General features: G+C 60.8%; 50 protein-coding genes (1 of these 50 running past the window's edge). 17 read left to right on the forward strand and 33 right to left on the reverse strand.

Going from position 1 to position 57671, the window contains the following annotated elements; translation table 11 throughout:
* A partial coding sequence (locus EN846_RS29590; protein WP_135858827.1) for a TOBE domain-containing protein occupies positions 1-759 on the forward strand: 759 nt, incomplete at its 5' end.
* A 42-nt stretch (positions 760-801) separates the two neighbouring features.
* On the opposite strand, the gene EN846_RS29595 is transcribed toward EN846_RS29590, so the two are convergent.
* The 10 genes from EN846_RS29595 to EN846_RS29640 all read right to left on the reverse strand — a co-directional run bounded on the left by EN846_RS29595 (position 802) and on the right by EN846_RS29640 (position 11924).
* Complete coding sequence (locus EN846_RS29595) at positions 802-1644, reverse strand: carbohydrate ABC transporter permease (protein ID WP_127390863.1); 843 nt, start codon at positions 1642-1644, stop codon at positions 802-804.
* On the reverse strand, positions 1641-2525 hold the full coding sequence (locus tag EN846_RS29600; RefSeq protein WP_127390864.1) for a sugar ABC transporter permease: 885 nt from the start codon (positions 2523-2525) through the stop codon (positions 1641-1643). Before EN846_RS29600 ends, EN846_RS29595 begins: the two co-directional genes overlap by 4 nt.
* Before the next feature lie 59 nt (positions 2526-2584).
* Positions 2585-3859, reverse strand: a complete 1275-nt coding sequence (locus EN846_RS29605) for an extracellular solute-binding protein (protein WP_127390865.1) — start codon at positions 3857-3859, stop codon at positions 2585-2587.
* A gap of 113 nt (positions 3860-3972) precedes the next feature.
* Positions 3973-5478: an alpha-N-arabinofuranosidase gene (locus EN846_RS29610; RefSeq protein ID WP_127390866.1), complete on the reverse strand. Its 1506-nt coding sequence runs from the start codon at positions 5476-5478 to the stop codon at positions 3973-3975.
* 210 nt (positions 5479-5688) lie between these two features.
* Positions 5689-6615, reverse strand: coding sequence for a transcriptional regulator (locus EN846_RS29615; RefSeq protein WP_127390867.1), 927 nt, complete (start codon positions 6613-6615; stop codon positions 5689-5691).
* Between the two features lie 599 nt (positions 6616-7214).
* Positions 7215-8075, reverse strand: a complete 861-nt coding sequence (locus EN846_RS29620; RefSeq protein ID WP_245493422.1) for a 5'-methylthioadenosine phosphorylase — start codon at positions 8073-8075, stop codon at positions 7215-7217.
* Positions 8076-8138: 63 nt separating this feature from the next.
* Entirely contained in the window at positions 8139-8930 is a 792-nt protein-coding gene (locus EN846_RS29625) for an ABC transporter permease (RefSeq protein ID WP_128346536.1), read from the reverse strand.
* Positions 8923-9810: an ABC transporter permease gene (locus EN846_RS29630; RefSeq protein ID WP_127308666.1), complete on the reverse strand. Its 888-nt coding sequence runs from the start codon at positions 9808-9810 to the stop codon at positions 8923-8925. Before EN846_RS29630 ends, EN846_RS29625 begins: the two co-directional genes overlap by 8 nt.
* Positions 9807-10844: an ABC transporter ATP-binding protein gene (locus tag EN846_RS29635; protein ID WP_128346537.1), complete on the reverse strand. Its 1038-nt coding sequence runs from the start codon at positions 10842-10844 to the stop codon at positions 9807-9809. The genes EN846_RS29630 and EN846_RS29635 overlap by 4 nt, the downstream gene beginning before the upstream one ends.
* A gap of 36 nt (positions 10845-10880) precedes the next feature.
* The gene (locus tag EN846_RS29640) at positions 10881-11924 is read right to left on the reverse strand and encodes an ABC transporter substrate-binding protein (RefSeq protein ID WP_135858831.1); all 1044 of its coding nucleotides are present in this window, start codon (positions 11922-11924) and stop codon (positions 10881-10883) included.
* 215 nt (positions 11925-12139) lie between these two features.
* Here EN846_RS29640 and EN846_RS29645 point away from each other — a divergent pair, with 215 nt between their 5' ends.
* Positions 12140-13183, forward strand: coding sequence for a LacI family DNA-binding transcriptional regulator (locus EN846_RS29645; protein WP_128346449.1), 1044 nt, complete (start codon positions 12140-12142; stop codon positions 13181-13183).
* Positions 13184-13401: 218 nt separating this feature from the next.
* A complete protein-coding gene (locus EN846_RS36100) occupies positions 13402-13542 on the forward strand; it encodes a CocE/NonD family hydrolase C-terminal non-catalytic domain-containing protein (protein ID WP_245478063.1) in 141 nt (46 codons plus the stop codon).
* A gap of 928 nt (positions 13543-14470) precedes the next feature.
* On the opposite strand, the gene EN846_RS29655 is transcribed toward EN846_RS36100, so the two are convergent.
* The 4 genes from EN846_RS29655 to EN846_RS29670 form a co-directional block, all read right to left on the reverse strand.
* Positions 14471-15442: an acetylxylan esterase gene (locus EN846_RS29655; RefSeq protein WP_128346450.1), complete on the reverse strand. Its 972-nt coding sequence runs from the start codon at positions 15440-15442 to the stop codon at positions 14471-14473.
* 207 nt (positions 15443-15649) lie between these two features.
* Entirely contained in the window at positions 15650-16747 is a 1098-nt protein-coding gene (locus EN846_RS29660) for a polyamine ABC transporter substrate-binding protein (protein WP_128346451.1), read from the reverse strand.
* 145 nt (positions 16748-16892) lie between these two features.
* The gene (locus EN846_RS29665; protein WP_348630842.1) at positions 16893-19184 is read right to left on the reverse strand and encodes an aminotransferase class III-fold pyridoxal phosphate-dependent enzyme; all 2292 of its coding nucleotides are present in this window, start codon (positions 19182-19184) and stop codon (positions 16893-16895) included.
* Between the two features lie 256 nt (positions 19185-19440).
* Entirely contained in the window at positions 19441-20337 is an 897-nt protein-coding gene (locus EN846_RS29670) for a LysR family transcriptional regulator (RefSeq protein WP_128346453.1), read from the reverse strand.
* Positions 20338-20566: 229 nt separating this feature from the next.
* On the opposite strand from EN846_RS29670, the gene EN846_RS29675 reads away from it, so the two are divergent.
* From EN846_RS29675 to EN846_RS29730, 12 genes are all read left to right on the forward strand, one after another.
* The gene (locus tag EN846_RS29675; protein WP_245478062.1) at positions 20567-21208 is read left to right on the forward strand and encodes a GntR family transcriptional regulator; all 642 of its coding nucleotides are present in this window, start codon (positions 20567-20569) and stop codon (positions 21206-21208) included.
* A 90-nt stretch (positions 21209-21298) separates the two neighbouring features.
* Entirely contained in the window at positions 21299-22150 is an 852-nt protein-coding gene (locus EN846_RS29680; protein ID WP_127308660.1) for a transporter substrate-binding domain-containing protein, read from the forward strand.
* A 71-nt stretch (positions 22151-22221) separates the two neighbouring features.
* Positions 22222-22935, forward strand: coding sequence for an ABC transporter permease subunit (locus EN846_RS29685; protein ID WP_128346454.1), 714 nt, complete (start codon positions 22222-22224; stop codon positions 22933-22935).
* Positions 22932-23624, forward strand: coding sequence for an ABC transporter permease (locus tag EN846_RS29690; protein WP_127308658.1), 693 nt, complete (start codon positions 22932-22934; stop codon positions 23622-23624). Before EN846_RS29685 ends, EN846_RS29690 begins: the two co-directional genes overlap by 4 nt.
* A 132-nt stretch (positions 23625-23756) precedes the next feature.
* Positions 23757-25343 carry a gamma-glutamyltransferase gene (gene ggt / locus EN846_RS29695; RefSeq protein ID WP_127308657.1) on the forward strand — a complete coding sequence of 529 codons (1587 nt, stop codon included), beginning with the start codon at positions 23757-23759 and terminating at the stop codon, positions 25341-25343.
* A gap of 67 nt (positions 25344-25410) precedes the next feature.
* Positions 25411-26937 carry an acyl--CoA ligase gene (locus EN846_RS29700; RefSeq protein ID WP_127308656.1) on the forward strand — a complete coding sequence of 509 codons (1527 nt, stop codon included), beginning with the start codon at positions 25411-25413 and terminating at the stop codon, positions 26935-26937.
* Positions 26938-26939: 2 nt separating this feature from the next.
* Positions 26940-27944: a 2-dehydropantoate 2-reductase gene (locus EN846_RS29705; RefSeq protein WP_128346540.1), complete on the forward strand. Its 1005-nt coding sequence runs from the start codon at positions 26940-26942 to the stop codon at positions 27942-27944.
* 1138 nt (positions 27945-29082) lie between these two features.
* Positions 29083-30111: a Gfo/Idh/MocA family oxidoreductase gene (locus tag EN846_RS29710; RefSeq protein WP_128346541.1), complete on the forward strand. Its 1029-nt coding sequence runs from the start codon at positions 29083-29085 to the stop codon at positions 30109-30111.
* Between the two features lie 432 nt (positions 30112-30543).
* Complete coding sequence (locus EN846_RS29715) at positions 30544-31710, forward strand: MFS transporter (RefSeq protein ID WP_187331423.1); 1167 nt, start codon at positions 30544-30546, stop codon at positions 31708-31710.
* A 196-nt stretch (positions 31711-31906) separates the two neighbouring features.
* Positions 31907-32122 (forward strand): hypothetical protein, encoded by a 216-nt coding sequence (locus tag EN846_RS29720; protein WP_127308652.1) that lies wholly within the window; start codon positions 31907-31909, stop codon positions 32120-32122.
* Between the two features lie 179 nt (positions 32123-32301).
* Positions 32302-33435 (forward strand): alanine racemase, encoded by a 1134-nt coding sequence (gene alr / locus EN846_RS29725; RefSeq protein WP_245493427.1) that lies wholly within the window; start codon positions 32302-32304, stop codon positions 33433-33435.
* A gap of 154 nt (positions 33436-33589) precedes the next feature.
* A complete protein-coding gene (locus EN846_RS29730; protein ID WP_128346544.1) occupies positions 33590-34618 on the forward strand; it encodes an Ldh family oxidoreductase in 1029 nt (342 codons plus the stop codon).
* A 63-nt stretch (positions 34619-34681) separates the two neighbouring features.
* On the opposite strand, the gene EN846_RS36455 is transcribed toward EN846_RS29730, so the two are convergent.
* The 12 genes from EN846_RS36455 to EN846_RS29785 all read right to left on the reverse strand — a co-directional run bounded on the left by EN846_RS36455 (position 34682) and on the right by EN846_RS29785 (position 47325).
* Positions 34682-34813, reverse strand: a complete 132-nt coding sequence (locus EN846_RS36455) for a hypothetical protein (protein ID WP_281015743.1) — start codon at positions 34811-34813, stop codon at positions 34682-34684.
* A gap of 22 nt (positions 34814-34835) precedes the next feature.
* Positions 34836-35672 (reverse strand): inositol monophosphatase family protein, encoded by an 837-nt coding sequence (locus EN846_RS29735; RefSeq protein WP_128346545.1) that lies wholly within the window; start codon positions 35670-35672, stop codon positions 34836-34838.
* A complete protein-coding gene (locus EN846_RS29740; RefSeq protein WP_127309005.1) occupies positions 35672-35923 on the reverse strand; it encodes a hypothetical protein in 252 nt (83 codons plus the stop codon). The genes EN846_RS29735 and EN846_RS29740 overlap by 1 nt, the downstream gene beginning before the upstream one ends.
* A gap of 102 nt (positions 35924-36025) precedes the next feature.
* The gene (locus tag EN846_RS29745) at positions 36026-37519 is read right to left on the reverse strand and encodes an aldehyde dehydrogenase (protein ID WP_127309004.1); all 1494 of its coding nucleotides are present in this window, start codon (positions 37517-37519) and stop codon (positions 36026-36028) included.
* A gap of 35 nt (positions 37520-37554) precedes the next feature.
* Positions 37555-38586, reverse strand: coding sequence for a proline racemase family protein (locus EN846_RS29750; protein ID WP_127309003.1), 1032 nt, complete (start codon positions 38584-38586; stop codon positions 37555-37557).
* A 133-nt stretch (positions 38587-38719) separates the two neighbouring features.
* Entirely contained in the window at positions 38720-39598 is an 879-nt protein-coding gene (locus EN846_RS29755; RefSeq protein ID WP_127309002.1) for a dihydrodipicolinate synthase family protein, read from the reverse strand.
* Positions 39599-39809: 211 nt separating this feature from the next.
* Positions 39810-41444 carry a choline dehydrogenase gene (locus tag EN846_RS29760; protein WP_127309001.1) on the reverse strand — a complete coding sequence of 545 codons (1635 nt, stop codon included), beginning with the start codon at positions 41442-41444 and terminating at the stop codon, positions 39810-39812.
* A 20-nt stretch (positions 41445-41464) separates the two neighbouring features.
* Positions 41465-42952: an aldehyde dehydrogenase family protein gene (locus EN846_RS29765; protein ID WP_127309000.1), complete on the reverse strand. Its 1488-nt coding sequence runs from the start codon at positions 42950-42952 to the stop codon at positions 41465-41467.
* A gap of 16 nt (positions 42953-42968) precedes the next feature.
* Complete coding sequence (locus EN846_RS29770; RefSeq protein WP_127308999.1) at positions 42969-44036, reverse strand: ABC transporter ATP-binding protein; 1068 nt, start codon at positions 44034-44036, stop codon at positions 42969-42971.
* Positions 44037-44046: 10 nt separating this feature from the next.
* Entirely contained in the window at positions 44047-44889 is an 843-nt protein-coding gene (locus EN846_RS29775; RefSeq protein ID WP_127308998.1) for a carbohydrate ABC transporter permease, read from the reverse strand.
* Entirely contained in the window at positions 44889-45827 is a 939-nt protein-coding gene (locus EN846_RS29780) for a sugar ABC transporter permease (RefSeq protein WP_187331424.1), read from the reverse strand. Before EN846_RS29780 ends, EN846_RS29775 begins: the two co-directional genes overlap by 1 nt.
* Before the next feature lie 94 nt (positions 45828-45921).
* Positions 45922-47325, reverse strand: coding sequence for an extracellular solute-binding protein (locus EN846_RS29785; protein WP_135858839.1), 1404 nt, complete (start codon positions 47323-47325; stop codon positions 45922-45924).
* A 118-nt stretch (positions 47326-47443) separates the two neighbouring features.
* Between EN846_RS29785 and EN846_RS29790 the strand changes: the two genes are divergently transcribed.
* Entirely contained in the window at positions 47444-48514 is a 1071-nt protein-coding gene (locus EN846_RS29790; RefSeq protein WP_127308995.1) for a LacI family DNA-binding transcriptional regulator, read from the forward strand.
* Positions 48515-48547: 33 nt separating this feature from the next.
* The gene (locus tag EN846_RS29795; RefSeq protein WP_187331425.1) at positions 48548-49225 is read left to right on the forward strand and encodes an HAD hydrolase-like protein; all 678 of its coding nucleotides are present in this window, start codon (positions 48548-48550) and stop codon (positions 49223-49225) included.
* A 299-nt stretch (positions 49226-49524) separates the two neighbouring features.
* On the opposite strand, the gene EN846_RS29800 is transcribed toward EN846_RS29795, so the two are convergent.
* The 7 genes from EN846_RS29800 to EN846_RS29830 form a co-directional block, all read right to left on the reverse strand.
* Positions 49525-49818, reverse strand: a complete 294-nt coding sequence (locus tag EN846_RS29800; protein WP_127308993.1) for an FAD-linked oxidase C-terminal domain-containing protein — start codon at positions 49816-49818, stop codon at positions 49525-49527.
* A gap of 216 nt (positions 49819-50034) precedes the next feature.
* Positions 50035-51630 carry a GMC family oxidoreductase N-terminal domain-containing protein gene (locus EN846_RS29805; RefSeq protein ID WP_127308992.1) on the reverse strand — a complete coding sequence of 532 codons (1596 nt, stop codon included), beginning with the start codon at positions 51628-51630 and terminating at the stop codon, positions 50035-50037.
* An 84-nt stretch (positions 51631-51714) separates the two neighbouring features.
* The gene (locus EN846_RS29810) at positions 51715-52860 is read right to left on the reverse strand and encodes an extracellular solute-binding protein (RefSeq protein WP_127308991.1); all 1146 of its coding nucleotides are present in this window, start codon (positions 52858-52860) and stop codon (positions 51715-51717) included.
* A 156-nt stretch (positions 52861-53016) separates the two neighbouring features.
* Positions 53017-54102 carry an ABC transporter ATP-binding protein gene (locus tag EN846_RS29815; protein ID WP_127308990.1) on the reverse strand — a complete coding sequence of 362 codons (1086 nt, stop codon included), beginning with the start codon at positions 54100-54102 and terminating at the stop codon, positions 53017-53019.
* 10 nt (positions 54103-54112) lie between these two features.
* A complete protein-coding gene (locus tag EN846_RS29820) occupies positions 54113-54901 on the reverse strand; it encodes an ABC transporter permease (RefSeq protein WP_127308989.1) in 789 nt (262 codons plus the stop codon).
* Entirely contained in the window at positions 54902-55783 is an 882-nt protein-coding gene (locus EN846_RS29825; RefSeq protein ID WP_127308988.1) for an ABC transporter permease, read from the reverse strand. It lies immediately after the preceding gene.
* A gap of 947 nt (positions 55784-56730) precedes the next feature.
* Positions 56731-57671 carry the 3' portion of an aspartate ammonia-lyase gene (locus tag EN846_RS29830; protein ID WP_127308987.1) on the reverse strand. 469 nt of this gene lie beyond the right edge of the window, so only the last 941 of its 1410 coding nucleotides appear in the window; its start codon lies beyond the right edge, outside the window — the gene reads right to left on this strand; the stop codon is at positions 56731-56733.

Genomic DNA, 57671 nt, shown 5'->3' on the forward strand with positions numbered 1-57671 from the left:
ATCCGCCAGCGGATCGCCGAGGCTGCGCGTATCCTGGAGATCGAAGCGCTGCTTCACCGACGGCCGTCGCAGCTCTCCGGCGGGCAGCGCCAGCGCGTGGCCATCGGGCGTGCGATCGTCAAGGAGCCCAAGGCATTCCTGTTCGACGAGCCACTCTCCAATCTGGACGCGGCGCTTCGCGCCCGTACACGCGTTGAGCTTGCCGAACTGCATCAGCGTTTGAAGTCGACGATGATCTACGTCACCCACGATCAGGTGGAGGCGATGACGCTCGCCGACCGCATTGTGATCCTCAACAATTGCCGGATAGAGCAGATGGGAAGACCCGTCGATGTCTATGCACGTCCGGCGTCGCGATTCGTCGCGACCTTCGTCGGGTCGCCGGCAATGAACATCCTGCCTGTTACGGTTTCGGGCTCAGGCGACAGGCTCAATGCGCGCTTGACCGATGGATCGCTCGTCGAACTTCCTGGCACGCCGGCCAACATGGATTGGCGCGAACTCGGAGTACGGCCGGAATCTCTGACTGTCGTCGCTGAGGGCAATCAAACATCCGCCACGGCCACCGTTGTCGAGCGCCTTGGCGAGCGAACGCTCGTCTATGCGCGGCTCGCGGATGGGACGCAGGTGACGGCACAGGATCGCGGGCTTTCGAGCGTCAAACCAGGCGACGCCGTTCGGCTGAAGTTCGACACCACGGCCCTGCATCTCTTCGCCGCGGACGGGTCGGCCTGGCACGCACGCGCCGACGGAGACTGAACCCGCCGAGCGGGTCGTGCCCTCCGGCATCTTGCCGGGGCTCTAGCCCTTGATACCTGCCGAGAGCGTTATCGCTTCGGTCACCCGGCGCTGGAAGAAGAGGTAGGCCAGTGCCACCGGCAGGCCGGCCAGTACGGCTGCCGACAGCTGGCGCGCGTAGTAGACACCGAAGGCGTCGTTGACCTGCGTGATGCCGACCGTGATGGTCATCATCTCGGTGCGGGTCACGGAGAGGAACGGCCACAAGAACGCGTTCCACGTCCAGATGAAGCAGACGATCGACAGCGCGGTCGTTACCCCCCAGTTCATCGGCATGTAGATCTTGAAGAGGATCCCGAATTCAGACGCATTGTCCATCACCGCAGCCTCGCGGAAGTCCTTCGGGACCTGATCGAAAAACTGCTTGTACACGATGATGATGACGGGGTGGATGAGCTGCGGCAACATGATTCCGGCCCAGCTGTTGAGCAGGCCGAGGTTGGCGACCAGCACGAAGTGATTGATGATCAGCGCCGAAGTCGGCACCATGAAGGAGGCAAGGATCAGCCACCAAAGCGCGATCCGCCCCGGGAACCGCAACTGCGAGATTGCGTAGCCGCACAGCATCGAGATGAAGATGGTGATGACCGTTACGCCGACCGCGACCGCCACTGAATTGACGTACCAGGCGCTGATCTGCGTGGTGGTCAGAGCGCTGATGTAGTTCTCCAGCGTCGGCGTCTCGGGCCAGAGTTCGATGTAGGGCCGTACGACCTCGTCATCCGGTTTGAGCGATGAGATCACACCCCAGTAGAGCGGGAACGCCCAAAGGATGGCCCAGACGAGCGTCAGTGCGGTGATGATCCCGCCCCAGAAGTTCCAGCGTTGCGCAGCCACGGCGTTCATCGGCGCCGCCTTTCGGCGAACCGGAGCAGTTGGAATTGCAGGACCGAGACGACCACCACAAGCACGAAGAGGGTGACGGCGACGGCCGCCGCCCTGCCTCCCTGGTTCTGCTGGAAGGCCTTCTGGAAGACGTAGTAGACGAGCACCATATTGTCGTTCGGCCGGCCGCCGATCGAGAACAGATAGACCTGGTCGAAGATCTTGAGCTGCAGGATGAGCTGGATGGTGAACACCAGCGAGGTGATCGGCCACAGCAGCGGCCAGGTGATGCGCCGGAACGTGGTCCATCGCGTCGAGTTGTCGAGCGCCGCGGCTTCGTAGATCTCCGCTGGTATGGACCGCAGTCCGGCAAGGAAGAGGAGGATCGAGAAGCCCGCGGTCCACCAGATTGTCACCCCGGCCACAGCCGGCAAGAACCAGACGCGCGACTTGAAGACCGGCACGCGCGGGATTCCGAGCCAGTCCAGCACATGCATCGCGATCCCGAACTGGAAATTCAGCGTCCAGTCCCAGATCAGATAGACGACGGACACCGGCAGGATGTAGGGCAGGAAGAACAGCGCCAGCACGATCGACTGGAAGTGGCCCTTGAGCCGCGACACGCCCAGCGCGATCAACAGGGCGATGAGTGTCCCTGGGACGACCGTCATCAGCACGAAATAAGCGGTGTTCCAGAGCGCGCGCCGGAACATCGGGTCGTTGTCGAGCCGCAGGTAGTTGTCGAGACCAACCCACCGACCCGCGCCGATCAGCGGCGCATCGGTGAAGGAGATGCGGAACATCTGGACCATCGGATAGACGAACGCCAGCAGATAGATCGCCAGGAAGGGAGCGACCAGCACCAGCGCGACAAGACGTTCAGTGCGGGAGTTGCGAAGCATGGCTCTTCCTCAAATATGACTGGGACCGCTCTGGACAGGACGGTCCCAGCCCTTGAGCCCTACATGCTGTTCAGCTCATCCTTGATGGATTTCACCGCCTCGCCGGGGTCCATCTCTCCATTGAGGGTCGGCACGAAATAATTGGACATGATGTCGAAGATCGGCCCGGCGACACCAGCCTTGGGCGACTTCGGATCGAAGATCATGTTGGCCGTCAGCGTCGAGTAGGTCGCATTGGGCTCCATTGCCTTGTATTCAGCCGTTTCGGTGACTGGCTTGTAGGCCGGGATGTGCCCTGCCGTGGCCCAGAATAGCGAGTGCTTGTCCATCCAGGAGATCACCTCGAGGACGGCGGCGCGCTTTTCCGGGCTGATTTCCTTGCCCTTGTTCTTCGGGATTGCGAATGAATGGCTGTCCGCATAGGTGCATGGCTTGTCGAAGATCACCGGGATCTCGACGGCGCCCCAGTCGAACAGCTTGCCTTGCTTGGCGAGGTCGGTCATCGTGGGAACTTCCCAGACGCCGTTGATCATCATTGCGGCCTTGCCCGAGGTGAACAGGGCGACGGTCGCGGGATAGTCCGTATAGGTCGACTGCAGCCCGGCCTTCGTCCACCCTTGCAGGACCGCTAACGCTTTCGCCAGCTTTTCAGGATTGTCGCCGGCGAGGAACTCGTTGCCCGTCAGAAGCTCGCCGCCTTGCTGGCACACCAGCGAATAAATGGTGCGGTACATGAAGTTGCCGTCGGCGGTGACGCTGCCCAGCGGGAACTCGACGCCGGCATCCTTCAACTTCTGCAGCGTCGCGGTGAATTCTTCCTTGTTTCTCATACCCACGGGACGGCCGTCGTCGCCGAGCACGCCTGCCTTCTTCAGGAGGACGCGATTGTAGTACAGGACGATCGGGTGGGTATCGAGCGGCACCGCGTATTGCTTGCCGTCGACCGTCACGGCGCCCATCGTCGTCTGGGCGAAGTCCGAGGCAGAGAGGCCCATCTTGCTCATATCGTCGGCGGTGATTTCTTCGAGAATGTCTTGGCTCACCGCCAAGGGGATGCGGCTGGCATGATAGGTCATGACGTCAGGCGCCTCACCGACCGCGGCCGAGGTCTGCACCTTCGCGTAGAAGGGCGTGCCCCACTCCAGCGTCGTGGCGTCGATCTTGATCTTGCCGGCGTGGGCGGCGTTGAAGTCGGAGATCATCTGCTTCATGCGCACACCGTCACCGCCGCCGAGGAAATCCCACCATGCGACGGTTTCTTCGGCCTGGGCCGCGACGGCCCAAAATCCTCCGGCCGCAATCACCGCTAGGGCCATCATCTTGCGAAAGTTCATCTCAGCTCCTCCCGAGTACGGCGGTTAGATCCGCCTTGAACGTCTCAATGCTACACCAAACCGAACCACCTGCAACGGATTTTAGGGTATATATCAGATAATCGGATATTAACTTAAAGCGTCACGCGGACCATCGAGTAGGAATGCGGCGGCAAGTTAAGTGTCATTCCCTTGCTGGTGAGCGCTGCCCCGTTGCCTTTGACAGGCGATACGTTGTCCGGTGCGTCCTTCGTGTTGCAGGCCTCGAGGTCGTCGTGACGGATGATCGTGTGCTCGATGGACTTGGCGGCGAACCGCTCGAGGGCGACGTCGGCCTCTATCGCCTCGGACCCGTGCCGGTTGATGGCAAAAAAGGTCAGCGTGCCGGCGCTCGAATCGTGCACGCCTGCAATGTCGAGCCACGGCACTTTGTCGGCCGCGGCCGCGTCATAGGTAGGCACCTCGACCGCGAGTTGCAGCGCGGTGCCGCGGCCGTGCCTGGAGGCCAGCATAAATGGCCAGTAGATCGTTTGCCGCCAGGCGGCGCCGCCGGGATCGGTCATGATCGGCGCGATCACGTTCACCAGTTGCGCGATGCAGGCGATGCGAACGATATCCGACCGGCGGATGAAGGTGTTGATGATGCAACCGACCTGCAGCACGTCCTCGAAATTGTAGATGTCTTCCAGAAGCCTGGGCGCTTCCGGCCAGTCCCAGCTGCGCATGCGCTCGGCGTCCTGCTTGCGCTGATGGTACCAGACGTTCCACTCGTCGAAAGAGATCTTCACATTCCGCTTCGAGCGCGTCTTGGCCTTCACGTAGTCGATGATGCCCGCGACCGTGCCAATGTAGCGGTCGAGCTTGGCCGGAAGAGCGAGATATTCGGCCGTATTCTTCTCGTAGTTCTCGAAATACATGTGGAGGGAGATGTAGTCGACCTGCTCGTAGGTCGCTTCCAGCACGGTTGCTTCCCACTGCGGATAGGTCGGCATATTGGAATGCGACGAGCCGCACACGACCAGTTCCACCGTCGGGTCGAGGCCGCGCAGCGCCTTGGCTGTCTCGTTGGCAAGATGGCCGTATTCGCTGGCCGACTTATGGCCAACCTGCCAGGGACCGTCCATTTCATTGCCGAGACACCAGAGGCGGCAGTTCCAGGGTTGCGTGCGTCCGTTCTTGGCCCTGAGGTCGGACCAGTAGCTGCCGCCCGGGTGATTGACGTATTCAACGAACGCCCGCGCCTCGTCGAGGCCGCGCGAACCGAGATTGACGGCAAGCATCATCTCGGTGCCGGCCTTTTCGGCCCAGTCGGCGAATTCATGGATGCCAACCAGGTTGGGCTCCGTGGTGCGCCACGCAAGATCGAGCCGCCGCGGGCGGCTCTCCTTTGGCCCTATGCCGTCTTCCCAATTGTAGGCGGATACGAAGTTGCCACCGGGGTAACGGCAGATCGGCGTGTCGAGCGCACGCACCAGCTCGATCACGTCCTTGCGCATTCCCTCTTCGTCCGCTTGCGGATGTCCGGGCTCGTAGATGCCCGTATAGACCGCCCGGCCGAGATGCTCCAGGAACGAGCCGTAAAGACGTTTGTCGATATCCGCGACGGCATAGGCCGCGTTCGCCGTGACTCTGGCCTTCATGATCCCTCCCACTGCGGACTATCAATCCGACTTTCCGATTTATATCCGGGTCACGGGTCAGTTAAGGGCGGAGTTCGCCCGCCCGTCAAGGGCCTGGAGCAATTCCAGGAAAGATGTGTGCGGCTTTCCTGGAAAAGCCGTAGCGCTTTCTGTTGGAATTACGTCCAAACAAAGAGTGGAGCAGTTCGCAGTTTCCGTGAGACCGTGCCCTTAAGCCTTCAGCAGGCGCAGAACGATGTCGTTGCTGTAATTGCCGAAGCCGCTACCGAAGATGTTTATGCCGCCGGGGTGACGCGCATCTTCCTTCACGCCGATTCGTATCCGGATCGAGCGGTGCCGCTCGAGCTCCAGATCAGCCAGCGAGCATTTGGAAACCTTGTTGTTGTTGCGATAGGTGCCGTTGTTCGTGACGCGCCAGTGTGCGAGGTCGCCATATTGCGATCCGGCCAGCTTCCACCAGCCGGGCGTATGCTTGCCGCGCTTGTCGCCATAGTCGGCCGGCGCTGTCCAGGTATCTATCTCGTGTCCGTTGATCGCTACCGTGATGTCCGATGGCCAATCCTTCGATGTGCCCGGGACCTCCGACGAAAGCTCCATCGCTAGTTCCAATCCGCCGACTTTGGCATTGGCAAGCGTCGCATTGTTGGGAAACTGGTATTCGACGAAGCCGCGCGTGAACCACAGCAGCCCTGCCCGCATACGGTCAGGATCGAGAAAGGTGTCGGGCACATCGAGAAGTCCGATGACGCCGTCTTTTGAACACAGGCCGCAGGGAGCGGAAACTTCGCATCTCGTATAGAGTCCAAGCGGCATCGCCACTTCTATGACGCCGAGATCCTGCGCCGGGGTGCGGTCCTTAAAGACGACAACCAACTCGGAGAAAGTCGAATAGCAAACCTTCTGGCTTCCCTTGCGCGCCTTCTGCGATTTCGTCTCGATCAAACCGACATCGACAAGAACCTGGATGTTTGCGGAAATCGTTGATTGCGGAAGACCCAGTTCTTCGGCCACTTGATTGACGTTTTTCGGCCCCTTGCGGTGCAGCAGATCGAGAATCCGGACCCGGACCTCGCTCGCGAGGCCCTTCAACAAGTCAAGCCGCTCAAGCGGATCGACAACCATGATTTCATTCGACATATGGCCCCGCACTCGTCACACGGAGTTATGTATCAGCAGATCAGATACAAATAAAGACGGTGGCGTTATGCTCCCCTAGCGCCAATTTCGGATTCCAGGCATCCGAACAAGGCTCGCTCGCGCCGTTTCTTAGGCTAAATTGTTCCGACTGGCGGGAGGGTCGTCCCTTGCGAGAAGAGCAACGCAGGCTTGCGGCGATCTTGGCTGCCGACGTGGCAGGGGTTCCGCCGCCAGGATCTGGCTAACCGGGCGAAGAAGCGGCTGGCGATAAGTAATTGATAAACAACGACAATGGTGGGCCCGGAGGGACATCGTTTTCGACACAAAATCAATACCTTACCGGATGGTTCGCCAACCCATTTCCTTCGTATTCTCTCGTATGGTCTGGCGAACCTAGGGACTAGGAGGGCGAGGAGTTTCCCGGCAAGCGCTCGTCGCCACAGAAAACGGCTTTCGCCTTAGCACACGCGCTCTGCGAGACGCTCTGCCGGGGAAGAGCCGTGGCAGAAAGCTTTCGCGATAGATGCGGTCTCTTACTGCGAGCCGGGCACTCGAGGTGCCGATCGGCGAGGCTGAAGGAGGGTCGCTCTGGCGTTGGCTCAGAACCGGCTGGAGCGTTCCTCCGGCTGCGGCGATTTCAAGCCATGGCAGGAACATTGCGGATCGACCGGAAGCCGGGCGGCGGTTTCCAGCGCAACCCGCGAGGCTGTCATGGACAGGCTCGGCAACACGTCCTGCTGCAGCAATTCCTGGCGATTACGGTCCATATAGTCATTGAAGGCCGCCGTAACGAACGCCAAGGGCACGAAACAGGCGCCGATCTCGCGCGACAAGGTGGCTTCGGGGGCAATCGAATGGTTGAGCACGTCGGCCCCCATGCTTCGAAACGCCAAGGCTTCGGCCGGGCTCGTAAGACGCGGCCCGTAACAGTGGGCAGCCACCAGCTGCTGTTCGATGCCATGAACGCGGCATTGCGGCGGCCAGTGACGGCGCGCGGTTTCGACCAGAACGGCCGCGCATCTTGGGCATACGATCTGCTTGCCGGAACAGTCGAAGCTCTGGCGGCCGGGAAGCAGTGAGAACGGGGTCTGCGTCAGCTCGATGATATCGGCGTTCACCACCATGTCGCCGGGCTGGATCGCCTTGTTGACGGCACCGATGGTCGAGCAGGCCAGGACCTGGCGCACACCCGCGTTCATCAATACCCAAAACGCACGGCGATGGCAGGAATGGTCGATATGGTCGCGGGGGTTGCCATGCGAATACATGCACAGCGCCTGTTTCGTTCTGCCTTCGGCGGTAATCGAGGCATCGAACTCGATCAGCTTCCAGTTGTCAGTGCAGCCGAAAGGCGTCTCGAAGCTGATGTCCCGCCGCAAGGTGCGCACGCCATCGACTTCGACATCTTCGGGAAAGGCCAGCCCCCAGTTTGCAGAACCGGTGATGATCGCCAGCCCCACCTTGGGGATGTCTGTCTGATGGTCGGCTGCGATAGGATTGCTTGGCATGATTTCCGGTCTCGGTCAGGATTTCTGGCGAAGCGTCACGATCAGGATGACGGCCACGACGATGGCGGTCCATAATGTCGAGATCGTCGCGATGGTTGGATCGATCTGATCGCGCAGCGACAGGAACATGAGCTTCGGCAGCGTGCTGTTGCGGCCGCTGGCGACGAAGATCGAGATGACGGATTCGTCGAGCGAGGTCAGGAAGGCCATCAACGTCGCCGACAACAGGCTGATCCTGAGTTGCGGAACGATGATACCGCCAATGGCTCTGGCCCAGTCGGCGCCCAGGCTGCGCGCCGCCTGGACCTGGTTCCAGTCGAACCGGGCAAGAGCGGGCACCAGCACAATACAGGCGACCGGGATAGCCAGCACCACGTGGCCTACCAGCACGCCGAACAGCGTTCCGACCAGGCCCTGCGCCGCCAGCACGAAGAAGAGGCCGATCGCAAGCAGGATTCCCGGCACGATGGAAGGGGTGAGCAGAACACCCTGAATGGTCGCCGCGGCCCGGCCGCCGAGCCTGTTCGTCGAGATGCAGGCCAGCAGCGCCAGCGGCACGGCAATCGCCGCCGTCAAAGTGCCGAGGATCAGGCTGGTCCTAAGCGCGTCCATCCAGGTGGCCGACCCGAAGAAATTCTCATACCAGCGCAGCGAGTAGGCGCGCGGCGGGAACTCGAGCAGGTCCGACGCCGAAAAGGAGAGCGGCACGACGACAAGTGTCGGCAGTATCAAGAACGCCATGACAAGCGCGGCAAAGCCCCACAGAGCGACGCGGGCGAGCCTGTTGTCCGGATAGGCCTCAAGCATGGGCCGCACCCATTTTGTTGTGTGCCATCAGCCGTCTTGCCGTCAGGAACATCACCGCGATCAGCGCCATGAGCACGAGGAGCAGAATGCCCAGGACGCTCGCCGAGCCCCAATCCTGGAAGGTCGACAGCGTACGCTCGATCCGGATGGAGAGCGGATTCACCTTGCCGCCGCCAAGCACCGCGGGGGTGATGAAGAAGCCGATCGTGTAGATGAAGACGAGGATCGAGCCTGAGAAGATGCCGCCGGCCGAAAGCGGCAGAATGACCGTGCGGATCACTTGCCCGAGCGTGGCTCCCATGCTGGCGGCGGCGCGAGTGAGGTTTGTGTCGATATCGCGCATCGCGGCGTAAACGGGCAGCAGAAACAGCGGCAGCATGTAGTGAACCATGCCGATAAGCGTGCCGGTGAAGTTGTAGACCAGCGGCAATGGCTCCGCGGTCAGGCCTGAACCCGTCAAAGCCGCATTGATCAGGCCATCGCGCCGCAACAGCACGAGCCAGCCATAGGTGCGCACCAGAATAGAGGTCCACAATGGCAGCATGACGAAGGCCATCAGCACGTTGGCCACCCTCGGCCGAGTGCTGGCCAGAGCGAGCGCCAGCGGAATGCCGAGAATAATGCAGACCACCAGCGTGCCCAGCGACAGTTCAAGGGTCGTGGCCAAGGCCGACCATGTCAGCCCGCTCGACAGCACCTTCTCGTAATTGCCGACGGAGTATTGGCCCGCCGTCGTCAGGAAGGATTGCCGGACGATCCAGAGGAGCGGCAGTATCGCCGCCAGCCCAACGATGAAAAGCGCCGGAAGCGACAGCGAAAGGAAGAAGCGCCGCTCGCGTCGGCCATCCGCGGCGAGCGCGGGATCGGCGGCGACGCTCACGCCATTGCTCCCGGCAAAACATGAACTTTTTGCGCCGGCGCATAGACGGTCACCCGCTGACTGGCGGCAAGCTCGACGCAGCCACCGGCCAGGGCCGCCGGAATGCAGACTAGGATTTCCTGCCCGCCGTCAAGCGCCAGCGTCAAAAGCCAGTTCTCGCCGCGAAATGCCTTGGCGCGCAGTGTCCCGTCGAGGGCAACTCCGTCGCGTCCGGCGAGGCTCGCGTCGAGATGCAGGCTTTCGGCGCGGATCATCAGCGTCTCGCGCGGCGCGTCGGCGCCATCGATCCTGCGCGCTAGGCCCGGGGCGATAATGTTGGCTTCGCCCATGAACTCGGCGACGAAGCGTGTCGATGGGCGGTCATAGATGTGCTGCGGCGCATCGATCTGCTGGATGCGGCCGGAGTTCATCACCGCGATCCGGTCGGACATGGTCAGCGCCTCGCGCTGGTCATGGGTCACATAGATGGTGGTGATCCCGAGATCATCGTGCAGGCGCCGGATCTCGTACTGCATGGTCTCGCGCAGATTCTTGTCGAGCGCCGACAGCGGCTCATCCATCAGCATCACGCGCGGCTCGAAGACGATCGCCCTCGCCAACGCCACACGCTGGCGCTGGCCGCCGGACAGCTCGCCGATGCCACGCTCCGACAGACCGTCAAGTTTCACGCGGGCCAGGGCGTCCAGTGCCCGCTGACGCGCTTCCGCCTTCCGTCTCCTGCGCAGCGCCAGCGGATATTCGACATTGGCGAGGACGTTCATGTGCGGAAACAGGGCGTAGTTCTGGAATACGATGCCGATCTCCCGCTTGTTGGGGGCAAGGCGAGTGATGTCGCGATCCCCCAACAGGAGCTTTCCGGAATCGGGCCGGACAAAACCGGCCAGAGCCATCAGCAAAGTGGTCTTGCCCGACCCGGAGGGGCCGAGCAGCGTCAGGAATTCACCGGCCCTGATGTCGAGTGAGACATCGTCCAGCGCGACGTAAGACCCATAGGCCTTACGCACACTGTCGATGGTGATCGGAAGCGATTTCATCATGCGCTCCGTCGTTGCATCTGATGCGCTGGAGCGTCAGCGGCTGATCATTTCATCGAAGGCCTTTTGCGCGGCTTCGCCGTTCTTCAGCCACCAGTCGGCATTCGAGAACACCGAAGTGCCGGCGTTTTCGGGCGCCGTCGCCAGGGTCTTCAGACGGTCCTTCGGAATAAGGCCTCCTTCATAGGCGGCAGGGTTGACCGGCCCGTAGGCGATGAAATCGGTGAGCTTCGCCACCCGAGCGGGTTGCGTCATCGCCGCGATCAGCTTCATGGCCGCGTCCTTGTTCTGGGCGCCCTTCGGCACACCGAGGCAGTCCGTGCCGATAACGGAACCCTTGAACGTATAGTCGACGGCGCCGCCATCCGCCTTCACGGTCTGGGCTCTTCCGTTCCAGGTGACAACCAGATCCGCTTCGCCGTCTTTCAGCAGTTGCGCCGACTGCGCGCCCGAGGTCCACCACACGGAGACGTTTGGCTTGATCGCCTCGATCCGCTTGATGGCGCGCTGCAGCCCTTCCGGGGTGCTGAGCACGGAATAAACGTCCGCCGGCGCCACGCCGTCGGAGAGCAGCGCGATCTCGATCAGGTCCTGCGCGTTGGCGCGCAAGGCGCGACGGTTCGGGAACTTGGCGACATCCCAGAACTCCGCCCAGCTTTTCGGCGGGTTGTCGCCAAGGGCCTTGGTGTTCCACGACATGACGGTGCCGTAGGAATCGAAGGGATAACAGTAATCGGACTTTGCGCCGGCCGGCACGGATTTGGGATCGATAATCTTGTAGTCGAGCGGTTCCAGCAGCGACTGCGCGGCCGCCTGTGCGCCTTCCGGCGAGCTGAGATGGATGATGTCGGTGGTGACCGCGCCCGAGGTGACCTGCATCTTCAACGCGGCAAGGCCGTCGCTCTGCGTCTCTTCGCGGACCTCATAGCCAAGCTCTTTTGCAGCGGGAGCCCACATGGCCTCCTTGATGGCATTGCCATAGTCCCCGCCTGCGGTGGTGATGGTGACCGTTTGAGCATAGACGGGCAAGGCAGCCGAGACTGCGATCACCGCCAAGGAAATGCGTGGTAGCCAAGACATGGATTTTCCTCCTCCAGGATTCATCAAAGCGTCGATTACGTGCCCATTTTAGGAAATCGTAACGTTACGATTGCAGCGAAACGGCATTGAGTCAAGCGGCTTTACGGCGGACATTTGATAGTGGGGGGCGTCGGATTTGACCGTCAGGTCGAATCCGGTAACGTTACGAAGCGCAGCAAAATCAGCCGACGCATTCGCAAATCAAGTCGGGCGACATGGCCAATCTAAAACAGATCGCGGCGGAACTTTCTCTTTCGGTGACCACCGTATCGCGCGCTCTGAAGGACGGTCCGGAGGTGCACCCCTCGACCGTGGCGCGGGTCAAGGAGGTGGCCAACCGCGTCGGCTACGTGCCTGATCATCATGGTCGCGCGCTCAAAACCGGACGGACCATGACGCTGACGGCGGTGCTGCCGATGGAGACGAGCGATTACCTGTCCGATCTGGCCAAGCTTCCCCTGATCGAGGGCATGACGCTGGCGGCGCGGCAAACGGGCTACAGCCTGTCCATATATTCCACCACGCCCGACGATGATCCGGTCGAAAGCATGCGGCGCCTGTTGCAGGCGCGCAGCGCGGACGGGCTGATCATCACGCGCATGGTCTCGGGCGATCCGCGCATCAAGCTGCTGCTCGACCAGGGCATTCCGTTCGTCACCTTCGGCAGAACCGATGTGGACGCCGCCTATCCCTATGTCGATATCGACAATGAGCAGATCGCCTATGACGCGACTCGACGGCTCATGGGCAAGGGCTGCCGACGCATAGCGCTGCAGCTTCTCGTGGCGAAGGACCAGGCGAGCGCCGCGCGGCTCAAAGGCTATCAGAGAGCGATGGCCGAGGCCGGCCTTCCGATCGACCAATCGCTGATCGGCCACGGCACGTTTACGATGGAATCGAGCGCAGCCTGGTTCGATCGGCTGCTGGCGTCGTCAGATCCGCCAACGGGCCTGGCGTGCGCCAATGAACTGGGCCTGCTTGGGGCGCTGCACGCGCTCGGCCGACGGGGCCTTGAGCCGGGCCGAGACGTCCACATCGTCACTCGCGACAACACGCGTCTGTCGCGCTTCCTGCCGGCGAATATCGGCGTTCATTCCATAGACATGGCAGCCGTCGGGCACAAACTGATCGAGCTGCTGGAGGACCGGATCGCCAATCCGCTTGGGTCGGTCGCGACAGTCTTGTTTGAAGGTGAGTTCGACCCTGGCGAACAGGTCGGACCAGAAGAAGTGGGAGTAAGTCAAATACTCAAAAAGTGAAAAGTGAAGATCCGCATTGCCCTGACAATTATCGGTGACTGGGCCGAACGGCGCGCAGATCCGGATCAAGGACGCTCCTCTTCAACACGCCGATATGTTGCCGATGGCAGGTTGATGCCTGCAGCGGAGATGTTCATGCACCGGAAGGTCAACGCCGTGGCTGCATTTCGGAACTGAGTTTGAGCCATCCCCGGCAAGGGATTAACGAGCCACAGCCCATGAAGCCGGGCGAGACCGTCGCAGTCGAACTGGTGCTTGATGCGTGCGGCTACCGCTTTGCGCCGGGCCACCGTCTGCGCCATTGTCCAGTGCCTATTGGCCGACCATCTTGCCACCGCCTTGCGACGCGACTCTGGTGATCGACCTCTCGGCGCTGCAACTGCAACTACCCCTGCTTGGTGGGCATCGCAGGATCGAAGTGCCTCAACCACCCGATCCCGATCCGCTGCCCCGCTATGAAGTCTTGACGGAAGGATTGTCTGCCCGTTCGGTCGAACGTGACCTTCAGCAAGGTGTCACTCATTACCGCGTGCATGAGGATACGGGTCAGTCGACATCCGGAGAACGGCTTGTGCACGCGCGACATCCGGCGAGAGGTATGGTCTATAGCCCCCGACGATCCCCTGTCATTGGCCGCCGAGATTCGCTGGACATGCGCTGCCCAACGGACAGACTGGCGAACGGAAAGCCATTGCACCACCCGTCTCTCCTGTACGGCGGCCGAATGGGTGATTTCGGAGCGGGTTGAAGCACTGGCTGACGGTCACAAGGTATTCGAACGCGAGCGCAACGCTCGGATCTCGCGTGACCAGATGTAGGGGTTCTATCCTACGGCAACATAACAGCGCGTCAGGCCCGGAGGGCGTCTTGAACTCATTGAGTTTCGTGGGCAAAAATCTGAAAGCTTCCCATATCGTTCCGTATCGTCTCGTGGCGCTAAACAGATGTAGTTTACGAAGTGTACGAACGTTGGCAGCCATCCTCCAGAACGGCCGTAGTGAGGCCGATTGCTGCCGGTCCGGTTGCGGGAAGGACTGGGTAAGCTGACACCGAGCAAGGAGAGGCCGATGGCATCAAGGTCGCGCGGGACTCTGCCGCAGCGGCCGCCCAGCCCCTCCGAGGTCGTTGACCGCTAAGGTTGCCGCGGGTCCCTCAAAGCGCACGCCATGTGCTGTTTGCGGGCATGGAAGCGTGCAGCCGGGCGGCTGGTAGCCGCTGGAGCCCGGTTGCCCGGGCAAGCAGAGGTCCCTTGGGAAGGTAAAACCGGCCAGTGCTGGGCCGCTGACATCAGTCGACACCGAACCGCGCGCTGAGCCACGCCATCTGTTCGCGCTCCTGGTAGCCTTGTCCGCCTTCATGGTTGTTGAATTCGTATTCTACGATGGTCTTTTCCCCCGTGTAGGCATTGAACGCGCCATAAACGGTAGAAGGCGGGCAGACTTCGTCCATCAGGGCCACGGAAAACAGCGCCGCTGCCTTGGACTGCCTGGCAAAGTTGACGCAGTCGAAATAGCCGAGCGTTTCAAAGACTTTCGCCTTCTTCTCGCGATGCTGCGCCAGGAAACGGACGATCTCCAAATAGGGATCGCGCACGGCAGTCCCCAAAGCGCGGGGAAAGTCGCAAAGAAACGGCACGTCGGGCATTACGACCTTGACGCGGGGATCGATTCCGCCGACGGCAAGCGAAATGCCGCCGCCCTGACTGTCGCCGCAAACCGCGATGCGCTCGGGATCGATGAAGTCCAGCTCCAGGAGAGCGTCTATCGCCCGCACAGCATCGGTGAACACGCGCCGGTAATAGTAGTCATTCTTGTCCAGTACGCCACGCGTCATAAAGCCGGGAAACGAAGAGGTCGAGCCGACGGGATCGGCGGTCTCTCCTACGCTGTAGTCGCTTCCCTGCCCGCGTGTATCCATTCGAAAATAAGCAAATCCTGAGGTCGCCCAATGCAGTTGCTCATGTGCCAAGCCGCGCCCGCCGCCATAGCCGAGATACTGCACGACAAGAGGAAGCCGCCCCTCACGATGCGTCGGCAGGATCAGCCATCCTTTGATCGGATGACCGCCGTATCCCGGAAACGTGACGTCGAAAGCCTGGACCGCCTTCAGTGTCGTCTGCGCCGGTACGATGTCGACCTTGCCGCCGGCCTGGCGGGCCTCGGCGATGGTCGAGGCCCAGAACTGGGCAAAGTCGCCTGGCGTGGCCACTTTGCTGACATAGGCGCCTAGTTCAGGCTGGATCAGATCTTGGAATGGCATTGTTTCTCCCAGTTTGAATTAGTAGCAAATCGGCGATTGATATGGACGGCTCCGCATTCGGATCCGCCCCCGAGAGTGGATTTGCGCGTTACCGGTCCAAGAGACCGCGGACTCGCCCGCCATTCTTACCGCGCATGGCCATCAGGTGGCGGCGGCAGACCTTGACCAGAGGCGCAGCCAGCAAAAGTGGGGCGGTGACCGCCCCGTTCAGCTGCCCGTCTTGATCTGGGTCCAGAGCCGGGTAAGGACGCGCTGTTCCTTCGACCCATACGAAGAAATCGTGAAAAGCTTCTTGAGCGTTTCCTGCGTCGGATAAACTGAAGGGTTCTTCAACACGGCCTCGTCGATGAACTTCTGCGAGGCGAGGTTGCCGTTGGCAGTTTGGACATAGTTGGTTGACTTGGCGATGACTTCCGGCCGCATCAAGTAGTTGATGAAGGCGTGCGCTTCATCGACATGCCTGGCGTCGGCAGGAATAGCCAGATTGTCGAACCACATATAGGTGCCTTCTTTAGGGATCAGGTATTCGACCTTGACCCCGTTGTTGGCTTCCTTGGCGCGGTTCTTGGCCTGCAGCACGTCACCCGACCAGCCGATGCTGATGCATTTATCGCCATTCGCCAGGTCGTTGATGTAGGCAGAGGAGCTGAAGGTGCGGACATAGGGCCGGATTTTCGTGTAGATGCCACCACCGGCTTCGAGGTCTTCTTTCTTCTTGCTGTCGCCGTCCTTGCCGAGATAGTTCATGGCAATGGCCATAGTCTCCTCCGGCGCATCGACGATATTGATGCCGCAGTCCTTTAGCTTGGCCGCATTCTCCGGCTTGAAGAGCACATCCCAGCTGTCGATCGGCATGTCGCCGAGCGCGGCCTTCACCTTGTCGACATTGTAGCCGATGCCGGTCGTGCCCCACATATAGTTGACGGCATATTCGTTGCCCGGGTCATATTGGGCCAAGCGCGCCATCACCTCGGGCCACATGTTCTTGAGATTTGGCAGCTTGGACTTGTCGAGCTTCTGGAACACGCCCGCCTGAATTTGCCTGGCCAGAAAAGGTCCGGTTGTAACCACCACGTCATAGCCGGAGCCGCCGGCAAGCAGCTTGGTCTCAAGAATTTCGTTCGAATCGAAGGTGTCGTAGACGACCTTGATACCGGTTTCCTTGGTGAAATCATCAAGGATGGAACTGTCGATATAATCAGACCAGTTATAGACGTTGACGACCTTGTCCTCCGCCAACGAGACCCCTGCGGAAAAGAGGACGGCCGTCATCGTGACAGCCAGTCCGAGTAGCTGTTTCTTCATGTTCGTTCTCCTGTTGGTCCGGCTTGCCATTTTGCAGGCAGGCCGATGTTCCCTTCTCAGCGGAAGCAGTGCTGGTCTTCCGATCGTTCCCGATTTTCTGGGGGCTCGCCTGACATGCTTTGGCCCAGGCAAGCCCTGGCAGAGGTCATTGCAGTCCGCTCAAACTGTCGTCAAAAGCCGTGACGAACATATCGGCCTCTTTTCGCGACCAGATCAGCGGTGGACGTAACTTGAGGGTGTTCGGCGTGCCTTTCCCTGTCAGGATGTTGCGTGCGAGCAAGGCTTCGACAAGCTGATCGGTCTGCCGCGCCGCCGGTTCCTTGGTGAAGCGATCCGTCACCAGTTCAACGCCGGTCATCATGCCTAGACCGCGTACGTCGCCGATGATGGGATGCCGTTGCGCCAGACGCCCAAGCTCCCGGCGCAAATAGTCTCCTGTGGCGGCGCCGCGCTCGATCAGGTCTTCCCGCTCGATGACGTCCAGAACAGCCATGCCCGCCGCGCATGCGACGGTGTTGCCGCCGAATGTGCTGAACAACAGCGGATAGGTGCCGTTGAGGAAACGCTTCATAAGTGCCGAACCGAGGATGACGACGCCGAGCGGGTGGCCGTTTCCGACCGGCTTGCCCATCGTCACGAAGTCGACATTGTCATCCGAGAGCCCGTTCGCCCTGAACCCCCAGAAGGTTCCCATGCGACCGCAGCCGGCCTGCACCTCGTCCGCGATGACGAACCCACCCGCCGACCTGACGGTTCTCGCGACGAGGTTGAAATAGTCGTCAGGCGCCCGCAGCACGCCGCTCGAACACAAGGCCGTGTCGACCATGAATGCCGCCGGCCTGTGCCCTCTGGCGCGCAAGGCGGCTATCGCCCGGTCGGCATCCGCAGCGTAGTTCGCGGCTGCCTGTGGGTCGTTGGCGAAAAGGCCCCTGTACATATCCGGGGCCATCAGGGTCTCGATCTGCCTGGGATGCTCGCCGGCGGGCAAGTGACGCCAGCTTTCATTGGAGAGCGTCGTCGTGAGTTCGGTGCATCCATGGTAGGCCTGGTCAATGATCAGACCGCCATCATGCCCGCTGAGCGACATGGCTATCTGCATCGCCAGATCGTTGGCTTCGCTGCCTGAATTGACGAAAATGCAGGTGTCCAGGTGATCAGGCAGATCTGCGGTCAATCGCGCCGCATACTCGACCGCCGTGTCGCACATGTATCGCGTGTTGGTATTCAACGCGCTGGCCTGACGGTATATGGCTCTCGCCACGTGCGGGTGACAATGACCAATTTGGGGGACGTTGTTGTAGACGTCGAGATAAGCCGTCCCGCCGGCGGCATACATCCAGGCCCCTCGAGCGCGCGTGATGTGCAGGGGCTGCTTGTAGAAATGCCATATCGGACCAAGATGGGCGTCGCGCTCATGCCTCACCAGGTCATAGTCGTTCGCGAGAGGCTCGCTGCCATTGCCCGAGGGATGATAGACCGGAAACCGGCACGCCTGACGAAGCCGGCGTACCGCCTCCGGGCGCCCTTGCCGGCTCAGCAACTCCATCATTCGCGGGTATTGGCCGGCGTTTTCGATATGGGGAATGCCGGATTCGATCGTGGCTTCCCTGGCTTCGACGATGACGGTGGCCAGTGCGAGGCGCAGCAGCATCGCGTCGAAAATGAGATCGATCTCATTTTCTTCGAGCGGATATGTCGAATCGAAACCCGACGCCACATCGCAGAGGTAGGCGATCGGATCATCATCGGATTTCGAGAATGTCTCGCAAGCCGTCACAATGTCCGCAACAATGGGATTGTAGCCCATATCGCCAAAATCGATGATACCGACCGGCGATGTGCTGTCGTTGGGATCGACAAGGATGTTGCCGCCATGGGAATCCTGATGGACGACTTGCCGGCGCGTTTTCAGCAATTGAGGAAGGGTAAAGCGCTCGGCGCGCTCGAAGATTTCCTCGCACAATTGCCGAAGCCCGAGGTCGGAGATCTTTGCTATCTGCGGGCGCAAGGCCAGGGCACGTGAAATGTCCCAGAGGTGCACATTGCTGCCTGCGTATGGATGAAAAAAATCGCGCAGCGCATAGGCAAGCCGTCCTACCATCGCTCCTATGTTGAACCGAGTGGCGGCGGAAAAGGCTTCCTCAACCTGCTCCATGATCTTCCCCGGAAGGAAAGTAAGCACACGGATCATGTGCCGGCAGCCGCGCTCGTCCTCGATCCATTCATATGGGGCGCCAGCGAGGGAGGGAACGACGCGAGGCACCGGCAGGGACGGATCGCGCTCGAAGATATGGTTCAGGGCTTTGACCTGCATATCCACGACGCCTTCGGGTTCGCCGGCATTCGATATCTTGACGACGACGTCGCGGCCATCGGTGCCCTCGATCCGCCACGACAGATCGCGCTCGGAAGCCAGTTGCGTGTATGTCCCGTCGATCCGTACCGGGTTGCTACGAGGCGCCTTGTCGTCTCCGGCGGAAAATTAGGAAGGTTGCGAAGCAGCAGTGCGTCCGTGCTCATCCCATGCCTTAAGGCTAAATAGCGACACCCGACGTGGCGACCACGTCGAACTTGCACGTTTGGCGGGCAAGTCCGCAGGCGGCACTTTTGCGCTGCGCATCGCCAGCCCTACGAGAGGCTAGACCTCTATCGACACGGCAAGAATATCATTCAGAGAACGGATACATTGGTTTTCACAAATGCATCTGGTGCGCCCTGATGATCGCATCACGGACATAGCTGACGTTGGCAGCCTGCTCGCCTGTTCGCGTGGCGACCTCGATGTCGGCGGAATAGGCCTCGTCGGCTATGGGAAGTCGGCGAAGACGCCCCTGCTGTTCGAACATGCTCGCAAAATGTATCGGCAGGACCCCGAGGTAGGCGCCCGACAGGACCATCAGAAGCTGCGCCTCAATATCAAAGGCTACCCGGTTCGCGGCGGTATCGAAGCGGTGACGCCTAATCCCGTACCAATATCCTCTCTCTACCCACGGATGGCCGTAGCATTCCTCACTCGTAATCGTCTCGTCATTTCGGCAAAACAAAGGATGAGCCGAACCGCAAAATACCGCGTGCTCCTCTTGGTAGATGATCTGGTATTGCACGCTTGCGACTTTGATGTCGGAGGCACCTATCCCAATGTCTATTTCGTTTTCCGCCACGGCCTTCGTTATGTCGTTGGGGCACATGATCTTGAGATCAAGCTCGATTTCCGGCGCAGCTTTGGAAAGCTCGGCAATAGCGTCGGCGAGCCGGAAACTTGGGTCGGTCGTTAAGCAGTCGACAATGCCAACGCCGACCTTTCCCGCCAAAGCGCTTCTAACACGCGAAAGCCGGGCCGAACCGGAGTCCAGCATCCCGGTGATTTCCGTGCTGATTTCGTAAACCCGCCGCCCCTCCTCCGTTAGCGAAAACCCGCGCCGCCCTCGTTCACACAACTTCACGCCGAGCCGTTGTTCAAGCGCCGTCAGATGGTTGGAAATCGTAGGTTGACTGAGCGACAGTTCCATCTGTGCCGCAGACATGCCGCCGTTGCGGACCACGCTTTCAAAGACACGAAAGAGATGGAGATCGGAGCCCGATATCTTCATGGGGGCAGATTGCACCAAATGCACTGGATGGCAATTGCGGCTGCCGACCGTGATTTGACCTCTGGGAACCGGGCCCCGTGCCTTTGAAGCAGCCGAGATCGCCCACCTTCCCTCCCTACTTCGTCATGATCGGGTCTTGACGCTCCAGCCAAATCCGGATTTGATAATACGTGGATACAAAAATACTTTTGGGTGCAAAGTGCCAGCAGCCTTCTCCGTCGAGCCACGCTTGCCCGCCACCGCAGAGGAGGAGGCATATAGGCATCTTCAGCAAGCGCTTCGCCTCGGTCGTTACAAACCGGGTGACCGCCTCATTCCCGAAGACATCGCGGCTGAAATAGGCATGAGCCGCATGCCGGTGCGGGAAGCCTTTCGGCGCCTGGCATCCGACGGGCTGGTGGTTCTTCGCCCAAATCGGGGATGCGTGGTCGCTGGGCTGACTGTCGACGAGCTTTATGAGATTTTCGAAATTCGCTCGGTTCTGGAGGGGTTGGCCGTCAGGCTGGCGATGCCCCGGATCGACGAAGAGGAGTTCGAGGAATTCGACCGCCTGCTCGAACGCATGGAACGCGCGGGCCAGAGCGGCGGTAGCGACTGGGTTGTCCGCCACCAGGAATTCCATGGCCGCATCTGTGCGTTGAGCCAGAGGCCCAAGCTGGTCCACCAGATATCGGCGCTGCATGTGGTCATCGAGCCTTACATGCGCATCTGGTTCGACGATTGTGACAAGCCGCTTTCCGCGCGCGAGGAGCATGCCGCCGTGATCGCTGCCTTGCGCTCGGGCGACGCACAGCACGCGGAACAGGTGATGCAGGAACATGTTCTCGGCACGGCGCCGCTGCTGGCCGAGCTCGTGAGTCCCGGCCGGTGACGAAAACCGACCGGGCATGAATGGCCTCGAACGGCAATGCGGCCGGGCGTGGGAATCGTTCAATCAGCCTACAAAAAAAAGGGGAACCAAATGAAATTCAATCGTTTGGCCGCAGTTGCGGCCGCACTCAGCATGTTCGGCTTCATGCACACCGCCTTGGCCGAGGACGCGCCCAAGGCCATCACCATCGCCACGGAGGGCGCCTACGCTCCATGGAACTTCACCAACGCCGACGGCAAGCTCGACGGACTGGAGATCGATCTCGCCAACAATCTTTGCGAGCGGATGAAGGTCAAATGCACCATCATCGCCCAGGATTGGGACGGTCTTATTCCTGCGCTGAAGGTCGGCAAGTTCGATGTGATCATGGCCGGCATGTTCATCACGCCGAAACGCCTCGAGACCATCGACTTCACCCAGCCTTATGCGATCGACCCGGGTGGTTTCGCAGCCGCCAAGGACAGCGACCTGGGCAAGCTCGGCGCTTCGACCGAGAAATTCAAAATGGACGATGAGGCTGCTACCAAGGCCGCGATCGATAAGTTGAAGCCCTTGCTGAAAGGCAAGGTGGTCGGCGTCCAGGCGGCAACGGCGATGCTCGAATTCGTCAAGAAATACTTCGGGGACACGGTGGAGATCCGCGAGTACAAGACGACCGAGCAGCACGATCTCGATCTGGCCGCGGGCCGCATCGACGCGATATTCGCTCAGAAGACGGCGCTCGCCGCGACGCTTGCAAAACCCGAATTCGCGAACTTCACGGTAGCGGGGCCCGGCTTTGTCGGCGGTCTGTTCGGCGCCGGAACCGGTGCGGGCCTGAGGAAGGAAGACACCAAGCTCAAGCAGATGCTCAACGACGCGATCAGCGCCGCGATCGCCGACGGCACCATCAAGAGCATCTCGGAAAAATGGGTGAAAACGGACGTGACGCCGGTCAAGTAGCCATTTGGGGACTTGTTCGGCCGGTCGGTGTCGACCGATCGGCCGGACGCCCCTGATCATCTAGGTTTCAAATGACCGATGCACTCCATATCCTATCCCTCGGCAAGGGCGGCTGGGGCGGCGCGCTGCTCTTGGCAGCAGGCGTTACGTTTGCGCTGTCCATCCTAGGCTTCCTGCTCGGCGCCTTCTTCGGCGCAGTGGCCGCGAGCGGTGGGCTTTCACCGAGAGCTGTACCGTCGTGGTTGGCCAAGGCCTATGGCACGGTGTTCAGGGGCGTGCCCGATCTGTTGACGATCTACCTGCTCTACTATGGCGGCAGCATCGCCTTGACCGAGATCGGAAAACTCTTCGGCAGCGCCGGCTTCGTCGGGCTCCCGACATTTGCAACCGGCGTCCTGGCGATCGGCATTATTTCTGGCGCCTATCAAGCCGAGGTCTATCGCGGAGCCTATCTCGCCGTCGATCCCGGCCAGTTCGAAGCTTGCAAGGCTTTGGGCGTGGCCCGATTCCATTCGCTACGCCTCGTCATCATACCGCAATTGATGCGGCACGCTCTGCCGGGCCTCGGAAATGTCTGGCAACTGGTGCTCAAGGATTCGGCCCTGATCTCCGTGATCGGTCTCGTGGAATTGATGCGGCAATCTCAGATCGGCGCAGGATCGATGAGGGAGCCCTTCGTCTTTTACCTGGCCGCCGCGGCACTGTATTTCCTCATCGCCGCGGTGACCGGATCGGTCTTCCGCTACGGCGAGACACGAGCGTGGCGAGGCATGGTCCACGCATGATCGACCTGCATTTCTTTGTCGAGATCATTCCAACCCTGCTCTCCGGCTTGCCGCTGACCTTGCAGCTTGCTGGGCTGTCGATCGCAATAGGCTTTGCCTTGGCCCTGTTGCTCGCACTGGCGCAGCAGGGAAACCATCGGATGCTGGTCTGGCCGATACGCGCCTTCGTCGCCGTCTTTCGCGGCACGCCATTGCTCGTCCAGATATTCCTCATCTATTACGGCCTCGGCCAGTTCCGTCCCACGCTTCAGGCTGTTGGGCTCTGGTGGCTGTTTCGCGAGCCCTATTGGTGCGCCATCATCGCACTCAGTCTCAATACCGCAGCCTATGGCAGCGAGATCCTGCGGGGCGCAATACAAGGCGTGCCGCGCGGTCTTGTCGAGGCCGCTTCCGCTTTCGGGATGACACGGATCCAGACACTGCGCCTCGTCGTTCTGCCTTTGGCGCTGCGCCAAGCCATTCCAAGCTACAGCAACGAGATCATCCTCATGGTGAAGGGTACGTCGCTGGCATCGATCGTCACCCTGATGGAAGTGACAGGCATAGCCCAGGGGTTGATTTCTCAGACTTATCGCGCCGTCGAAGTTTTCGTGGCTGCGGGCGCGATTTACCTCACCATAAATTTCACGATCATCTCGGCCCTGAATGCCCTGGAGACCTGGCTAACGCCCTATCGGGTCCGTGCATGAAACATCACCGGGGCATAATCAGGAGAATTGGCGACATGGGCTGCGCCGACAAGCCGAAACGATCTGCTGCCGTGTTGTGTTACGCGATGGTGAACATGTCGCTTCGATCAGACCAAGGGATACAGAGACAGAATGCGTGATTTCCAGTTTCCCGGCCGCTCGCCGGTTCGTGCCAGCGAAGCGGTCGCCGCGACATCGCACCCGCTGTCGACGCTCGCGGCGATCGAGATGCTGCGCGCCGGCGGCAATGCCATGGACGCGGCGGTCTGCGCCGCCGCCGTGCAGGCCGTGGTCGAGCCGCAATCGACCGGCATAGGCGGCGATTGTTTCGTGCTCTACTGCCCGGCGGGACAAGGTGACGTGCTGGCCTTCAACGGCTCCGGCCGCGCGCCGGCGGCCGCGACCGTCGACTGGTACCTGGACAGGGGTTTCAGCGAGCTTCCCAAACAGGGACCGCATGCAGTGACGGTGCCGGGCGCCATCGATGCCTGGTGCCGGCTGCTCGAGGACCATGGCAGCAAGGACCTCGCCGAGGTGCTGGCGCCGGCCATTCATTATGCCGAGAACGGCTATGTCGTGCACGACCGCGTCGCCTTCGACTGGGCGGACCCGGAGATCGACCTTGCCGCGGACGAACATGCCGCGCGCATCTTCCTGCCCGGCGGCAAGGCGCCGAGGGCCGGCGACGTCCACCGCCAGCCGGAACTCGCCGCTACCTTGCGCATCATCACCAAGCAGGGCCGCGCCGGCTTCTACGAGGGTGCTGTCGCCGACGATATGGTGCGCCGGCTCAAGGAATTGGGCGGGCTGCATAGCCAAGAGGATTTCGCGGCGACCAAAGGCGACTATGTGGCACCGGTCAGCACCTCCTACGGCGGCTACGACTTCCACCAGATGCCGCCGAACAACCAGGGGCTGACCGCGCTTCTAATGCTGAATGTGCTGTCCGGCTTCAAGCTTGGCGGGCTCGATCCCAATGGCGCCGAGCGGCTGCATCTGGAAATCGAGGCGGGGCGGCTGGCCTACCAGGACCGCGACCGTTTTGTGGGCGACCAGGACCAGGTCCCTGTGCCGGTCAAGCAGCTCTTGTCCGCCGCCTATGCCGACAGGCTGCGCGCCGAGATCGACCCCGAGCGGGCGATGACGCATCTGCCGAAGCTGGACCTGCCGGGCAGCGACACGGTCTACATCACCGTGGTCGATCGCGACCGCAACGCGGTCTCCTTCATCAACTCGACCTATTATTCGTTTGGCAGCGGCGTGGTCAGCCCGAAGACCGGCGTGGTGCTGCAGAACCGTGGCTCGAGCTTCCGGCTCGAGCCCTGGCATCCCAATGCGATCGCGCCCGGCAAGCGGCCGATGCACACAATCATGCCCGGAATGGCGACCCGGAATGGCCGCGTGGTGATGCCGTTCGGCGTCATGGGCGGCGGCTACCAGCCTTTCGGCCATGTGCATTTTTTGACCAACATGATCGACTTCGGCATGGATCCACAGCAGGCGATGGATGCGCCGCGTGTGTTTTACAACGATGACGTCGTGGAGGCTGAGCGCAACGTTCCCGACGAGGCGATCAAGGGCTTGCGCAAGCGCGGCCATCGCATCGTCGAACCGCATCACCCGCTTGGCGGCGGCCAGGCAGTGCTGATCGACTGGGAAAAGGGCACGCTGACCGGCGCCTCCGACCCGCGCAAGGACGGGATGGCGTTGGGATATTGAGAGCCGGCGGCATCACATCTGTGTGTCGCGGCTGGATTTTGACGGATTGGAACGATAGTCGGTGACCATGACCAGCAACGCAAATTCGCAAGGGCTTTCACGCCCGCTCGCCTCCGGAGCCGATGACGCGCCGGCGATCCTGGCGCCTGACCGGCCCACCCTCACCCATGGCGGATTGCGCCAGCTGATAGGCGCCACGGCGGCGGCGCTGCATGCGCGCGGCATCCGCCGGGGCGACCGGGTGGCGATCGTGCTGCCGAACGGGCCGGAGATGGCGACGAGCTTCGTCGCGGTGGCGGCAAGCGCCTCGACGGCGCCGCTCAATCCGGCCTACCGGGCGGACGAACTCGATTTCTACCTGACCGACATCGGCGCCAAGGCGATCCTCGTCTCCGCCGACGAGAGTGGCCCGGCGGTGACGGTGGCCGAGCGTCTGGGCATCGCCGTGCTGCGGCTGGTCGTGCCGGCCGGCGCCCCTGCCGGCAGCTTCGTCATCGAGGGCCCGTCAGTGGGGCCGCAGGCGGCGCCCGACATGGCGCGCGACGACGACATCGCGCTGTTGCTGCACACGTCGGGCACCACCTCGCGCCCCAAGCTGGTGCCGCTCAGCCATGCCAATGTCGCGGCCTCCGCCCGCCATATCGGCGCGACGCTCGGCCTGAGCGCCGACGACCGCTGCCTCAACATCATGCCGCTGTTTCACATCCACGGGCTCATCGCGGCAGTGCTGTCGTCGCTCGCCGCCGGCGGCAGCATCTACTGCACGCCGGGCTTCAACGCGCTGCGCTTCTTCCAGTGGCTGAGCGACGCCAGGCCTAGCTGGTACACGGCCGTGCCGACCATGCACCAGGCGATCCTGCCGCGCGCGGCGCGCAATCCGGACGTGCTGGCGGCGGCCTCGCTGCGCTTCATCCGCTCGTCCTCGGCATCGCTGCCGGCGCAGGTGATGGCCGAACTCGAGGCGACCTTCGGCTGCCCGGTCATCGAAGCCTATGGCATGACCGAGGCAGCGCACCAGATGGCCTCGAACCGGCTGCCGCCAGGCCTGCGCAAGCCGGGCAGCGTCGGCGCCGCCGGCGGACCCGAAGTGGCCGTCATGGCGCTCGACGGCCGGCTGATGCAGGCCGGCGAGACCGGCGAAATCGTCATTCGCGGCCCCAATGTCACATTGGGCTACGAAAAGAACCCCGATGCCAACGCGACGGCCTTCGCGCATGGCTGGTTCCACACCGGTGACCAGGGCGTGCTCGACGAGGATGGCTATCTCAGGGTCACCGGAAGGCTGAAGGAGATCATCAACCGTGGCGGCGAGAAGATTTCGCCGCTAGAGGTAGACGACGTGCTGATGGACCACCCGGCGGTGGTGCAGGTGGTGACCTTCGCCATGCCGCATGACAAGCTCGGCGAAGAGGTGGCGGCGGCCGTGGTGCTGCGGGAAGGCATGAGCGCCTCAGAGAGCGATATCCGCGCCCACGCTGCGACGCGGCTAGCCGACTTCAAGGTGCCGCGCAAGATCCTGATCCTGGACGAGATCCCCAAGGGGGCGACCGGCAAACTGCAGCGCATCGGGCTCGCCGCCAAGCTCGGGCTGTGACAATGAAGATCACCATTTTCGGCGCCGGCGCCATCGGCGGCTATCTCGCCGCCAAGCTGGCCATTGCCGGCCGCACCGATCTGTCGATCGTCGCGCGCGGCGCGCATCTCGACGCGATCCGCGCGGGCGGGCTGCGCCTGATCGAGGACGGCGCGGAGACGGTGGCGCCGGTCAAAGCCGCGGCGAAGGCCGAAGAGCTCGGCGTGCAGGATTATGTGGTGCTGGCGTTGAAGGCCCATTCGCTGACCACGGCGCTCGACCAGATCGGGCCGCTGCTGGGCACGGACACCGCGGTCGTCACCATGCAGAATGGCGTGCCGTGGTGGTATTTTCACAGGCTAAGCGGCCCGCTCGAAGGCACAAGGCTCGACGGTGTCGACCCAAGCGGCGCCATCTGGCAGCGGATCGGACCGCAGCGCGTCATCGGCTCGGTCGTCTATCCCGCCGTCGAGGTCGACGCGCCCGGCCTCATCCGCCATGTCGAGGGCAGGCGCTTTTCGCTCGGCGAACCCTCCGGCGAGAAGAGCGAGCGCGTCACACAGCTGGCCGAGGAAATGGTCAAGGCCGGGCTGCAGGCGCCGGTGCGCGACGACATCCGCAGCGAAATCTGGGTGAAGCTGTGGGGCAACCTGTCCTTCAACCCGATATCGGCGCTGACCGGCTCGACGCTGGCGGCGATCGTCGCCGACGACGGCACCCGCGCGCTCGCCCGCACCATGATGCTGGAGGCGCAGGCGATCGGCGAAAGCCTCGGCGTGCGCTTTCCGATCGCCGTCGACCGCCGCATCAAGGGCGCCGGCGACGTCGGCGAGCACAAGACCTCGATGCTGCAGGACCTGGAGCGCGGCCGCCCGATGGAAATCGACGCGCTGGTGACCGCCGTTCAGGAACTCGGCCGGCTGACGGCCCGGCCGACACCGGTGATCGACGCGGTGTCGGCGCTGCTGAAGCGGCTGGCGGTGGAGCGCGGCTGCTATTCCGCAGTTGGCCGAAAGCAGACTGGCTAATTTGAAACCAATTTTGGAGTTTCCGTCGCTACCGAATTCCGAAGCCGCTTCGCCAAATAAGCCCCGCACCGAGTTCGAGACCGTAGCCCGTGTAATGCGTGTAGCAGCCTGTCCACGCTGCTCCGAGCTTGTAACTAGTAGCGGTTGCACCAGCAAGGGGAGGATGGCCGCTGTTGGGCGCGGAGGTGCCACTGCGGCCAGCCGCTCGAATGTCTGCTTCTGGACGGCGGCCCATGACAAGTTCAATGGCCAACTTCAGGCGCATTGCAGCCGTTCGTGTCATGGAAAACGTACGTCGGCTTCGGGGCCGTTCCCCGGTCTTTTGAAGCTTCGAGACAGGGCTCAGCCCCTTAGACAATATCGCGGCGTTTCCGAATGGAGGGAAACACAGTAGCGCTCTCGCCGCCCACCCTCGGAACAATGCGATCGGCTCAAGCGATTCTGAGATGGTAAGGAAAATCGCCTGGGTAGTTTATTGTCAGAAAGAGGGGGTTCGAGTCCGCGTTGTGGACAGCCTCGGAAATACACAGCAAGATCAATAACTTAAATTGATCTTCTGGTGGCCCCGGAGGACATGTTTAAACGAGTTTTTCGTGGGCCATAATCGAAAAACTTCCCGTATCGTTCCGCGTAGTTACGAGACCGCTTTAAAGACAGGAACGCCTTACCTGTGCGGGCCGCGAACTGGAATGATGCCCACTTGATTGTCACCCATCTAATTAATATCGCCGTGTTTTTCCTACATTGCGGCACTGATAGCCGGCGCGATACCTGATTTCCGCGAACTCTCATCTCAAAGTGGCGTTTCCTGTGCGTCAAATCGCGAATGCAAAGCTCTGTCTGCGAAATCGCCGTGGGACCCCGCCGATGTAAAGATAAGCGCGGTGAAGAGGCCCGAGCGAGAAGGCGCTCTTCGTCCACCTCTATCAAGCACCCAAGCCGTTCGTCAAAAAGGGCGCACTGAAGAAATGCTTGCCAGAAGGGCGCCACACGCGTTCCGAGCCAAATCGTCACGAAACTAATCGCCGCCGATAGCAACCGGTAGCCGCGGATCGGCTGAGCGCAATCGGAGTTTCGTCTCTCCATTCTGCAGGGGGCTTGAGGGCCCTCGTGTGTCAGCTTGGAATGAGCCCCCTCCATGACCATGAATTCCAGCAGGAAGAAATCGATGAGCAAAATTTACAAATGGGGACTGGTCGGCGCCAGCCGGATTGCCGAGGAGTGGCTGATACCGGCCATCAACAGCGCTCCGAACAGCGAGGTCGCCGCAGTGTTCTCCTCCGATACGGCCCGTGGACGCGCCTACGCCGAGCGAAACGGCATCCCGCAGGTCTACGATACCATCGAAGCGCTGCTTCGCTCGGATGTCGACGCCGTTTATATAAGCAACACCAATGAAAAGCATGCCCCCGATGCGATTGCGGCAATCGTGGCGGGCAAACATGTGCTCGGCGAGAAGCCAATGGCAATGACAATCGCCGAGGCCGAAGCCATGGTTGCGGCCGCCGAAACGCACAAACGCGTTTTGGGCATCAATCACCATCTGCGGAACATGGCGACCCACATCAGGCTCCACGATTTGGTGAAGAATGGTGAACTGGGCGCACTGGTCGCGGCCCGCATGACGTTCGGTGTGCTGCTTCCGGTCGCCAATCGCGGCTGGAGAACCGATTCCGTGACCGCCGGAGCCGGCGTGTTCTTTGATCTTACCGTGCATGACGCAGACCTTTTGCACTACGTCCTGGGCACGGAGGCGCAGGAGGTCGTAGCGATGACCGCCAACAATGGGATAACGTCGAAGGAAGTCGAGGATACGGTCGCGATCGTCGCACGAATGAAGACCGGCACAATTGTTCGGATTACCGAGAGCTTTGCTATTGATCACGCTAGAACGACGGTTGAGCTCTTTGGCACAAAGGCTTCCGTTTTTGCGGACGACGTTCTGCTCCAGCGTGGTGGTGGACGTGTGTTCGTGCGCAAGAATGGCGAACAGGTCGAAGAGCAGATCGACCATGTGAATGCCTACGACAAGGTTGTCCGTGACTTCAATGCAGCCATGGCTGGCAATGGCTCACCAACGGTAACAGGTCGCGACGGTTTGAAATCTTTGAAATTTGCCGTGGCCGCACGCGAAGCGGCAAAGACCGGCCGCTCGGTGCAGGTCTGAGGTTCATTCACGAGGAGCGGTTCCGGTCGAACCGCTCCATTTTGAATCCAGCGGATATTCCGATGCGCTAGGGATCTTCAGCCGCATTGAGCGGCTCGCTGATGACGTGAACCCTTCAGGTTACTAGAACCGGGTAGACCCGCATTCTACTGCGCTGCAGGGTCGACATCTACTTTCTCTTAGAAAGACGTCTCCCGTGCGTCAGATTGCGAATGCAAAGCTTTACCTGCGAAATCGCCCTGTAGCTGCCGCGATGTAAGATGAGTGCGGTGAGCTGACCATCAGGTGCTCCTAGCAGGGGTTCTCTGCGTGTATTCAAAGGTTTTCGCCTCATAGAAGAGACAGGCCAGTCGGCATGCGTTGGACCGAGCCCGGCATGCCGTCGGGTGGCATTGACCGAGGCGCAAGGCGCCAGTGGAGAACCAAACGGTGTTGGAAATTCCGAAGCGCTTCGCAGATCAACCTGCCTGGCCCTCAATAGACGACCGCAAGAGCCGCACGGCTATTTTCTCCATTTTCTTCCTGCATGGCTGCATATTCGGCACCTGGTCTTCACTTGTGCCGACAATCAAGGCGCGCCTCTCGATACCAGACAGTCAGTTCGGCTGGTCGCTGTTCATGATTGTCGCGGGCTCACTATTCGCCATGCTGGCGAGCCGGTCTCTCATCACGCGTTTCGGCAGCAAACAAGTGGTTCGAGTGTCGGCGCCCCTTCTCCTGGCGACGGTCGTGTTGGCCTCGTTCACGAATGCCCCAAACCTGTTCCCCCTGGTCCTGCTGATGCTGGGACTTGCGGGCAATTTCATGGACGTCGCCATGAATGCGCAGGCGGTCGAGGCAGAGCGCTTATCCCAAAAGGCCCTCATGTCGACATTCCACGCTATGTGGAGCCTTGGCGGGCTTACAGGTGCCGCCTCGGGGGGCCTGCTTGTCAAATTTGCGGGGAGCTCGTTGGGTGCGCTAATAGCCGCGCTATTACTCTCGAGTCTCTTCGTGGCAAACCAGAGCAAGCTTCTCGCTGCAAGGCCAAGTGAGGGCGCTACGGCAGCCCGGCCAATCAGCCCAAAGTGGCTGCTAGTTGTTGCAGGCCTGCTTGCCGGTGTGTGCATGTCGACAGACGCAGCGGTCCGTGACTGGGGTCCCCTCTTCCTAACTGGCCATTTTGCGCTCGATTTCAGCTTCTCTGGACTCGGCTATGCGGCGTTCGCAAGCGCCATGGCAATCTGTCGATTGGCTGGCGATCGCTTCAGAACGCTCGTGGGCGAGAAGCAACTTCTTGCAATCTCGACAGGCCTCGTGATCGTCGGTCTCTCGATTGTCGCCTCTGCCAAGATGGTGCCTGTGGCGCTATTCGGGTTTGTCCTGTTGGGCATCGGCGTATCGAATATCTTTCCCACACTATTGAGCATGGCGGGACGACGCGGCGATGCGTCAAACATAGTGGTCGTCTTCGCGACGGGTTACATAGTCGCCCTGGCCGCGGCACCCAGCTTCGGCACCCTCGCCGAGGCAACCTCCTTAGCCAACATTTACTTGCTGCTGGCCGGGATGTTCCTGCTTGCCGGAACGGCTTTCGTCCGCGTCGCCAATCGCTTCTGAACTGCGGAGACCCCTTACACTCGACCGCTGTTTCTTCAAGTAAGTGGCTGTCGCCTCCGACCTACTCGCGGCAACGGTATCTTTTGATCGAGCCGGCCTCGTATCGTCCGAGACCCATTGACAGTTATCTGTAAACGTTTACCACTCTTCAAGTGACGCCGTCGGCACCTAGCGGCTTGTGATCGAGAGGCATCAAGTGAAAACCCCTCAAGGGCGCGCCATGCATAATCACACGCGCAATGTGTTCCTGCAGATAGCGAAATTTTGCATCCCTCTTCTCGCGCTTCTAATGTTTGCAAAACTTAGCCCGGCCGTGATGGCGATGCTGGCGGACCAGAGTGTTCAGCGCGGTATGATCGCCCAGGCGCAGTCCAAGGCGGCGGAGCATTACCTGTCGATCCTGCTGAACTAAACTCAAAGCGTGCTGCGATCTCGTGACGGGCATTGCCGTGCCCGTCGAACCTGATTGCCCTTAGGAACGCACGACCCGCGGTACGCCTTTCCGGATTTGGCCAAAAAAGCAGGATAGCCCTTGAGTTAATTATGTAAACGTTTACTGACGCAGCTTCTTTGGAAACACGGGTGCCGATCATGACCGTAAGTCATCCCTTGTCCTCCGCCGGAGGAAATCTCAGTCTGATCCATCAGGCTGAGATGATCGTCGACCTAGAGGCAGTGCGGGGAAATTACAGGCGACTGAACGCCATGGCGGGCGGGGCCGATTGCGCTGCCGTCGTGAAGGGCGACGCCTACGGCCATGGCATGATCCCGAGCGCGCTGGCGCTGAGGCAAGCGGGCGCCAGGACGTTTTTCGTGGCAACGGCCAATGACGGCGTGACGCTGCGAGTCGCTCTTCAAGAAGCAGAGATTTGCGTGCTCGGCGGCTTCCTGCCCGAAGAAAGGGAGGCATTTGTCGGCGCGAACCTAGTACCCGTCCTGAACAGTCGCAATCAGATCGAGGAATGGGAAAAGGTTGCGGTCGGGGTGGAGCGTCCTCTCGCCTCGATCATCCATTTCGACACGGGAATGAACCGGCTCGGACTGCTGGCCGATGACGTCGCGTGGCTTCGCCAGAACTTGCCGCTCCTGTCGCGGATCCCGCCTATCCTCTACATGTCGCACCTTTCGGCAGCCGATGACCTCGATTTCGACAGGTGCGAATTCCAGCGCGGGGCATTCCTGAGCGCGGTGAGCGGGCTTCCCATCGCGAAAATGTCGCTTGCCAATTCGGCTGGCACCTATCTGGGCGCGGACTACGCGTTCGACATGGTCCGGCCCGGCAAGGCGACATTCGGGATCAACCCGCTGACAGGGCGCCCAAATCCCATGTTGCAGCCAGCTCGCGTAGTCGCGCCGATCATTCAGGTCAAGACGATGAAGCGCGGTGCCCCTGTCGGCTACAGCTCGACCTACCGCCTGACCGAGCAAGCCAAGATCGCGACGGTCGCGATCGGATACGCGAACGGCTATTCCCGGGCCGGCTCAAGCCGCGCTGCCGTCTCCGTTGCGGGTTTTGCCGCCCAGGTTGTCGGACGCGTTTCCATGGATCTCCTGACCGTCGACGTTTCGGGGGTTCCTGACTGGGCGCTGGTACCAGGCAGTCCGGCCGAAATCCTCGGACCCCATGTTCGTGACCACGATCTGGCGAAGGCCTGCGGAACGATCGAGCATGAAATCTTGATTTCACTCGGCCATGGCTGTGCGCGGCGTTACGTCAACGAATAGCGCGCGCCATGGCGTTGAGTGCTGAAGCACAGGCCCGCCCCCAACCTACGCGAGGCACTCTGCCGCCAACGGACATTGCAATGCAGCCGTTGGCGGCCCCGATAGGCGAGCCACGCAGGGAGGCGCGTCGCTCTGTTGAAGCGCGTGATTTGTCATGACCGCATCCTTGTCGCATGAGCCAGCCATTTATCTCAGCCTGCCCGAGCTCATCGCCATGCTGGAAGCTATCATGCTGCGCCACGGGACGTCCGACAGCGTCGCCCGAGCCCTGGCGACGAATTGCGCGAGCGCCGAACGCGACGGCTCGCGAAGCCATGGCTTGTTCCGGATGGCGGGCTATGTGAGCAATCTCAAGAGCGGCTTCGTCGACGGCCGCGCCGTTCCGCAAATCCAGGACGCCGGAACCGCTTTCCTTCGTGCCGACGCCGGCAATGGCTATGCCAGACCGGCGCTGGAAGCGGCCATGCCGCAGGCCATCGACAAGACGCGATCGGCCGGCGCCTGTGTGCTCGCCATCGGCAATGCCCATCATAACGGTCCGCTCTGGCTGGATGTCGAGCCATTCGCGGAGGCGGGACTGATCGCCCTCAGTGTCGTCAACAGTGTCACTTATGTCGTCCCTCACGGCGGTCACAAGCGGCTCTACGGAACCAATCCGATGGCCTTCGCCGTGCCGCGCGCAGATGGCCAGGTTCTCCTGTTCGATCAGGCGACGGCAGCAATGGCTCATGGCGAAGTGAAGGTTGCGGCGCTTGAAAACAAGCTGCTCCCCGAAGGAACGGGCCTGGACGCCTCGGGCCTGCCAACCAGCAGCCCGCAGGCTATACTTGACGGGGGTGCGCTGCTGCCTTTCGGCGGACACAAGGGATCCTCCATCGCCATGATGATCGACATCCTTGGCGGAGCGCTGACAGGCAGCAACTTCTCCCATCAGGTCAATTCGTCGGCCTATCCCGGGGCCGACTCCGCTCATACCGGTCAAACCATCATCCTGATCGACCCGACGAAAGGAAATGGCTCCCTGAGAATGTTCACAGGGCGGATCGAGGAATTGGTCGAGGCGATGGCCGAAGCCGGGCAGACGCGCCTTCCAGGTGAACGTAGGCTCGCCGCCCGCAAATTGGCGGCCGAGCGCGGCATCGCCATCGAGGCAGAGACATGGAAGCAATTACAGGCCCTTTGACAGACGCAAAGCGCGAATGCGTGATTGGATTGCGGCGTTGACGGTGGGTGACGACTCTTCGCTTCAACGGGTTACCCAGACCAGAAGGTACATGGCCGCTGTTGCGACCGCCATCCAAAACCAGCCCCAGAAACGGGCTCGTCGCTCGGCAGCGTTATCCTCGTCCTTTCGCTCGATCTCGTTCTTGCTGTCCATTCAAGATACCCTCGGCAAGGGTTCAGATGTCGTTGAGCATCCGCAGCGCAGCCTCGTGCAGGACGGCGTTTGCCGAGGCCAGGACGTTGCCGCCCCGCTCCGGGCGACCGCCGTCGAAGCGAGTGACGACACCACCGGCGGCCTCAATGAGCGGAATAAGCGCAACGACGTCATAGGCTGTCAGGGCGAGCTCGACGCAAAGGTCGATCTGGCCGGCGGCGAGCATGGCGAACGCGTAGCATTCGCCACCGTAGCGAGTGAATTTGACCGACGACGCGAGCCGGGCAAATCCTCGCCCCGGACGGCGCGCGAAGGGTTCTGGAGAATTCGTGTGGCATATCGCGTCGGAAAGACGTTGAGTGCCGCTCGCCCTCAAAACGGTCTCGCCATGGGCCGAATGGCAGACCGATTTCGTACCATCGGACCAGAAGCATTCCCCGGTATGGGGCTGGTTCATCATTCCCATTGCGGAGCGGCCATCGACGGTGAAGCCTATCAGAGTTCCCCAGACCGGAAGCCCGCATAGGTAGGGTTTCATCCCGTTGATCGGGTCAATCACCCATTTGAGCGGCCCGGATCCCGACGGGCTGAGCTCCTCGCCCAATATCGCGTGCATCGGATACTCGGCCGATATGATGTCGCAGATAGCCCTTTCAGCATTTCGGTCGGCTTCCATGACCGGATCGTATTGCAGGCCGGGTTTGACCTCGGCTTCGACGGCCAACCTCTTGCGAAACCTCGGCATCACCTCCGCAGCAGCCGCGTCCGTGAGTTTGCGGAAAAATTCGAAGGTGGGCAGCAGATCCCCGTCCCGTTGGGAAGCAACACTAAGCTTGGGGAGTGAGGCCTGCCTGGCCATCAGAAGGCGCCCTGCTGGAATATCCTGTGGCCACCGCCTAGCCCGAACGCCATCTGGTTCGTCTTCGCGAAACCCAAGTAGAGCCAAGCTTCGAACTCGAAACGCAGCGGCCGCGCGCCGACTTCGTCCAGGGTGAGATCGGTGATAGGGCCGACGCCGGAGAACGGATTGGCGGTTCGCCGCGGTCTGCCGGCCGCCGTCAATCGCAGGGCGCTCAGCTGTTCTTCCCTAAGCACTGCAACAGATGTCATTGACTTCCCTCAAATCCAACAGGGCGCCCGCAAGCCTGCGGGCGCGCCGATCTCCCGCGAAGGGCCGATGGCCGGGCCGAGAGGGCCGGCCACCGGATGCCATCAGCGCAGTTGGATCCACACCGCCTTGGTTTCGGTGTATTGGTCGTGCGCAGCGAGGCCCTTGTCCTTGCCGCCGAAGCCCGATTCCTTGTACCCGCCGAAGGGCACGGCGAAGTCGCCTTCTGAATAGCAGTTCACCGAGACGGTGCCGGCGCGGATCGACTTGGCGACGCGATGCGCCGTGTTGAGATCGTCGGTGTAGAGGGAAGCGGCAAGGCCGTAGTTGGTGTCGTTCGCAATGCGAACCGCTTCGGCCTCGTCCTTGAACGAGATCACCGACAGGACAGGCCCGAAGATCTCTTCACGGGCAATCTTCATGGTGTTGGAAACACCATCAAAGATCGTCGGCTCAACGAAGCTGCCACCTGTTTCGGCCAGCACACGATTTCCCCCCAATGCTACCTTGGCGCCTTCATTGCGTCCCGTTTCGATGTAGGACAAGACCTTGGCGAGATGATCCTCCTCGATCATCGCACCGATGCGCGTCGAGCGCTCGAGCGGGTCGCCGACCGTCCAGGACTCGAACACCGGCTTCAGCTCATCAAGGAGGCGGTCCTTGATGCTCTCGTGGACGATGAGGCGGGAACCGGCCGAGCAGTTCTCGCCCTGGCAAAAAAGAATACCCGTCGCGACATTCTCGACGATAGGGGCGAAGTTCTTGACGTCGCTCATGACGATTGCCGGGCTCTTGCCGCCGCACTCGAGGATGATCCTCTTCATGTTGGAATCGGCAGAATATTTCAGGAAGAGCCGACCGACCTCGCCAGAGCCCGTGAAGCTCACGCAGTCGATATCCCTGTGCAGGCCGATCGCCTGGCCGGCAGTCGGCCCCAGACCCGGGACGACGTTGAAGACGCCGTCCGGAATGCCTGCCTCGGATGCCAGTGCCGCCAGCCTGATCAGCGACAAAGACGTCTGTTCGGCCGGCTTCAGGACGAGGGAATTTCCTCCCGCCAGGGCGGGCGCCAACTTCCACATCGCGACGAACAGAGGGAAGTTCCAGGGAATGACGCCACCGACGATGCCGATCGGCTCGCGCACGATCATCGACACGACGTCACGCGGCGCCGGCGACATCTGATCATAGATCTTGTCCGTCGCCTCCGCATGCCAGCGGAGCGTCTCGACGGAGTCGGGCAAGTCGACACTGAGGGAATCGTTGATCGGCTTGCCGCAATCGAGCGTTTCGATGAGCGCGAGTTCGGCGCTGTGCTTTTCGATCAGATCGGCAAAGCGCAGCAGGACTTTCTTGCGCTCCCGCGGCGGCATGCCCGACCAACTGCCGGCCTCGAAACTGCGGCGTGCGGCCCTGACCGCAAGGTCGACGTCCGCAGCGCCGCCGGCGGCGACATTGGCAAGGAGCCTGCCGGTGGCAGGATTGACGGTTTCGAACGTCTCCCCCGATTTTGCCGCCACATAGGCACCGTCAATAAAGGCCCGTGTTTCGAATTTCAGCTTTTCGGCTTGGGCGTGGAAGTCTGCGTGCACGTTCATCTTGAACTCCTGCAAATGGCATTGATGGATATTGGTCAGGCACCGGGCCAGGTATCGGAAAGTGTGTAGCCCCTCGGAAACGGATCGCTCGGGTCGAGCACGAACTGATGGAAGCCTGTGATCCAGGCCCGTCCGGTGATGGCGACAGACACGGCGTCGAGACCTCCGATCCGGGTGCTCTCGAATATCTCGCCGACGAATTTTGTGCCGATGATCGACTCATGGATGAATTGTTCGCCGGCAGCGACTTCACCGCGTGCATGGAGCAGCGCCAGTCGTGCACAGGTGCCGGTCCCGCAAGGCGAGCGGTCCAGTCTGCCTGGCGAGACGATGACCCCGTTCCTGGATGTCTTGATCCCGTCGCTTACCGCGAGCGGACCGGCGAAAAGCGTCTGGTTGATTGTGTGTATCTCTGGGTTTTCGGGGTGCACGGATGGCAGTTGCTCGGCCGCCGCCCGCTTGATTTTTTCGCCGACATCCGAAAGATCGCGCGCTTCGGACGGCTCGATCTCGAAGCCGCAATCCTGGGCGTCGACGATCACGTAGATCATCCCCCCGTAGGAAACGTCGACGCGAAGCGATCCTATGCCTTCGACCTCGATCATCCGGTCTCGGTGCATGACAAAGGACGGCTGGTTCCTGAACTTGACGCTTTCGCACTTTCCGTCCCGGCACCGCGCTTCGACCTCGATCAGGCCGGCTGGCGCCTCAAGCGTCAGGTTGGTGACAGGCTCCTGCATCGGAATGATCCCGGTCTCCAGGAGCACGGTCACCGTGCATATGGTGTTCGTGCCCGACATCGGCGGATAGGAGGTCGGTTCGATGATGACGTAACCCATCTGAGCGTCAGGGTGAGACGAGGGCAGAACCAGGTTGGTGCAGAGCGTGACCTTGCCGCGAGGTTCATGCAGGAGAAAGGCTCTAAGGTCATCGCCTTTGGTCTCCAGCCATCGTGCCTTCTCGAACATGGTCTTGCCGGGAACATCGATGACACCGCCTGTAATGACGTCGTTCGGCTCGCCCTCGGCGTGAGCGCCCACGACGTTGATCATCCGCGACAACCGCATTCCTCAATCCTTTCTGCCAGGCCGGCCATGAAATCGTGCAATCCGATGCTGGACGAGGAAGAACGAATGTCCAGGACCAGTTGCAGCAGCCGGATACCCAGGGCAACGAAGCCCCGGGGACGACCGGATCGCGTCAGGCAGCTGCCGCTGCAAGCGCCTTGTCAACCAGTTTAACCTCCTCAGCGGTCAAGGGGATAACCGGGAGGCGGCACTCGCCGACAGGGCGCCCCGTCTTGGTGCTTGCTGCCTTGGCGACTGGATTGAAGGGGGCGGTCCAGAGCAGCAGCGACAGGGGACGCAGCTTGAGCCACAGCGCGGTCGCTTCGGCCAGGTTCTTGCTCTGAACCAGATCGTAGAGCCGCACGAGCTGCTCCGGAACCGCGTTGCCGGAACCAGTGAAAACACCCGGCGCGCCGCTCAGCAGGCTGTAGAAGTTCAGATAGTCGCAGCCGTTGAACACCTTCGCACCCTGTGCCGACAGCTGGTCGATGCGCATCATGTTGGAGGTGCTGTCCTTGATGTACTTGACGGTATCGATCTCGCTGAAGCGCTTGTAGACGTCAGGCGTGATGTCGAAACCGGTGTACTGAGGAATATTGTAGACCATGATCGGAGTGTTCACGGCGCTGGATACCTGTTCGTAGTGGTAGCGAACGCCTGGCTCGCCCGGCCCCTCGAAGAAGGGCGGCAGGATGAGCAATGTGTCGGCGCCGGCGTCGCGAGCATGCTTCGAATTTTCGATGGCGTCTTCAGTGCGCAAGGCCGATGTCTGGACGATCAGCTTGGCGCGACCGTTGATGCGCTTGCCGGCAACCTCCGCTATGCGCCGCTTCTCGCTTTCAGTCAGGAACGGGAATTCGCCCGTTCCGCCGTTGACCGCGATGATATGAATGCCCGCATCGATCAGCGTATCGATGTTTGCGCCCAGCGCGCCCTCATCGAGGGCCGCGCCATTGTCCTTGAATGGCGTGCAGATCGGCACACAGATTCCTTTTAGTTCACTCACGTCCATGCTCCTTTTCGAGATCGGATTTGTTCGAGTTTTCAACGAATACCTTGGCCAGAAACGATGGCGTCAGCTGACGTTTCAAATATTAATTCGCCTATACACTCTCTTTCATTGAAATTTTTCTGCTGCAATATTTCGCCACACGAGTTTTGATTTATGTAATCGTTTTCACGATAGATATCAAGCGTCCTCGACATTGCATCCCTGACTGTCTTCAAGCGGTGTGATACGGCTGTAGATCCGCAGGCAAAGCGACGCGGCCTCGGATGGCGTCCGCGACCTTTTCCGCCATCATGATAACCGGGGCATTGAGATTACCGCTGACGATCTCGGGCATGATCGAGGCATCAACAACTCTGAGACCTTCAATGCCGTGCACTTTTGCGTCCTTGTCGACGACCGCGTCGTCGCCGTCGCCCATTCGGCAGGTGCAGCATGGGTGGTAGTTTGTGCCGGCAATGCCGCGCAGCCAATTGGCGATGTCATCGTCGGTCGCGACCGAGTATCCAGGCATTTCCTCCACGCCCCGGAATTCGTCCCAGGCCTGCTGGCGGACTACGCTGCGAATTGCCTTAACGGCCTGGACCGCCTGCACCATGTCGTCGGGATGCTGCAGGTAGTTGAACACGAACTTTGGCGCAGCCGTCGGATCCGCCGTCTCCACCCAGACGCGTCCCTCGCTTTTGGGGCGCATGAGGCTGAGGAAGTACTGAAAACCGTTCTCGAGCTTGACGTTGCCATGCTGGAATTCACCAAGCATCGGGACGAACTCGAACTGCACATTGGGTATGGCCTCTTCGTCGCGCGTGCGCATGAACGTGCCCACCTCGAAGAAATTGGTCGCGCCGAGCCCCTTCTTGAACAGCAGCCACTGCAGGCCAATCTTGGCCTTGCCAAAGGTGGACAGGTCCTTCGCGGCCGAAACGTCTTTGGTCGCGCGATACATCACCGGCGCGGCGACGTGATCCTTCAGCCCGCGGCCGACGCCCGGCAGATGATGCTTAACGGCTATGCCGGCGTTTTTGAGATCCTCGGCCGGACCGATGCCTGAAAGAAGCAGGAGCTGCGGCGAGTTGAGGGCACCGCCGCACAAAATGGTCTCACGCTCCGGCTCGAACTGCTGAGCACCGGATTTGGTGGTAACCGCAACCCGCACGACGCGCTTGTTGCTTGTCTCGATGCCCGTGACCCTTGCGCCGGTCAGCACGGTGAGATTGGGTTTGCGGGGCTGCGCATGGATATAGCCCTGCGAGGTGCTCCAGCGAATGCCGTCATGGACGTTGCGCTGGGTGATGTGAACACCTTCCTGCTGATACGCATTGTGATCGGCAACATGCTTCAGCCCGCTCTCCACCCCGGCGTTGAGGAAGGCGTGATAGAGGGGATTTTCCGCCTTGCAGGTTTCGATCTGCATCGGCCCTGCCCCGCCGCGATAAGCGTTCGCTCCCTTGTCGAATGTCTCGGCTTTCTTGAAATAAGGCAGGCATTCCGCATACGACCACCCGCCTGCTCCGATGCCTGCCCAATTGTCATAGTCCCAGGGATTGCCGCGGACCCAATTCATGCCATTGATGGAGGACGAGCCGCCAAGCACCCGCCCCCTCGCCTCATGAACGATCCGTCCCTGCAGATGTGGTTCCGGCTCCGAATTGTAGAACCAGTTAAAGCGGTCGTTCATCAACGGGAAGCCGAGGGCCGCCGGCATGCGGATGTAGATATGCTGATCCGATGGCCCTGCTTCCAAAAGAAGAACAGTCGTGGAAGGGTCTTCGGCGAGGCGAGAAGCGATTACCGAACCTGCCGAGCCGGAGCCGATGACGATGTAATCGAACGTCTTCTTGTCTACCACCGAGGGTCACTCCTTACGTGTCAGTTCGCCACGGTGTGCGGCAAGGCGTGCGGGCGCTGCCCTAGCTTGATAAAGGTCGACTTTACCTCGGTGAACTCGAGCAATCCGTCCAGGCCGTTTTCACGACCGATTCCGCTCTCCTTGAACCCTCCGAACGGAAGCTGAACAGCGGTCTCGAGAAAGGTGTTCACATACACCGTCCCGCTGCGGAGTTCGCGTGAAACGCGGATCGCCTTGTCTATGTCCTTCGTCCAGACACCATTGCCGAGTCCATAATTCGTATCGTTGGCAAAGGCGATCGCCTGATCCACGCTGGCGAAACGGGTGACAGCCAGAACCGGCCCGAAAATCTCTTCGCGGAAGATCGTCATATCCGGGGTGACGTCGGAAAAGATCGTGGGGGCGACATAGAAGCCGTTGCCCAGGCCGTTCTCCGTGACACGGCTGCCGCCGAGCAAAAGTGTAGCGCCCTCGTCTACGCCACTCTGGATGTAGGACAGCACCTGTTCCATGTGCTTTTCATGGATCAGCGCTCCGACATCCGCCTTTTCATCCGTCGGCAGGCCGAGCCGGATCTTCTTCGAGCGCTCGACCAGCTTTTCCAGGAAGCTGTCCGCGACGCTGTCCTCGACCAGCAGCCTCGTGCCTTGAACGCATTCCTCGCCTTGATTGAGAACGTAGCCAAGCAGGATGCCATCCAGCGCGGCGTCGATATCGGCATCGGCAAAGACGATATTTGCCGCCTTGCCGCCCAATTCGAGGCCAACGCGTTTGACTTGTTCGGCAGCGCGCTGTGCGATCCTGATTCCAACCGCAGTCGAGCCGGTGAACGAGATCATGTCGACCTTACGATGCCCTGTCAGCATCTCGCCGACGGTGCGGCCGGAGCCGGTGACGACATTGATAACGCCGTCGGGAAGGCCCGCGTCTTTCGCGAGCCTGGCGATTTCCAGCGTCGACCCTGAGGTCAGCTCGGACGGCTTGATCACAACCGTACAGCCAGCAGCGAGCGCGAATGGCAGCTTTTGGAACAGCGTAACCAGGGGAAAGTTCCACGGCGTTATCATTCCGATCACGCCGCGCGGTTCACGGGTCACAAGGCCCAGATTTGCGTCCCCGATATTGGAAACCAGATCTCCGGGGATTTGCCAGGCGAGCGCTGCAGCATAGCGCGCAAGCTCTATCGACCATTCGACCTCGGCCTTGGCGAAGCGGATCGGCTTGCCGACCTCTTCGGCCTCAATCAAGGCAAGCCTGTCGATCTCACGGATCAGCAGATCCACCCAGCGCCCGAGAGCCTTTGCCCTCTCGGCGCCAGGGATGGCTGACCATATGGATCGGTCATCGAAAGCCCTTCGGGCAGCTTCGATCGCGGCGTTGACGGCGTTCTCGTCGCTTTGCGCGAACCTCGCCAGCAGCTCGCCATGGGCCGGTGACTTGCGTTCCACCTTGCGATCGGTCTTCGCCCAGGCGCCATCGATCCAGTTCTCGTATTCGCGCACGTTCATCAGCTCACGTCCCCGGTCAGTTGCGCGCGACGAGCCGGCTCTTGCCGGGGGTTACGGCTACACCGACAACGTCGCCGATCTTGGCTTCGGTGCGATCCGTCACGACGATGAATTTGTGACCACCGCAGTCGACGTAGACATTGGTTGTCTGCCCCAGGGGCTCCACGAAGTCGACATTTGCAGAGGCTGCGCCTTCAACGCCGTCGCGCACGATCATGAGATGCTCGGGGCGTACGCCGACATAGAATTGTCCCTGGGCATCGGCAAAGCTGCTTGCCCTGTCGGCGACCTCGCCGGACAGACTGTCGGCAAATGGCTGCACGGTAGCGGCGATTCCCTTCTTGCCGTCAAAGTGGGCAGGAAACAGGTTCATAGGAGGCGACCCGATAAAGTCGGCGACGAATTCGGTCCTCGGCCTGTCATAGATTTCGAGCGGGGTTGCGACCTGCACCATGTCGCCGCGGCGCATGACGGCGATCCTGTCAGCCATCGACATGGCTTCGATCTGATCGTGGGTCACGTAGACAGTGGTGATGCCGAGGCTCGTCACGAGTTTCTTGATCTCGGTGCGCATCGTGGCTCGCAGCTTGGCATCGAGATTCGAGAGAGGCTCGTCCATCAGGAAGACACGCGGGTTACGGACCAGGGCCCGCGCCAGGGAGACGCGCTGCCTCTGCCCGCCGGAGATCTGCCCCGGTTTGCGGTCCAGATACTCGGCAATTCCCAGTTTCTCCGCGGTCGCCTGCACCTTCTTTTTGCGCTCGCCCTCGGCAATCTTGCGCACCTTCAGCGGGAACTCGATGTTTTGGAATACCGACAGGTGCGGATAAAGTCCGTAGTCCTGGAACGCCATCGCGATGTCGCGATGGCGAGGTTCCTCGTAGGTGACGTCGCGGCCATTGATCTTTATCTGGCCGCCGCTGGGGAGTTCCAGTCCGGCGATCATCCGCAAGGTCGTGGTCTTGCCGCAGCCGGAGGGGCCAAGCATGACGAAGAACTCGCCGTCCTTGATGTCGACCGAGACGCCGTTGACGGCGGTAAAGGCGCCAAAGCGCTTGTATACGGATTTGACTTCGATACCCATTATCTCTTCCTCATCCCTTCACGGCGCCGAGGGTCAAACCCCTGACCAGGTATTTTTGCATCAACAGCACGAGCACGACGACCGGCAACGACATCAGCACGCCCGCGGCCGATCCCAATCCCCACGAGATAGCCTTGGCCTTGATCGAGCTGGCCGCGATGACGGGCAAGGTGCGCGCTTCCGACGAGGTCAGGATGCTGGCGAGCAGGAATTCGTTCCAGGCGAACATGAAGATGATCACCATGGTCGCCGCGAGACCCGGCAAAAGCAGAGGCAAGGTTACGCGCCAGAAGCACTCGAAGCGGCTGCAGCCGTCGATGAGCGCGGCCTCTTCGATCGACTGTGGAATCTCCTGGATAAAGACGCGCATCACCCAGACCACGAACGGCAGACCATTCAGCGTATAGACGGCGATCAACAGCCACGGCGTGTCGAAGATGCCAAGTTGCTTGGCGATGATGAACAGCGGGATGACGCTGACCATGGGCGGCAACATGCGGATCGACAGGACTTCGAAGGCGATGAAGTTCTTGTTCTTCACGTCAAATCGGGCCAGTCCGTAGGCGGCGAGCGTGCCTGCGATCATTGCAAACAGCGTGGCCAGGCAGACGATGAAGGCGCTGTTGATCAACGCATCCATCGCGTTGAGTTCGGTGAAAAGCTTGCGAAAGCTCTCCAGTGTCGGTGAAAATATCCATTTCGGCGGATAGGCCGATATGTCGACATCCGACTTCAGCGAAGACAGCGTCATCCAGACGATCGGAAAGGCGAAGAAGGCGGTCGAGATCAGGGCCAGCAGATAGTAGCCGATACCGCTGAAGAGCGATCCACGTGGCGCAGTCGAACTCGACATCAGCGTGCCTCCTTTTCGTTCACCATGCGCATGAAGCCGGTATACTTCACGAAGATCAGAACCACGGTCAGGATGATCAGCAGCGTGATCCAGGACAGCGCGGCGCCGTATCCGAGATTGAAGAAACGGAAATTCACGCGCGCCAGATAGACGCTGAGCAGATCGGTGGCGAAGTCGGGGCCGCCTCGGGTGATGATGTAGACGGTGTCGTAGGTTCGGATGGCGTCGACGATCCGCAGCAGGCTGGCGATGACAATCACCGGCCTGAGCATCGGCAGAGTAACCATGAAGAATGTCTGAATGGGGGATGCGCCGTCGATCGCCGCGGCCTCGAAGGGACTCTTCGGCAGCGCTGACAGGCCGGCAAAGATGATGAGGAACATAAACGGCGTCCACTGCCAGACATCGACAAGCACCATCGAAGCCATGGCGCTGGCTTTCTCGCCGGCCCAAGGCTGGGGCGGGATGCCCGCGAGGCTGAGCACGTAGTTGAGCACGCCGAGATCGGGCATCATCATGATGCGCCAGGTGATGCCGACCGCGATCGGCGTGATCAGCATCGGCACGATGATGATGGTCCTGAGAACGGTGAAACCCCTGAGCCTGAGGTTGAAAAGCAGGGCGAGCAGAATCGCGAAGGTAAGGGACAGTCCGACCGAGAGCACCGTGAACAGCAGCGTCAGCAGGATTGAATGCAGGAACTGGGCGTCCGCGAGCGCATCCGCATAGTTGCCGAGACCGACAAATCCCTGGAACTTGTCCGGATCCGCCGGCCTATAGCCGGTGATGCTCATGTACAGTGAGTGGAGGAGTGGAAACAGACCGACGACAGTCATGATGATCATGGTCGGCGCAAGCAGGATCATGCCCGTGTAGCGCTCTCCGGCGCGCTGCGCGCGGTCGCTTGCGATTGGCAAACTCTCTATGCTGGCTGTCATGGTTCCCTGCTCTCCAGGGCGCACGCGGGCATAGGCTCGCGGCGCGTTCCTGTTCAACGACGGTCGGATATCCCGACGCACCGGTGCGGCGACTTCAGCCCTTGATGAGCTTTGCCACTCGATCAACGGCATCGACCATGGCGGTCTTGGGCGTCTTTCGCCCGGTCACGCCCGCGAGGACCTCCTCGTAGATCGCCCGCTGCACTTCCACCGCGTTGGTGAGGCGGTACGGCGGGATAGCGATCGGTTGCGTGCCGCGGGTCTTGAAATCCTCAAAGACGTGAAGTCCGGGGATCTTCTTGATCATCTCGGGATTGTCCAGATCCGGCTTGTAGCAAATCGACGTTTCGCCAGCTTCCGAGAAATATTTGTAGCCACCATCGGCAAGCCAGGCCAGGAACTTGTAGCCTTCGGCCTGTTTCTTGCTCGAGGCATTCAACACCACGGTCCAGCCGCCAATCATCGACTGCTGGAACTTCTCCGTGGGCGCCACGGCGTAACCGAACTTGCCGGCGTGCGGTCCACTCTCAATTCCGGAGAGCGCGTCCGACCAGGATATGATCATGGCTGCCGTGCCTTGGCCGATCGCCGACTGGCCTTCCGGATAGTCGAAGCCGGACACGCCCTGCGGGCAATACTGCAAGACCTCCTTCAGCCGCTCGATGGCATGCTCGCCCTGCCGTTCCGAATTGAAGACGGGTTCGTTGGCATCGTTGAAACAACCGTCATCCGTGGGCGCAAGCTTCGTCATACCCATGACACGGGTCATCCAGTCGCCGGACATGTGGGCGTCCTGCCCTCCCAGACACAGCGTGTTTCCGGCCACATCCGAACTGTGCAGCTTCTTGGCGGCCGCGACATACTCGTCCCAGGTGACAGGCACCTTGTCGATGCCAGCCTTCTCGAACAGGTCCCGGCGATAGATGAATACTGGAATTGTCATGGCGAGCGGCAGGCCGTAGTGCTTGCCCTGATAGATCGAGTACTGGAGCGATCCTTCGGTGACGTTCCCGTAGTTGATGTCGGGAAGGCCCGGCGTCGCAGCCTTGATGTCTTCCATCGTCGGCGCCCACTTATTGCGCTGCGGCTGGCGAACCCAGAGGCTGTCGGTGGTGATGATGTCGAACGTCTCGGAGCCCTGCGAGAGCTCGATCAGCATCTTTTCATAGTGCGACTCATAGGGATTGGACTCGCCGGTGATCTTTGCGCCCGTGTAGGCCTTCGCCACCTGGTCAGTCAGGGCCCCGGCCCACACCGAGTTGCTGTTGAGGATGTTGAGCGTCACCTCCTCCGCATAGGCCGACGAGGCGCGATACGCCGCCATCGCCGCGGCAAGACCGGCGGAAGCCTTCAAAAAGTCGCGACGGGAAAAGGGCAGTCTGATCGGGTCGGTCACTTGTTGCTCCTCCTGTTTTGATGCAAGGCGAACCGAGTACGCCTTAGCGTTCCCAAATCGTGTAAACGTTTTCATTTTCATGACCCAGCACCCCCTTGTCAAGCGCCAATCTTGAAATATGAAAACGATTTCACCTGAAGCGCTTTATGACTTGTCAAGCCGGGCGAAGTCGAAGACAAAGGCTGAAGGTCGGTGAAACCAACGATCACGGTGGCGGCGTATGCCCGGTAAAAAGACGAAACAGTCAAAGCTCAAGAAACGAGCTGGCGTGTTCGATGTCGCCCGGGAGGCGGGCGTATCTGTCGCGACAGTGTCGAGAGCCTTCAACCTGCCCGATCTCGTCAGCGAGGATGTGCGCCGGCGTGTGCTGGCGATTTCGCAACGCCTCGGTTACGCCGCCAATCCTGCCGCCAAGGCGCTTCGGTCGCGTAAGACACACATTGTCGGGGCCGCCATTCCCACCCTCGACTACGCTATCTTTGCAAAGATGATCAATCACTTCCAGGATACGTTCGCTCAGCATGGCTACATCACGATTGTCGCCACGACAGGTTTCGAGCACGCCAACGTGTTCGAGAAGGTCAAGACGCTGGTCGATCGCGGCGCCGAAGCGCTGCTGCTGGTTGGGGCGATAGAGGATCCGGCACTGGTGCGCTACCTGAAGGAGCCGCATATACCGGTCGTCACGACCTACTCGTATATCCCCGAAGAGATCGTGCCCTGTATCGGCTTTGACAACTACGCCGCCACCCAGAGCGCGATGGAATACCTCGCGGATCTTGGCCACAGAAATTTTGCCATGATTGCTGGCAGCCCGAAGGGCAGCGATCGTCAGCGCACCAGAATTGCCGCCTACAAGGATTTCATAGGGGCGAGACAACTGGAGGGCGAGGAGAACATCATTATTCGCGACTTTACCATCCGCGACGGCGCCGAAGCGATGCGCGCCCTGCTGGTCAAATATCCCGACACAACCGCACTGGTCTGCAATACCGACGTGGTTGCCTTCGGCGCCCTAAGCGAAAGCCGCCGGCTTGGGATTCGCATTCCACAGGACATCTCCGTCGTGGGCTTCGACGACGCAGAGTATGCCGCACAGTTGGACCCTCCGCTGACGACGATTGCCGTGCCCGCCGAGGAAATGGGACGCCTGAGCGCCGAGATGCTCCACATGTCGCTTTCCACAGGAGAGTCTCCTCGCTTTGTGCGGCTGGACTCTCAATTGATCGTGAGAAAATCGGCTTGCCCCCCGCGAGGCCTGAAGCAACTGCGCCTCGCCAGCGCCGTGTAGACCATTGCCGCTGCTGCCATGGGAAACATCGCAATGAAGAGGCAAGGCGTGCCCCCTAAGACAGTTCTCCCGGCCCGCCCTTCGGCGATAATCTTCGATTTCGACGGCGTCATCTTGGATTCAGCCGAGATCAAGGCTCAGGCTTTTGCGGAGATCTATTCCGAGAAAGGCGAAGAATGGGCTGCTTTCATCCTGGATTATCAGCGCAAGCATGGAGGCGTATCTCGTCGAGAAAAGTTCAAACATTTTGACAAAACGATGCTCGGCCAGGAACCGACCGAGGAGAGACTTTCTTTCCTGTCACAAAGGTTCACGGATATCGTTTTCAAGAAGGTACTTTCCGCACCTTTCATCCCCGGGGCCAGATCGCTGCTGGACGCCGCTCGCGGTCCCTCCCGGCTTTTTGTCGTCTCGGGTACGCCGCATGGAGAGTTGGTCGAGATCGTCCGACAACGCGACCTGAACCCCTATTTCGAAATCGTCATCGGTGCGCCTACCAGAAAGCATGAGGCCTTCACCGGGATCCTTGCCTTGGGCCTTGCCCGGGAAACGGTGGTGGCTGTCGGTGATTCCATCACCGAGTGTTCGGCGGCGATCGAACTGGGAATCCCGTTCCTCGGAATCCGCAACGGCCCGTCACCAACGAATTTCCCGGAAGGAGTCCTGTCCCTTCCCGACCTGACAGATGCTACCCGTCTGCTTGGATTTTGAAGTCCACTCAGTACGTCACTCCCCACTTTCATTGATATCGTGCTTGCCAACCCGGCTTTGTGGCTGCGAGTGCCTCACGCGGGGCCGTTTGCCCTTCAAGCCGAGACGGCGTTCGAGAGACCCGCAAACTCGGCGCTGTTGCCGAAGCAAGCATCCGTGGGCATTACCTTCGCGCCGGGCCGGCTGGCCAACAACGCACTGTGCATGCGATGGCGCGCGCGCCACAGGGCCGCCCCGCTCTCCTCTGGCCCAGCGAAACTCGCCTCCGCCCATTTCGGCGGATTTCGCCCCGACAGTGGCTATCTGTTCGGCAACAGCTTGGGGCGCGCCAGCGAATTCGAAAAACAAGGTAGGCCGTATTCATAATCGAGCTTGAAGTAGTCGACGCATGCCGGCATGGCGGGCTCGTCCATCAGCTCCGCTCGCGCAATCGGCAATGCAAGTTGAATAATTTGAGGCACCGTGGCGACCGCAGCCTTCAGCGAAGGATAGCCGCACACCGCGACGGTCTCTTCTGGGACGCCATGAACGCGGATGGTGAGTTGTGTGATTACGCCGAGAGTGCCTTCGGACCCGATGAAGAGCTTGGTCAGGTCGTAGCCGGTCGATTACGCGCCCCGTGCTAGCGGCTCTTTTGGCGCACTCCTTTCGGAAAGTGCGCCTCCTCCTTGTCAGCGCGGGTGTCCATTCAGTCAGAAACTGGAGGAGCGTCACTGCGGTCTGCGGAACCGTGTTGTGCGGTTTGGCAAAAGAGGGTCAGGCTTGCACCGCGTCGGCCTGACGCGCATCACACGCGTTAGCCAGGATCATCAAAGATCGTTGCGGCTGCGGCGGAGGAAATCGGCGGCGCGCTCGCCGACCATGATCGCTGGCGCATTGGTGTTGCCGGACGGCACGGTTGGCATGACGGAAGCGTCGGCGACGCGCAGCCCCGAAACGCCGTGGACACGCAATTGGCCGTCGACGACAGCCCTGGCGTCCTTGCCGATCCTGCACGTGCCGGTCGGATGCAATGCGCCTTGCGCCATTTCCTTGACGTAGTGGCGGTAGTCGTCCATCGATCGCATTTGCCGGCCAGGGTGCGTCTCGCGCCTGATTAGGGGCTCCAGCAGCGACTGGCTCATGATCTTCTGGCCGAGGCGCACGCCTTGGGCCATGGTGTCGAGATCATAGGGGTCCGACAGATAGTTCGGCTGGATGCGCGGAGGATCGACCGGGTCGGCCGAGCGCAGTTCGACGAAGCCGCGTGAGCGCGGCCGGATCTGGCAGGCGTTGAGTGTGCAGCCATAGCCGCTCTCTACTGGCGCGACGCCGTCCTCGACCCCCGAGCCGGCGAGGAAGGCGAACTGGATGTCGGGGTGCGGATCGTCTGAATTGACCCGCCAGAAGGCGCCGCCTTCGATGATGTTCGAGCAGACCGGACCTTTGCGGAAAAGCGCATATTGCAGCCCCGCCCAAGCCTTCCAATGCAGCTTTTTGTACTTGTCGTAACCGTGTGGGCCGTTTAGCTCATAGATCAGATAGACATCCATGTGATCCTGGAGGCCCCGGCCAACGCCGGGCAGGTCATGAACCACCGGAATGCCCAGCTGGGCCAGATGCGCGGCCGGGCCAATCCCTGAGAGTTGCAGCAGCCGGGGCGAATTGATGGCGCCTGCCGACACGATCACCTCGCGTTCGGCCTTCGCCACGATGCGGACGCCGCCGCGCATATACTCAACGCCGACAGCCCGTTTGCCGTCAAAGAGGATGCGCAGGGCGCGGCTGCTGGTCTGTACGGAGAGATTGCGCCGCCTGCGCGCCGGTCTCAGGTAGCATACGGCCGCGCTGGCACGGCGGCCGTTGCGCAGCGTGAGCTGGTAGAGGCCCGAGCCCGCCTGCTCGCCACCGTTGAAGTCAGCGACATAGGGAATACCGGCCTGTTGGCAGGCCTGCAGCCAAGTCCTGGTCAACGGGCTGACATGCTCGGGACTGGATACGTGTTGAGGTCCGCCGCGCGCATGCGCTGGGCCTGCCAGCGTGTCGTTATCTTCCGCCTTCAAGAAGAACGGCAGCACATCTGCGTAGGACCATCCTTCGGCGCCGTTGGCTGCCCAGCCGTCATAGTCGGAGGGGATGCCGCGCACATAGAGCATGGCATTGACCGATGAGCCGCCGCCCAGCACTCGCGCCTGCACCATGGTCGGCGGACGGGCTTTCGGGTTTCCGGCTGTGACTTCCTGCTCGAAGCGTTGCAGCAAATTGCCGGTCGCCGTCTTGTAGACCGTTGCAGGCAGATGGATCGCGATGTGTCGGTCTTCCGGGCCTTCTTCGAGAAGGAGCACGGATGTAGCGGGGTCTTCGGAAAGGCGTGAGGCGACGACGCATCCGGCCGAGCCGCCCCCGATCACGATGTAGTCGGGCATCTGCTATCCGTTAAGAGACAGCGAGGCGGCGCAGGACGAGGCCGCCTCACTATGCGGGCATAAGAGGAAAGAGCGAGGCGCCGGTCAGCCGGCGGCCTTGAATTCATTCCAAGCTGCGACCCAGTCGGCGTAAGTGGCGAACTGGGTCGACTCAAGCGGTGGAATGCCAAGCAGCGGTGACGACTTGAAGATGCCTTCGACGTCTGAATAGTCGAACAGCGCCTTGGTCTCCGGTGGCAAAAGGTCAACCGCCTTCGGCGATACCACGCCGGCGGCGTTGCGGGTGACGACTTTGGCCTGGATTTCCGGCGAAATCGCCATGTCGATGAAGGCGTAAGCGGCATCCTCGTTGTCGACCGACGGCGGCATGAACCAGGCATCACACCAGGTACCGGCGCCTTCCTTCGGGATCGTGTATTCGGTTTTGACACCCTGCTTGGCGGTTTCGACCGGGATGCCGGTCCAACCACAGAAGAGCGCGGCCACTTCGCCCGAAACGAACAGCGAAACGAGGTCTCCGTAGGTCAGGCTGATGATTCGCGACTGGTCGCGGTACTTCTTGAGGTTTTCAAAGATGGCCTTCATCTCGTCGGGCGTGACATTCGGGAACTTGTCACCGAGGCCGGCCATACGGGCAGCGATAGGCCAAGTGGCGAGCGTATCATCGACGAAGGCGATCTTGCCCTTCAACTCGGGCTTGAGCAGGTCCTCGTAGGAGGTAGGCTTTTCCATCAGCGCCGGATTATAGACCAAAGCGTTGAGTCCCCATGCATAGGGCACGCCGTAGAGCTGGCCGTTTCGGAACCAGGTCGGCTTGTCGTAGAAGACGTCGAAGAGATTGTCCTTGTTGTAGTTCGACAGCTTGACCTTATCGAGCGGCTTGGCGATCTTCAAAACGTCGAGGTAGAGGTCGGCGTAGCCTTGGTTATACTCGGCGGCGTCGAAGGGCGGCGGGTTCGGCACGCTGAACTTTGTCGTCACGTCGTCCTGATTGCCCATGGCGCTGACCTGGACGTTGATGCCGTTCTTGGCACGCCAGTCGGCGAGTTCATCTGTCAGCTCCCAGCCTTCCCAAGCCATAATCTGCAGGTCGCCGCTTGCGGCGCGCGCCGGGAAGGGCAGAAGCGGACCAAGCATTGCGCCGCCGGCCAGAGCCGTGGCGCCCTGAAGGAAGGAGCGGCGGCCTACCCTCGCCTGCAGGATCTCGCCTGTTGACCAAATTCGTCTCATCTTCGTTCCCCTTTTCGTGTTTCTTGGCTTGGAAAGTTTCCCGCTTCGCAGACGCTTCCACAATTTCGCATGATCGAAATTGCCGCCGCTTGACGACGCAAGCCGTGCGCCATCCTGCGAATGGTGGGCGGCCCTGCCTTCCTGGCGGCGGCTGGGTCAATGGTTTGGCAACATCACCACATTGTGGGCGTCCCAGAAAACCTTGGTCCGCGCATGCAACGCTGGCAGGAGGTTGCGGCCGTCGCGTTGCACCTGGATGCGGACGAAGGACTGGTCGTCCAGCCGCACGGTATAGAAGGAGCGGCTGCCGATGAAGGCAATGTCGTCGACTGTCCCCTCGACCGACTGCCGCGCTGCGTCGCCCTCCTGGAAACTCAGCGATTCCGGACGAAGGGAAACTGCAACTTTGTCGTCCCTTGACGCATTCGGCGCGTGGCTTGCGAGGAAGCGGATTCCGGAGGGCGTTACCGCCGTTGTACCGACGCCGTTGACGTGTGTAACCTTGGCCTCGAACAGGTTGGTCTCGCCGAGGAATTTCGCAGCAAACAGCGACTTAGGCTTCGCATACATGTCCTCGGGGCGGTCGACCTGAACGAACCGTCCTTTCTCCATGAGCACAACGCGGTCCGACAGGATCATGGCTTCGTCCTGGTCGTGTGTTACGTAGACAAAGGTGGCACCGGTTTCCGCGTGGATGCGCTTCATCTCAGAAAGCATGTGCTGGCGGATTTTGAGGTCGAGAGCTGCTAGCGGCTCGTCGAGGAGCAGGACTTTCGGTCCATTCACAAGCGCCCGCGCCAACGCGACACGCTGGCTCTGCCCACCGCTGATCTGATCGATATAGCGGTTGGCGAAGCTGTCCAGCTGCACGATGTGTAGCATCCGCTGAACGCGTTCCTTGATCTCGTTCTTGGGAAGGCCCTTGACCTTTAGGCCGAAAGCGACGTTCTCGAAGACGTCCAGATGCGGGAAGAGCGCGTAGCGCTGGAATACCATGTTGACGGGCCGTCGCTCCGGCGGCACGCCGGCGACATCCACGCCGCCGATGCGTAGCGAGCCTTCGGTCAGGCTGTCGAAGCCCGCGATGAGGCGCATCAGCGTGGTCTTGCCGCAGCCGCTCGGCCCGAGCAGGGTGAGAATCTCGCCCTCCTCGATCGCGAGATCGATGTCGGACAGCGCGATGAAGCTGCCAAAGACTTTCTTGCCGCGTTTGATCTCTATGATGGGATTGGGAGGGGTCATGCTGGGCTCCTCACGACGTTTCGCGGCCTGAGATGGATGAACTGCGACGCCACCTGCCGATCGCCCACGCGCCTACCAGAATGACGACTGAGAAGGCGAGAGCCAGTGTGGAGATGGCGTTGATGAGGGGTGTCACGGTGCGCCGCATCATCGACCAGATGTACATGGGCAGCGTCGTCTCGGTGCCTGCCACGAAAGACGTCACGACGAACTCGTCGAAAGAGACGGCGAAGGCGAGGATTGCCGAGGAAATGAGCGTCGGCGCGATCAGCGGCAGCGTGACGCGCGAGAAGGTCTGCAACTGGCTGGCGCCCAGGTCGCGAGCCGCTTCCTCCAGCGACATGTCGAACAGGGTAAGTCGCGCCTTCATGGCCACAATCATGATCGGGATGGCGATGACGACATGCGAGATGACGATGGTCACAGTTGAAAGCTGCACCCCAGCCTGGGCGAAGAGGACCAGCAGCGACACGCCGACGAACAGGCCGGGCAGCGCGATCGGCGTGACCGTCACTGCCTCGATCAGGTTGCGGCCGAAGCGACCGGAACGCAGCCAAGCCAAAGAAGCCGTCGCGCCGAGCAGCAGGGTGATGACAGCGGTCAGCAGCGCGATGCCAAGGCTTTTCAGCACCGCGGCGCTCAGTTGCGGATTGCCCAGCAATTCCTCGTACCAGCGCAGGCTGAAGCCGGCGAACGGAAAGGAAAGCGACGGCGAATCGTGGAAGCTGAACAGCACGATGATGACGAGCGGCGCCAGCAAGAAGGCTAGGATGGTCCACACGACGAGCTTGATCAGCATTTAAGCCTCCGCGGAGGCGGTTGGTCGCCGGCGTTTGACGATCAGTCCGCTGACGCGGCCGAGCCCCAGCAGGATCGTGTAAAGAAGCACCGAGACAGCGAACATGATGAACGCCTGCGCCGCTCCCAGCGGCCAATTACCGGTCTTGCGGAACTGGTCCGCGATGAGCAGTCCGGTGGTTTGGCCAGATGCGCCGCCGAGCATCTGCGGCGTCACGTAGTCGCCCGAGACGAGAATGAAGGTGAGCATGAAGGCGCCAATGAGACCGTTCGCCGCGTTCGGCGCGATGACCCTATGAAATGCGCCGAACGACGTGGTGCCGAGATCGCGCGCGGCATCGATCAGGTCGCGTTTGATCTCGCTGAGCGAGGCCACCACCAGCAGAATGCAGAATGGAAGATAAACGTGAACCAGCGTGATCGTAACTGCAAAGGAGTTGAACAGTAACGCCTCGAGTGGATGGTCGATAAGGCCGAGCTGTAGCAAGACCGTGTTGAGCACGCCGTTGGTGCCGAGCAACGTGCGCCAGGCATAGATGCGCACGAGGTAGCTCGAGAACCACGTGATCAGGATTAGGTAGAGGATGACTTGCGAGCGGCTGATGTAAACAAGGTAGTAGCCGACCGGAATCGCGAGGATCAGGCTGACCGTAGCAGTCAACAGGCCGATGCGGATGGCGTTGAAGGTGACTTTCCAGAACACCGGCGACATCAGCGAGTCTGCATAGTTGCCCCACTGGAAATCCGGAACGATGCGGTAGGAGGCGGATGACCAGAAGCTGTAGACGAGAAGGATAAGGCTGGGAACGACGAAGAAAGCCAACATGTAGGCGACCGTGGGGCCCGCCAGGATTGCACTAGTCCTTGTTCGTGCCAGGCTCATCTTTTGCCTATCCCGGCGGGTGACGGTCCGTCGTCCGCTCGCACTTTTGAGTACGTGGCTCAATTTTCAGCCGCGGAGTCGGCTGGGCCACGATCATCAAAGTCTCAGTTGTAATGCATGTCCCCGGCGGCTGGTCGAACCCTGTTGACCGCGCACTTTGTTCTTCCAGTAGGTTCTTCCAGATTGACGCGTCACACAATTTCGCAGACACAGGTTTGTTGAAGCGAGGTGAAGCATGTCTTGCGTAGCTGCGCGTCCTTTGCTCTGATTGGCGCTAGGAAAATCGACATTAGCGTCAAGACATGCGCGCAGGGGCGGCACTGTGACGGCACGCGAGGCGTCTCCTCGACGAGCGCTTCTCCAGGTTCGCTTCCACAAGGCCCCGCCGGGTCCGATAAATCGTCGACCCCCAGACCTTCAAGATTGCGACTATAACCTTGTCGCTCAGGCCGCCGTTCGCGGCCGGGAGTATCTTTGCCCATTTCAGTTTGCGCGTCGCTTGGCGTCGCTTGGCGTCACTTGCTCCACAGCGCTTCAAGTTGATCCCGTTTCGATTGGCTGAGGGCACCATACTTTATACTTACGTCCACCCTTCAGCCTTCAGGTGCAGTTACAGCCGGAAATGCGGCCGTCAGTTGGCGAACGACAAACCGCACAGCCGCCGCGCGTCAGGTAGCTTCAAGGCCAGTATTTGGCCTTCATCTACCCCGACAGCCGGTTCCCCAAGCAACCCCGGCCGAAGCGGAGATGCGGCGCTTCGTCGACGTCACTGCTTCATTCGTCCACCAGATGGTGGATGACTTTAGAAAAGCCCGACCTCGTCTCACGCACACACGGAGCCACTTGAAGCGTACAACTTCTTATTCCTTCGGAAGCGCTTCCGATCTTGCGCTACAACAACGCATCACAATCTCTACGGAACGGAATATATCTTACGACCATAAATCCTAAGGAGCATCTGAAAGACCGATGAACTCGGCGCTGTTGCCGAAGATTTGCTCAATCTGTTCAGGGAGCAGAACACCTTCGTCTTCAACGACCTGGCGCAAATTTCTCTTCCCTGCCAAAGCGCGCTTCGACAGCTCCGCCGCTTTGCTATAGCCAATGAGCTTTGCCAACGGCGTGGCCAAAGCAAGAGATTGGTCAAGCAGGGCTTTGCAGCGATCCTCGTCGACTTCGATCCCGTCCACGCAGCGCTCTTTGAAAATCCGCATTCCTCTCGTCAACAACCGCATTGATTGCAGGATGTTCAAGACGATCACCGGTTCCATTGCATTCAGTTGGAGCTGCCCGGCGCTCGCGGCGAGCGTCACGGCAAGATCATTCCCAATGACCTGGAAACTGAGCTGGTTCATCATCTCCGGAATGACGGGGTTGATCTTGCCCGGCATGATGGAAGAGCCGGCCTGTACCGGCGGCAAGCGAATCTCGCCGAGGCCGCCGAGCGGTCCGCTGCTAAGGAGGCGCAGATCGTTGCAGATCTTGGTCAGCTTGACAGCGATGCGCTTCAGCATACCTGAAAAGGAGACAAAACCTCCGGTGTCGGACGTTGCCTCGATAAGGTTGCGCGCGGCGATAAGCTGAATCCCGGATATTTGCGACAGATGACGGCAAACGATACTGGGGAACTCGCGAGGCACGTTGATCGACGTGCCGATTGCCGAACCGCCGAGGTTGATTTCCAGCAACAATCTCGATGCCGATTGAAGCTGGATGATGTCCTCATCTATGAGTTCGGCAAAGGCCCCGAACTCTTGCCCGACTGTCATCGGAACGGCATCTTGAAGCTGAGTTCTGCCGACCTTCAGGGCATTTGCATGCTGCAGCGCTTTCGCGCGGAACGCCTCACGCAAGCCGACCTTTGCGGATACCAGTCCCTCGCAGGCTC

Origin of the sequence: Mesorhizobium sp. M4B.F.Ca.ET.203.01.1.1 (genome assembly GCF_004791025.1) — a bacterium.
Classification (GTDB): domain Bacteria; phylum Pseudomonadota; class Alphaproteobacteria; order Rhizobiales; family Rhizobiaceae; genus Mesorhizobium; species Mesorhizobium abyssinicae.

Bases quoted from the DNA above. Each gene is read 5' to 3' on its own strand.
- EN846_RS29595 (WP_127390863.1), bottom strand. From the start codon at position 1,644: ATGAACGCCGTGGCTGCGCAACGCTGGAACTTCTGGGGCGGGATCATC.
- EN846_RS29600 (WP_127390864.1), bottom strand. From the start codon at position 2,525: ATGCTTCGCAACTCCCGCACTGAACGTCTTGTCGCGCTGGTGCTGGTC.
- EN846_RS29605 (WP_127390865.1), bottom strand. From the start codon at position 3,859: ATGAACTTTCGCAAGATGATGGCCCTAGCGGTGATTGCGGCCGGAGGA.
- EN846_RS29610 (WP_127390866.1), bottom strand. From the start codon at position 5,478: ATGAAGGCCAGAGTCACGGCGAACGCGGCCTATGCCGTCGCGGATATC.
- EN846_RS29615 (WP_127390867.1), bottom strand. From the start codon at position 6,615: ATGTCGAATGAAATCATGGTTGTCGATCCGCTTGAGCGGCTTGACTTG.
- EN846_RS29625 (WP_128346536.1), bottom strand. From the start codon at position 8,930: ATGCTTGAGGCCTATCCGGACAACAGGCTCGCCCGCGTCGCTCTGTGG.
- EN846_RS29635 (WP_128346537.1), bottom strand. From the start codon at position 10,844: ATGAAATCGCTTCCGATCACCATCGACAGTGTGCGTAAGGCCTATGGG.
- EN846_RS29640 (WP_135858831.1), bottom strand. From the start codon at position 11,924: ATGTCTTGGCTACCACGCATTTCCTTGGCGGTGATCGCAGTCTCGGCT.
- EN846_RS29645 (WP_128346449.1), top strand. From the start codon at position 12,140: ATGGCCAATCTAAAACAGATCGCGGCGGAACTTTCTCTTTCGGTGACC.
- EN846_RS36100 (WP_245478063.1), top strand. From the start codon at position 13,402: ATGAAGCCGGGCGAGACCGTCGCAGTCGAACTGGTGCTTGATGCGTGC.
- EN846_RS29655 (WP_128346450.1), bottom strand. From the start codon at position 15,442: ATGCCATTCCAAGATCTGATCCAGCCTGAACTAGGCGCCTATGTCAGC.
- EN846_RS29660 (WP_128346451.1), bottom strand. From the start codon at position 16,747: ATGAAGAAACAGCTACTCGGACTGGCTGTCACGATGACGGCCGTCCTC.
- EN846_RS29670 (WP_128346453.1), bottom strand. From the start codon at position 20,337: ATGAAGATATCGGGCTCCGATCTCCATCTCTTTCGTGTCTTTGAAAGC.
- EN846_RS29680 (WP_127308660.1), top strand. From the start codon at position 21,299: ATGAAATTCAATCGTTTGGCCGCAGTTGCGGCCGCACTCAGCATGTTC.
- EN846_RS29685 (WP_128346454.1), top strand. From the start codon at position 22,222: ATGACCGATGCACTCCATATCCTATCCCTCGGCAAGGGCGGCTGGGGC.
- EN846_RS29690 (WP_127308658.1), top strand. From the start codon at position 22,932: ATGATCGACCTGCATTTCTTTGTCGAGATCATTCCAACCCTGCTCTCC.
- ggt (WP_127308657.1), top strand. From the start codon at position 23,757: ATGCGTGATTTCCAGTTTCCCGGCCGCTCGCCGGTTCGTGCCAGCGAA.
- EN846_RS29700 (WP_127308656.1), top strand. From the start codon at position 25,411: ATGACCAGCAACGCAAATTCGCAAGGGCTTTCACGCCCGCTCGCCTCC.
- EN846_RS29705 (WP_128346540.1), top strand. From the start codon at position 26,940: ATGAAGATCACCATTTTCGGCGCCGGCGCCATCGGCGGCTATCTCGCC.
- EN846_RS29710 (WP_128346541.1), top strand. From the start codon at position 29,083: ATGACCATGAATTCCAGCAGGAAGAAATCGATGAGCAAAATTTACAAA.
- alr (WP_245493427.1), top strand. From the start codon at position 32,302: ATGACCGTAAGTCATCCCTTGTCCTCCGCCGGAGGAAATCTCAGTCTG.
- EN846_RS29730 (WP_128346544.1), top strand. From the start codon at position 33,590: ATGACCGCATCCTTGTCGCATGAGCCAGCCATTTATCTCAGCCTGCCC.
- EN846_RS36455 (WP_281015743.1), bottom strand. From the start codon at position 34,813: ATGGACAGCAAGAACGAGATCGAGCGAAAGGACGAGGATAACGCTGCC.
- EN846_RS29735 (WP_128346545.1), bottom strand. From the start codon at position 35,672: ATGGCCAGGCAGGCCTCACTCCCCAAGCTTAGTGTTGCTTCCCAACGG.
- EN846_RS29740 (WP_127309005.1), bottom strand. From the start codon at position 35,923: ATGACATCTGTTGCAGTGCTTAGGGAAGAACAGCTGAGCGCCCTGCGA.
- EN846_RS29745 (WP_127309004.1), bottom strand. From the start codon at position 37,519: ATGAACGTGCACGCAGACTTCCACGCCCAAGCCGAAAAGCTGAAATTC.
- EN846_RS29750 (WP_127309003.1), bottom strand. From the start codon at position 38,586: ATGCGGTTGTCGCGGATGATCAACGTCGTGGGCGCTCACGCCGAGGGC.
- EN846_RS29755 (WP_127309002.1), bottom strand. From the start codon at position 39,598: ATGGACGTGAGTGAACTAAAAGGAATCTGTGTGCCGATCTGCACGCCA.
- EN846_RS29765 (WP_127309000.1), bottom strand. From the start codon at position 42,952: ATGAACGTGCGCGAATACGAGAACTGGATCGATGGCGCCTGGGCGAAG.
- EN846_RS29770 (WP_127308999.1), bottom strand. From the start codon at position 44,036: ATGGGTATCGAAGTCAAATCCGTATACAAGCGCTTTGGCGCCTTTACC.
- EN846_RS29775 (WP_127308998.1), bottom strand. From the start codon at position 44,889: ATGTCGAGTTCGACTGCGCCACGTGGATCGCTCTTCAGCGGTATCGGC.
- EN846_RS29780 (WP_187331424.1), bottom strand. From the start codon at position 45,827: ATGACAGCCAGCATAGAGAGTTTGCCAATCGCAAGCGACCGCGCGCAG.
- EN846_RS29790 (WP_127308995.1), top strand. From the start codon at position 47,444: ATGCCCGGTAAAAAGACGAAACAGTCAAAGCTCAAGAAACGAGCTGGC.
- EN846_RS29795 (WP_187331425.1), top strand. From the start codon at position 48,548: ATGAAGAGGCAAGGCGTGCCCCCTAAGACAGTTCTCCCGGCCCGCCCT.
- EN846_RS29805 (WP_127308992.1), bottom strand. From the start codon at position 51,630: ATGCCCGACTACATCGTGATCGGGGGCGGCTCGGCCGGATGCGTCGTC.
- EN846_RS29810 (WP_127308991.1), bottom strand. From the start codon at position 52,860: ATGAGACGAATTTGGTCAACAGGCGAGATCCTGCAGGCGAGGGTAGGC.
- EN846_RS29815 (WP_127308990.1), bottom strand. From the start codon at position 54,102: ATGACCCCTCCCAATCCCATCATAGAGATCAAACGCGGCAAGAAAGTC.
- EN846_RS29820 (WP_127308989.1), bottom strand. From the start codon at position 54,901: ATGCTGATCAAGCTCGTCGTGTGGACCATCCTAGCCTTCTTGCTGGCG.
- EN846_RS29825 (WP_127308988.1), bottom strand. From the start codon at position 55,783: ATGAGCCTGGCACGAACAAGGACTAGTGCAATCCTGGCGGGCCCCACG.